At 66.1% G+C, this 56,865-nt stretch carries 52 protein-coding genes and 1 pseudogene (2 of these 53 only partly in view); 25 read left to right on the top strand and 28 right to left on the bottom strand.

Annotation, left to right across the window (positions count from 1 at the left end):
* Positions 1–821: the 3' portion of a carbon-nitrogen family hydrolase gene (locus C477_RS15170; RefSeq protein WP_008895394.1), read on the top strand. 19 nt of this gene lie to the left of the window's left edge; only the last 821 of its 840 coding nucleotides appear in the window; its start codon lies beyond the left edge, outside the window; it ends in the stop codon at positions 819–821.
* Between the two features lie 430 nt (positions 822–1,251).
* Positions 1,252–3,084 (top strand): acetyl-CoA carboxylase biotin carboxylase subunit, encoded by a 1,833-nt coding sequence (locus C477_RS15175; protein ID WP_008895395.1) that lies wholly within the window; start codon positions 1,252–1,254, stop codon positions 3,082–3,084.
* Positions 3,085–3,595: 511 nt separating this feature from the next.
* Here the strand turns inward: C477_RS15175 and C477_RS24940 are convergent.
* A pseudogene (locus C477_RS24940) lies at positions 3,596–4,225 on the bottom strand (VOC family protein).
* Positions 4,226–4,255: 30 nt separating this feature from the next.
* On the bottom strand, positions 4,256–4,747 hold the full coding sequence (locus C477_RS15185; RefSeq protein WP_083870300.1) for a DoxX family protein: 492 nt from the start codon (positions 4,745–4,747) through the stop codon (positions 4,256–4,258).
* Positions 4,748–4,809: 62 nt separating this feature from the next.
* Between C477_RS15185 and C477_RS15190 the strand changes: the two genes are divergently transcribed.
* Positions 4,810–5,166, top strand: coding sequence for a winged helix-turn-helix transcriptional regulator (locus C477_RS15190; protein WP_008895398.1), 357 nt, complete (start codon positions 4,810–4,812; stop codon positions 5,164–5,166).
* 174 nt (positions 5,167–5,340) lie between these two features.
* On the opposite strand, the gene C477_RS15195 is transcribed toward C477_RS15190, so the two are convergent.
* A complete protein-coding gene (locus C477_RS15195) occupies positions 5,341–6,483 on the bottom strand; it encodes a TIGR04053 family radical SAM/SPASM domain-containing protein (RefSeq protein ID WP_008895399.1) in 1,143 nt (380 codons plus the stop codon).
* A 150-nt stretch (positions 6,484–6,633) separates the two neighbouring features.
* On the opposite strand from C477_RS15195, the gene C477_RS15200 reads away from it, so the two are divergent.
* From C477_RS15200 to C477_RS15210, 3 genes are all read left to right on the top strand, one after another.
* A complete protein-coding gene (locus C477_RS15200; RefSeq protein WP_008895400.1) occupies positions 6,634–7,011 on the top strand; it encodes an Htur_1727 family rSAM-partnered candidate RiPP in 378 nt (125 codons plus the stop codon).
* Positions 7,008–8,222: a TIGR04347 family pseudo-SAM/SPASM protein gene (locus C477_RS15205; RefSeq protein ID WP_008895401.1), complete on the top strand. Its 1,215-nt coding sequence runs from the start codon at positions 7,008–7,010 to the stop codon at positions 8,220–8,222. Before C477_RS15200 ends, C477_RS15205 begins: the two co-directional genes overlap by 4 nt.
* A gap of 84 nt (positions 8,223–8,306) precedes the next feature.
* Positions 8,307–9,530, top strand: coding sequence for a sensor histidine kinase (locus C477_RS15210; protein WP_049914575.1), 1,224 nt, complete (start codon positions 8,307–8,309; stop codon positions 9,528–9,530).
* Between the two features lie 7 nt (positions 9,531–9,537).
* On the opposite strand, the gene C477_RS15215 is transcribed toward C477_RS15210, so the two are convergent.
* Together C477_RS15215 and C477_RS15220 are read right to left on the bottom strand one after the other, a co-directional pair.
* The gene (locus tag C477_RS15215; protein ID WP_008895403.1) at positions 9,538–9,852 is read right to left on the bottom strand and encodes a CGCGG family putative rSAM-modified RiPP protein; all 315 of its coding nucleotides are present in this window, start codon (positions 9,850–9,852) and stop codon (positions 9,538–9,540) included.
* 103 nt (positions 9,853–9,955) lie between these two features.
* On the bottom strand, positions 9,956–10,408 hold the full coding sequence (locus C477_RS15220; RefSeq protein ID WP_008895404.1) for a MoaD/ThiS family protein: 453 nt from the start codon (positions 10,406–10,408) through the stop codon (positions 9,956–9,958).
* Between the two features lie 88 nt (positions 10,409–10,496).
* Here C477_RS15220 and C477_RS15225 point away from each other — a divergent pair, with 88 nt between their 5' ends.
* On the top strand, positions 10,497–11,879 hold the full coding sequence (locus tag C477_RS15225) for a hypothetical protein (protein WP_008895405.1): 1,383 nt from the start codon (positions 10,497–10,499) through the stop codon (positions 11,877–11,879).
* Between the two features lie 37 nt (positions 11,880–11,916).
* On the opposite strand, the gene C477_RS15230 is transcribed toward C477_RS15225, so the two are convergent.
* Positions 11,917–12,516, bottom strand: a complete 600-nt coding sequence (locus tag C477_RS15230) for a hypothetical protein (protein WP_008895406.1) — start codon at positions 12,514–12,516, stop codon at positions 11,917–11,919.
* Between the two features lie 100 nt (positions 12,517–12,616).
* Between C477_RS15230 and C477_RS15235 the strand changes: the two genes are divergently transcribed.
* The gene (locus C477_RS15235) at positions 12,617–13,888 is read left to right on the top strand and encodes a cation:proton antiporter (protein WP_008895407.1); all 1,272 of its coding nucleotides are present in this window, start codon (positions 12,617–12,619) and stop codon (positions 13,886–13,888) included.
* Between the two features lie 31 nt (positions 13,889–13,919).
* Here C477_RS15235 and C477_RS15240 read toward each other — a convergent pair whose 3' ends face one another.
* Positions 13,920–16,181 carry a catalase gene (locus C477_RS15240; RefSeq protein WP_008895408.1) on the bottom strand — a complete coding sequence of 754 codons (2,262 nt, stop codon included), beginning with the start codon at positions 16,179–16,181 and terminating at the stop codon, positions 13,920–13,922.
* Positions 16,182–16,516: 335 nt separating this feature from the next.
* Complete coding sequence (locus C477_RS15245; RefSeq protein WP_049914582.1) at positions 16,517–17,119, bottom strand: hypothetical protein; 603 nt, start codon at positions 17,117–17,119, stop codon at positions 16,517–16,519.
* Positions 17,120–17,429: 310 nt separating this feature from the next.
* Here C477_RS15245 and C477_RS23010 point away from each other — a divergent pair, with 310 nt between their 5' ends.
* Positions 17,430–17,720: a HalOD1 output domain-containing protein gene (locus C477_RS23010; RefSeq protein WP_083870301.1), complete on the top strand. Its 291-nt coding sequence runs from the start codon at positions 17,430–17,432 to the stop codon at positions 17,718–17,720.
* Positions 17,721–17,886: 166 nt separating this feature from the next.
* Here the strand turns inward: C477_RS23010 and C477_RS15255 are convergent, their stop codons facing one another.
* The 3 genes from C477_RS15255 to C477_RS15265 all read right to left on the bottom strand — a co-directional run bounded on the left by C477_RS15255 (position 17,887) and on the right by C477_RS15265 (position 21,808).
* A complete protein-coding gene (locus tag C477_RS15255) occupies positions 17,887–18,639 on the bottom strand; it encodes a ribonuclease H-like domain-containing protein (RefSeq protein WP_008895411.1) in 753 nt (250 codons plus the stop codon).
* 165 nt (positions 18,640–18,804) lie between these two features.
* Entirely contained in the window at positions 18,805–20,877 is a 2,073-nt protein-coding gene (locus C477_RS15260; protein ID WP_008895412.1) for an ATPase AAA, read from the bottom strand.
* A gap of 274 nt (positions 20,878–21,151) precedes the next feature.
* Positions 21,152–21,808: a DUF7504 family protein gene (locus tag C477_RS15265; RefSeq protein WP_049914577.1), complete on the bottom strand. Its 657-nt coding sequence runs from the start codon at positions 21,806–21,808 to the stop codon at positions 21,152–21,154.
* A gap of 126 nt (positions 21,809–21,934) precedes the next feature.
* On the opposite strand from C477_RS15265, the gene C477_RS15270 reads away from it, so the two are divergent.
* Positions 21,935–22,702 carry a DUF7547 family protein gene (locus tag C477_RS15270; protein WP_008895414.1) on the top strand — a complete coding sequence of 256 codons (768 nt, stop codon included), beginning with the start codon at positions 21,935–21,937 and terminating at the stop codon, positions 22,700–22,702.
* On the opposite strand, the gene C477_RS15275 is transcribed toward C477_RS15270, so the two are convergent.
* Positions 22,699–23,058 (bottom strand): OB-fold domain-containing protein, encoded by a 360-nt coding sequence (locus C477_RS15275; RefSeq protein WP_008895415.1) that lies wholly within the window; start codon positions 23,056–23,058, stop codon positions 22,699–22,701. The genes C477_RS15270 and C477_RS15275 overlap by 4 nt on opposite strands.
* Positions 23,055–24,215 carry a thiolase family protein gene (locus C477_RS15280; RefSeq protein ID WP_008895416.1) on the bottom strand — a complete coding sequence of 387 codons (1,161 nt, stop codon included), beginning with the start codon at positions 24,213–24,215 and terminating at the stop codon, positions 23,055–23,057. Before C477_RS15280 ends, C477_RS15275 begins: the two co-directional genes overlap by 4 nt.
* Before the next feature lie 116 nt (positions 24,216–24,331).
* Here C477_RS15280 and C477_RS15285 point away from each other — a divergent pair, with 116 nt between their 5' ends.
* Entirely contained in the window at positions 24,332–25,222 is an 891-nt protein-coding gene (locus C477_RS15285) for a hypothetical protein (protein WP_008895417.1), read from the top strand.
* Positions 25,223–25,233: 11 nt separating this feature from the next.
* Here C477_RS15285 and hflX read toward each other — a convergent pair whose 3' ends face one another.
* Positions 25,234–26,535 (bottom strand): GTPase HflX, encoded by a 1,302-nt coding sequence (gene hflX / locus C477_RS15290; protein ID WP_008895418.1) that lies wholly within the window; start codon positions 26,533–26,535, stop codon positions 25,234–25,236.
* Positions 26,536–26,922: 387 nt separating this feature from the next.
* On the opposite strand from hflX, the gene C477_RS15295 reads away from it, so the two are divergent.
* Positions 26,923–27,234, top strand: a complete 312-nt coding sequence (locus C477_RS15295) for an FUN14 domain-containing protein (protein WP_008895419.1) — start codon at positions 26,923–26,925, stop codon at positions 27,232–27,234.
* A gap of 27 nt (positions 27,235–27,261) precedes the next feature.
* Here C477_RS15295 and C477_RS15300 read toward each other — a convergent pair whose 3' ends face one another.
* The 7 genes from C477_RS15300 to C477_RS15330 all read right to left on the bottom strand — a co-directional run bounded on the left by C477_RS15300 (position 27,262) and on the right by C477_RS15330 (position 35,041).
* Positions 27,262–27,987, bottom strand: a complete 726-nt coding sequence (locus tag C477_RS15300; RefSeq protein ID WP_008895420.1) for a ribosome assembly factor SBDS — start codon at positions 27,985–27,987, stop codon at positions 27,262–27,264.
* A 313-nt stretch (positions 27,988–28,300) separates the two neighbouring features.
* Positions 28,301–29,071, bottom strand: coding sequence for an archaeal proteasome endopeptidase complex subunit alpha (gene psmA / locus C477_RS15305; protein WP_008895421.1), 771 nt, complete (start codon positions 29,069–29,071; stop codon positions 28,301–28,303).
* Positions 29,072–29,075: 4 nt separating this feature from the next.
* Positions 29,076–29,561: an Rpp14/Pop5 family protein gene (locus C477_RS15310; protein ID WP_008895422.1), complete on the bottom strand. Its 486-nt coding sequence runs from the start codon at positions 29,559–29,561 to the stop codon at positions 29,076–29,078.
* Entirely contained in the window at positions 29,558–30,277 is a 720-nt protein-coding gene (locus C477_RS15315) for a class I SAM-dependent methyltransferase (protein WP_008895423.1), read from the bottom strand. Before C477_RS15315 ends, C477_RS15310 begins: the two co-directional genes overlap by 4 nt.
* The gene (locus C477_RS15320) at positions 30,261–30,965 is read right to left on the bottom strand and encodes an RNase P subunit p30 family protein (RefSeq protein ID WP_008895424.1); all 705 of its coding nucleotides are present in this window, start codon (positions 30,963–30,965) and stop codon (positions 30,261–30,263) included. The genes C477_RS15315 and C477_RS15320 overlap by 17 nt, the downstream gene beginning before the upstream one ends.
* A gap of 292 nt (positions 30,966–31,257) precedes the next feature.
* Complete coding sequence (tbsP, locus tag C477_RS15325) at positions 31,258–32,076, bottom strand: transcriptional regulator TbsP (RefSeq protein ID WP_008895425.1); 819 nt, start codon at positions 32,074–32,076, stop codon at positions 31,258–31,260.
* Between the two features lie 844 nt (positions 32,077–32,920).
* Positions 32,921–35,041, bottom strand: a complete 2,121-nt coding sequence (locus tag C477_RS15330; RefSeq protein ID WP_008895426.1) for a hypothetical protein — start codon at positions 35,039–35,041, stop codon at positions 32,921–32,923.
* Between the two features lie 203 nt (positions 35,042–35,244).
* On the opposite strand from C477_RS15330, the gene glyA reads away from it, so the two are divergent.
* The 4 genes from glyA (at position 35,245) to folD (ending at position 39,442) form a co-directional block, all read left to right on the top strand.
* Positions 35,245–36,492, top strand: coding sequence for a serine hydroxymethyltransferase (gene glyA / locus C477_RS15335; protein ID WP_008895427.1), 1,248 nt, complete (start codon positions 35,245–35,247; stop codon positions 36,490–36,492).
* 85 nt (positions 36,493–36,577) lie between these two features.
* On the top strand, positions 36,578–37,534 hold the full coding sequence (locus tag C477_RS15340) for a hypothetical protein (RefSeq protein WP_008895428.1): 957 nt from the start codon (positions 36,578–36,580) through the stop codon (positions 37,532–37,534).
* 100 nt (positions 37,535–37,634) lie between these two features.
* Positions 37,635–38,456 (top strand): alpha/beta fold hydrolase, encoded by an 822-nt coding sequence (locus tag C477_RS15345; protein ID WP_008895429.1) that lies wholly within the window; start codon positions 37,635–37,637, stop codon positions 38,454–38,456.
* 92 nt (positions 38,457–38,548) lie between these two features.
* On the top strand, positions 38,549–39,442 hold the full coding sequence (folD, locus tag C477_RS15350; RefSeq protein WP_008895430.1) for a bifunctional methylenetetrahydrofolate dehydrogenase/methenyltetrahydrofolate cyclohydrolase FolD: 894 nt from the start codon (positions 38,549–38,551) through the stop codon (positions 39,440–39,442).
* Between the two features lie 145 nt (positions 39,443–39,587).
* Here the strand turns inward: folD and C477_RS15355 are convergent, their stop codons facing one another.
* The 3 genes from C477_RS15355 to C477_RS15365 form a co-directional block, all read right to left on the bottom strand.
* The gene (locus C477_RS15355; RefSeq protein WP_008895431.1) at positions 39,588–39,938 is read right to left on the bottom strand and encodes a PqqD family protein; all 351 of its coding nucleotides are present in this window, start codon (positions 39,936–39,938) and stop codon (positions 39,588–39,590) included.
* Positions 39,935–41,911, bottom strand: a complete 1,977-nt coding sequence (locus tag C477_RS15360) for an OPT family oligopeptide transporter (RefSeq protein WP_008895432.1) — start codon at positions 41,909–41,911, stop codon at positions 39,935–39,937. The genes C477_RS15355 and C477_RS15360 overlap by 4 nt, the downstream gene beginning before the upstream one ends.
* A gap of 241 nt (positions 41,912–42,152) precedes the next feature.
* Complete coding sequence (locus C477_RS15365; protein WP_008895433.1) at positions 42,153–42,920, bottom strand: DUF7117 family protein; 768 nt, start codon at positions 42,918–42,920, stop codon at positions 42,153–42,155.
* Between the two features lie 349 nt (positions 42,921–43,269).
* Between C477_RS15365 and C477_RS15370 the strand changes: the two genes are divergently transcribed.
* From C477_RS15370 to C477_RS15400, 8 genes are all read left to right on the top strand, one after another.
* Entirely contained in the window at positions 43,270–44,046 is a 777-nt protein-coding gene (locus C477_RS15370; RefSeq protein ID WP_008895434.1) for a hypothetical protein, read from the top strand.
* A gap of 426 nt (positions 44,047–44,472) precedes the next feature.
* A complete protein-coding gene (locus tag C477_RS24170; RefSeq protein ID WP_008895435.1) occupies positions 44,473–44,619 on the top strand; it encodes a hypothetical protein in 147 nt (48 codons plus the stop codon).
* 453 nt (positions 44,620–45,072) lie between these two features.
* The gene (locus C477_RS15375; protein WP_008895436.1) at positions 45,073–45,348 is read left to right on the top strand and encodes a PadR family transcriptional regulator; all 276 of its coding nucleotides are present in this window, start codon (positions 45,073–45,075) and stop codon (positions 45,346–45,348) included.
* Positions 45,349–45,561: 213 nt separating this feature from the next.
* Positions 45,562–46,854, top strand: coding sequence for an MgtC/SapB family protein (locus C477_RS15380; RefSeq protein ID WP_008895437.1), 1,293 nt, complete (start codon positions 45,562–45,564; stop codon positions 46,852–46,854).
* A 957-nt stretch (positions 46,855–47,811) separates the two neighbouring features.
* Positions 47,812–49,167, top strand: coding sequence for an aminotransferase class III-fold pyridoxal phosphate-dependent enzyme (locus tag C477_RS15385; RefSeq protein ID WP_008895438.1), 1,356 nt, complete (start codon positions 47,812–47,814; stop codon positions 49,165–49,167).
* Between the two features lie 85 nt (positions 49,168–49,252).
* On the top strand, positions 49,253–49,603 hold the full coding sequence (locus tag C477_RS15390) for a hypothetical protein (protein WP_008895439.1): 351 nt from the start codon (positions 49,253–49,255) through the stop codon (positions 49,601–49,603).
* A 291-nt stretch (positions 49,604–49,894) separates the two neighbouring features.
* Positions 49,895–50,545, top strand: a complete 651-nt coding sequence (locus C477_RS15395; protein WP_008895440.1) for a helix-turn-helix domain-containing protein — start codon at positions 49,895–49,897, stop codon at positions 50,543–50,545.
* Positions 50,546–50,601: 56 nt separating this feature from the next.
* Positions 50,602–50,958 carry a DUF7344 domain-containing protein gene (locus C477_RS15400; protein WP_008895441.1) on the top strand — a complete coding sequence of 119 codons (357 nt, stop codon included), beginning with the start codon at positions 50,602–50,604 and terminating at the stop codon, positions 50,956–50,958.
* A 7-nt stretch (positions 50,959–50,965) separates the two neighbouring features.
* Here the strand turns inward: C477_RS15400 and purD are convergent, their stop codons facing one another.
* On the bottom strand, positions 50,966–52,258 hold the full coding sequence (gene purD / locus C477_RS15405; protein ID WP_008895442.1) for a phosphoribosylamine--glycine ligase: 1,293 nt from the start codon (positions 52,256–52,258) through the stop codon (positions 50,966–50,968).
* A 382-nt stretch (positions 52,259–52,640) separates the two neighbouring features.
* A complete protein-coding gene (locus tag C477_RS15415) occupies positions 52,641–52,850 on the bottom strand; it encodes a hypothetical protein (protein WP_008895444.1) in 210 nt (69 codons plus the stop codon).
* Positions 52,851–53,104: 254 nt separating this feature from the next.
* On the opposite strand from C477_RS15415, the gene C477_RS15420 reads away from it, so the two are divergent.
* Positions 53,105–54,532, top strand: coding sequence for a DUF6498-containing protein (locus C477_RS15420; RefSeq protein WP_008895445.1), 1,428 nt, complete (start codon positions 53,105–53,107; stop codon positions 54,530–54,532).
* 261 nt (positions 54,533–54,793) lie between these two features.
* Here C477_RS15420 and C477_RS23600 read toward each other — a convergent pair whose 3' ends face one another.
* The gene (locus C477_RS23600) at positions 54,794–55,003 is read right to left on the bottom strand and encodes a hypothetical protein (RefSeq protein WP_152423334.1); all 210 of its coding nucleotides are present in this window, start codon (positions 55,001–55,003) and stop codon (positions 54,794–54,796) included.
* Positions 55,004–55,048: 45 nt separating this feature from the next.
* Positions 55,049–56,865, bottom strand: partial view of a DEAD/DEAH box helicase gene (locus C477_RS15430; protein WP_008895447.1) — the 3' portion only. 928 nt of this gene lie beyond the right edge of the window; 1,817 of the gene's 2,745 nt are visible here — the last part of the coding sequence; its start codon lies off the right edge, out of view; its stop codon occupies positions 55,049–55,051.

The raw sequence follows: 56,865 nt of genomic DNA on the forward strand, positions 1-56,865 counted from the left end.
CCGACGAGCGGCTACGGCTCGCGCTCGCACAGCTCGAGGTCGAACCGACCGCGGTCGACGCGAACGTCGAACGGGCGCTCGAGGCGATTTCCCGGGCCGCCGAGCGGGGCGCCGACCTCGTCGCGCTCCCGGAGCTGTTCAACGTGGGTTACTTCGCGTTCGACAGTTACAACCGGCTCGCCGAACCCCTCGAGGGGGAGACTCTCACGCGACTTCGCGAGGCCGCGGCCGACCACGGTATCGCCGTTCTGGCGGGGAGTATCGTCGAGGATCTCGCGGCCACCGAGACCGCCGCCACTCCGGCCGAAGAGGGGCTCGCCAACACGGCGGCGCTGTTCGACGCCGACGGCGAGTTGCAACTGGTCTACCGGAAACACCATCTCTTCGGCTACCAGTCGGCCGAGTCGGAGCTGCTCGTTCCCGGCGAGCGCATCGAGACGGCGACCGTCGCCGGCGTCCCCGTCGGCGCGACGACCTGTTACGATCTGCGGTTTCCGGAACTGTACCGGCGGCTGATCGACGCCGGCGCGGAACTGGTCCTCGTCCCGAGCGCGTGGCCCTATCCGCGGATCGAACACTGGAAGACACTTTCGCGCGCGCGGGCGATCGAGAATCAGGCTTTCGTCGCGACGATCAACGGCTCGGGTCGATTCCCCGACGAGGACGCGACGCTGCTCGGTCGTTCGACGGTCTACGACCCCTGGGGGACGACGCTGGCCTCGAGCGGCGACGAGCCGACGCTGGTCGTCGCCGACCTCGACCTCGGCGCGGTCGATCGGGTTCGCGAGGAGTTTCCGGCGCTTCGCGACCGACGCCTGTAGCGGAGGTTGTGCCGTCGCGAACGACAGTCCGTCGCTCGGTGTACACTTCGGTCGTCACGGAGTAGACCCCTTTTCGGCAACGCGGTTGCTCGAGTCATCACGTTTCGTGACGTATTCGATCGGAGATGGTTCGGCGACCGCTGACTTTTTATTCCGTCATGGCATTTGTCCGGATGCCGGTTTACGGCGCTTTTCACGTCACGACCGGCATTGCGCGTCGCTCCGGCCCGTCGCATGCTCGTTCCCGGGAACGAGCACCTCTCGCCCGCGTCCGCATCTCCGCCTCTCCCTCGTCCACGTCCCTTTCGCCGATTCACGCTCGAGAAGCGTCGCGTTCGGCGGCGACGACCGTCGGTTTCGCGAACCCTCATCAGTAGACGACCCATTGCGAAAAAGTAACGTAGTGGGTTCGCATGTGGTTTAATCAGGAATGTTTCGGAAGGTCCTCGTGGCGAACCGAGGGGAGATCGCCGTTCGAGTGATGCGGGCGTGCGAGGAGTTGAATATCGGGACCGTCGCCATCTACTCCGAGGCCGACAAGGACTCGGGGCACGTCCGCTACGCCGACGAGGCGTACAACGTGGGGCCGGCCCGCGCGGCCGACTCGTATCTCGATCACGAGGCCGTCATCGAGGCCGCTCGGAAGGCCGACGCCGACGCCATCCACCCCGGCTACGGCTTCCTCGCGGAGAACGCCGAGTTCGCGGGCAAGGTCGAGGAGGCGGAGGGCATCACCTGGATCGGTCCCTCGAGTTCGGCGATGGAGTCGCTGGGTGAGAAGACCAAGGCCCGCACGATCATGAGCGAGGCCGACGTGCCGATCGTCCCCGGGACCACGGACCCCGTCACCGACCCCGAGGAGGTCAAGGCCTTCGGCGAGGAACACGGCTACCCGATCGCCATCAAGGCCGAGGGTGGCGGCGGCGGCCGCGGGATGAAGGTCGTCTGGGAGGAAAGCGAAGTCGAGGACCAACTCGAGAGCGCCCAGCGCGAGGGCGAGGCCTACTTCGACAACGACTCGGTCTACCTCGAGCGCTACCTCGAACAGCCCCGTCATATCGAGGTCCAGATTCTGGCCGACGAACACGGTAACGTCCGCCACCTCGGCGAGCGGGACTGTTCGCTCCAGCGCCGTCACCAGAAGGTCATCGAGGAGGGGCCGTCGGCTGCCCTCTCGGACGAACTCCGCGAGAAGATCGGCGAGGCCGCCCGCCGCGGCGTCGCCGCGGCCGACTACACCAACGCCGGCACCGTCGAGTTCCTCGTCGAAGAGGAGGACCGCGAGGCGGGCGAACTGCTCGGTCCCGACGCGAACTTCTACTTCCTCGAGGTCAACACGCGGATCCAGGTCGAGCACACGGTCACAGAGGAGATCACCGGCTACGACATCGTCAAGCGCCAGATTCAGATCGCCGCCGGCGAGGAGATCGACTTCGCACAGGACGACGTCGACATCGACGGCCACGCGATGGAGTTCCGGATCAACGCCGAGAACGCGGCCGAGGACTTCGCGCCCGCGACCGGCGGGACCCTCGAGACCTACGACCCGCCGGGCGGGATCGGCGTCCGACTCGACGATGCCCTGCGGCAGGGCGACGACCTCGTCACCGACTACGACTCGATGATCGCGAAACTGGTCGTCTGGGGCGAGGACCGCGACGAGTGTATCGAGCGCTCGCTGCGCGCGCTGCGGGAGTACGAGATCGGGGGAATCCCGACGATCATCCCGTTCCACCGGCTGATGCTCACCGACGAGGAGTTCGTCGCGAGCACGCACACGACGAAGTACCTGGACGAGGAACTCGACGAGACCCGCATCGAGGAGGCCCAGGAACAGTGGGGCGGCGACACCGGCGACGGAGCCGGCGACGACGAGGAGTCCGTCGAACGCGAGTTCACCGTCGAGGTCAATGGGAAGCGCTTCGAGGTCGAACTCGAGGAACACGGCGCGCCAGCCATCCCGGCCGGCGATGTCGACGTCGGCGGCGGACAGGCCGAGCGGCCACAACCCGGCGGCAGCTCCAGCGGCGGCGACGAACTCGAAGGCAGCGGTGAGACCGTCGACGCCGAGATGCAGGGCACCATCCTCGACGTCAAGATCGAGGTCGGCGACGAGGTCGCCGCCGGCGACGTGCTGGTCGTCCTCGAGGCGATGAAGATGGAAAACGACATCGTCGCCTCCAAGGGCGGCACCGTCACCGAGATCGCCGTCGAGGAAGACCAGAGCGTCGATATGGGCGATACGCTGGTCGTCCTCGAGTAAGCCCTAACCCCGTCGCGATCGCGGTTCTCCGTTTTCGCCTCGAGATCGAGCGGCGGCGCTGCCGACGCTCGCTCACCCACGTCGGCACCATACGACATCGGTGAATATGTGCGGACGAACGGCCAAGTAGCCGCCCTCGGAACGGTCCCACGCGCGGCGCCGACGCATTCGGGACCGCTCCCGTGACAGGGCCGCGCGACCGGATCGACGACGGGACGGTCGGCGCGTCGATGCGGTCTCGAGCCGGACGACTCGCGGCGTGGAGCCGCGTCGGTTCGGGGTGGTGCCCGACTCCGACGGACTCTGGTCAGTCATTGGGCTTTCTCCCGCGACTCCGGTTTTTCGATCTCGAACCTTGGCTCCGTACGAGGGTGGCATAGAATTCCTCTCTGGGTTTTATTACGACTACCTCGGTGATGAATTGGCCGATTTGTAGGTGTGCTTATTGATCGCCAATTATTCTGCCAGGTGGTTGTGATGTTCATAAGAACGTGCAGAACAGAGCTAGAAGCTACGTTCTGGTTCGGAACCGCACCTCAATCTCGGCTGACCCTGTGACCGCAATGCCATCCTCTGCTCAATTACCGGATACTGACTGTCTGTGATTCGGGCTTGGACTCCGTCGAGTGCCTCTGTGTCAGGAAGGAGTACTTCGTACCAGGAGAGGCCTCTGTCGCCGACTGGCCCGGACTGCCGATTCCACGCGTTCGCACCGATAGGGTGGTGCTCCCGTCATCGCTGCGAGGCCAGTCTTCACGAGGGCGATCTTGGTAGATCTCGATGCCGTTGTCCGCCGGGTCAGTCAGGTACAGTGCCTCGCTGACGCCGTGGTCGGACGCACCGCTAAGTTTCCAGTGCTTCCGAATGCGAGCTAACGCGTCACCAAGCGCCTCACGCGAGGGGGCCGAAACGCGTTGTGAAAGAGCCCAGCACCGGAGCTGTATCGTTGGAGTTCATCCTCCTCCCCCTCCAAGGTGAGGAGAGGGGTGTCCTCGACGCCGAGAACGGAAGTGGTGTCGGAGTGACGGAGCACATCGAGTCCAACGACATCTCGGTAGAACCCGATTATCTCTTCGAGGTCGTTGACGCGGAGTGCGGTCCGTCCGATACGTGTTTGCTTGGAGAGTACATCTGTTGTCATTGAGGCCATTATAATGGGTATGAGCGCTGTTTATCCGTCTGTGGCCCTCGACTGAGAGGAGTCACGGGTGCGGTCCTCTTGGTCGGACAGCGCCTGTTCGATCGAGAGCGCTCCGGGGCCACTCAGGACAAGCGCTACTGCGATCAAGGTCAGTACGAGCGTCAATTCGATACCACCACTCGCGGCCGGATACCCGTTGGGAAGGTGGTACAGCACTGTGGCGACGAACATGTCGATAGCGATCAACGCGCCCGTAATTCGAACAGCCAAGCCGGCCAGTAGTAAGATACCACCAACAAGTTCGAGGAGACCGACGCCCCATGCCATAATCGTGGGAAGCGGAACGCCGAGACTCGCCACAAAGCCGGCGAAGCCCGAGATCCCCATCGCTTTCGGCCCGGTTGCGAAGACTTTGCCGACGCCTGCGACAAGCATCGTAATCCCAAGGGCTACTCGGATGAAAACCGGACTCCACCGCGCAGCCGTCTCGGATGGACGTTCCGTCGAGTGTCGTAATTCCATTACACCACCTGGTTGGACCCCAAACCGCTTAATAGATCAGGCAACAAGGGTGTAACCAAGTAATGACGACCCAACCACCCGACAGTGATACGGAAGAAAAGACCGACGCTGAACAGCAAAATTCGGACCTCTGCAACGTCGTTGGAGCAGTCGAAGAGATAGGAACGGAGTGGAAACTCATCACCCTCCATAACTTACGAGACGGAGAAAAGCGGTTCAACGAGCTCAAACGGTCAACAGGGGCGAGTTCCTACACGCTGTCTCGTGTCCTCGATGACTTGGAAGAGGAGGGATTGATCGAGAACCGCAAGGAGTTGGAGTCGCCGGTCGCCAGTTACTATACGCTGACCGAGAAGGGAGGCGACCTCCGTCCCGTGTTCGAGGCATTAGATGACTGGGGAGCTAACTGGCTTGAATAGACCGGATTGTCTAACTCTCCGAGCTGCTAAATGTTCGCTCTGTACTTATCGAATCAGGATGCCCGCGTAGTGGCTATGAGACCAGTTCTATGATACCCTCTCCGTGTTAGAATATGCGCCTGCGCCGAACGGAACCGGTGTGGCGACGACTCGCCGCCGGCTGTCGACTCGAGGTCAGTCCCCGACTGCAGCGTCCCACTCACTGTCGCCGTCCCACGGGAGCGGCCCGTCGTAGCCGTCGGGAACGTACGGGCAGAGTGGGTCGCTCGCGAGCGGATCGCCGGTCGTCGCGAACGCCCGCGAGCGACTCCCGCCGCAGACGTGGCGGTAGGGACAGGCCCCGCACTTACCGGAGAGGTTCCCTCGGTCGCGCAGTTTCTGGAAGAGATCCGACTCTCGGTAGAGTTCGGTAACGGGCCGTTCGCGGACGTTCCCGGCGGACTCCGGCAGGAAGCCGGAGGGGAAGACCTCGCCGGTGTGGCTCACGAAGGCGAAGCCGTCCCCGGCGACGATCCCGCCGCGGCGCTTGATTGCCTGTGCGGGTGGTCCGTCGTCGCCGTCACCGTCTTTGCCGTTCTCGTCCGCTCGAGCGCGCTGTCGTTGCATCGAGACGCGCCGGTAGTGGGGCGCCTCCGTCGTCTTGAGGCCGAACGGCTCCTCGTCGCTGACCTCGTCGAGCCAGGCCATCACGGCGTCGGCCTCGTCGGGATCGATCGGCTCGAGAATACGGCCGCGGCCGACGGGAACGAGGAAGAAGACGCTCCACATCACGGCGCCGAGCTCCCGCAGGAGGTCCCGGATTTCGGGGAGTTCGCCGACCGTCTGGCGACAGACCGTGGTGTTGACCTGAACCGGGAGGCCCGCCGCCTTGGCGTCCTCGACGGCGCGGATGGTCTCCTCGAAGCTGCCGGTTTCGCCGCGGAACGCGTCGTGGCTCTCGGGGGTGGCGCCGTCGATGCTGACGGCCATTCGCTTGAGCCCGGCGTCAGCCATCGCCCGAATGCGGTCGGCGGTCAGCGAGCCGGTGCCGCTCGGCGTGATCGTCATCCGGAGTCCCAGGTCGTCCCCGTGGGCGATCAGTTCCTCGACGTCGTCGCGCACGAGGGGGTCGCCGCCCGAGAGGACGACCAGCTGGCCGTCGCCGAACGCGGTGGCGTCCTCGAGCAGGCGCTTCCCCTCGGCGGTCGAGAGCTCGTCGGGGTGGCGGTTCGGCCGGGCGTCGGCCCGACAGTGATCGCAGGCCAGCCCGCAGGCCTGGGTGAGTTCCCAGATGAGGACCATCGGTCGGTCGGACGTATCGAGGGTTCCGGGGCGCATTATCGGGAGTCGGCGCCAAACGGTCGAAAAGGTCGCCGGACTTCCCGGCCGGCGGGAACGACGACGAACGAGTTCGGGATTGCGGGCAGGTGTTCCCACGGCCTGGGAGTTTGAGGGACGGTTCTACGGCGCCCGTTCGTACGCGTCGGTATGGTCGAGAAAGCACGACGCGAACGGATCGAGGCCGGCGAACGGGGGAATCCGACGCCACAGTGGGAAGTGTTCCTGCGCGAGGAGCCCGGCGATCCGTTGCGACACGTCGGCAGCATCGCGGCCGGCAGCGAGAGCGAGGCTCACGAACACGCCTCGCGGCTGTTCGGCTGGTACGCCGTCGACGTCTGGCTCTGTCCGGCCGACGCGGTCGGACGGTACTCGACGCGCGGGCTCGGCGAGGCCGAGCGATCCGACGACGATGGCGACGGTACCGATGCCGACGACGGCGATAGCGGCGACGGTGAAGATGACGGCGACGGAGAACCCCGCGTCTACAAGGAAACCGCCGGCGTCTCGGAGGTGAACAGCCTGTGATCTCGATCAGCAAACTCCTCTGCGACCTCGACGCCGAGGGCGACGGGCTGCGCTACGACGCGGCCGACGGCTCCTCGAAACCCCAGATCACCGAGGAGAAACAGCGCCGACCGGTCGTCGTCTGGAACGCCACGCGGCGGTGCAACCTCTACTGTTCGCACTGCTACGCCGGCGCCGACCTCGAGGCCGCCCCCGGCGAGTTCTCGACGAGCGAGGCGAAGACCTTCCTCGAGCAACTGGCCGAGTTCGGTGCGCCCGTCGTTCTCTTCTCCGGAGGCGAACCGCTCGTCCGGGACGACCTGATCGAACTGGTCGGCTACGCCGCGGAGCTCGGCCTTCGGCCGGTGCTCTCCTCGAACGGGACCCTCCTGACGCGGGAGAAGGCCGAAGCGCTCGACGAAGCGGGACTCCAGTACGCCGGCATCTCCGTCGACGGGTTGCCCGACCGCAACGACGAGTTCCGCGGCGAGGACGGCGCGTTCGAGGCCGCCGTCCGCGGCATCGAGCACTGTCTCGACGTCGGCCTCAAGACGGGCCTGCGGTACACGATCACCGAGGCCAACGCGCCGGATCTCGAGGGCGTCGTCGACCTGCTGGTCGAGAAGGGGCTGGATCGCTTCTGCTTCTACCACCTCGACTACGGCGGCCGCGGCGCCGAAATCGTCGACGCCGACCTCTCGCCTCGGGAGAAACGCGCGGCCATCGAGCGGGTCGCCGACCTCACGCTCGAGTACCACGACCGCGGCGAGGAGATCGAAACCCTGCTCGTGGGTAACTACGCCGACGCCGCGTTCCTCGTGGAGTACGCCCGCGAGGAGTTCGGCGAGGCGAAGGCGCGGGCGGTCTACGACTACCTCGAGCGAAACGGCGGCGATCCGACTGGCGAGCGGATCGCGGACGTCGACTACGCGGGCAACGTCCACCCGACGCAGTTCTGGCAGGGCTACAGCCTCGGCAACGTCCGCGATCGGCCGTTCGGCGAGATCTGGGACGACGAGTCGAACCCGCTGCTGTCGGCGCTGCGCGAGCGCGAGGACCGGCTCACCGGGAAGTGTGCGGACTGCCGGTACAAGTCGATCTGCCGCGGCGCGTCGCGCCTGCGCGCGCTTGCGACGACCGGCGATCTGTTCGCGCCGGATCCGCAGTGTTACCTCCGGGACGAGGAGACCCGCGGCGAGCACCCGGGATCGGCCGCTGGCGCCGCCGACTGAGCAGCAACGCCGATACTCTCGGTTTCGCGACGTTCAGCCCCGCTATCCGCGCCGTTGATGCCACCGGATCGCCTACCGTCCACGATGATTCGTTGGCACCGCGTGATTACCGTAGCCGGGATCGTCCTCGCCGTCGTCGCACTCGCCACCGCGGCCGCGACGCTCGCCGACGGCGGGACCGCTCTCGAGGCGGTACTCGACGTCTTCCTGATCAGCGCTCCGGGGCTGGTGTTGCTGTCCGTCGGCGTCTGGCTGCCGGGGACCGAGATCGACCCCGACCTCCATCCGCGGATCGCCGCGTGGATCGTCGGCGGGATCGCGGTGATGGTCGGCCTGATCGCGCTTCGCGCGGCCGATCCCGCCGTCGACGTGACGTTTACGGTCAGCACGCAGACGGCGTCGGTCGCAACCGGGTCGATCGCCGGGCTGGCCGTCGGCGTCCACGAGGCCCGCGCGATCACCCACTCCCGAACGCTCGAGCGACAGAACGAGGAACTGCAGGAGAAACACGCCGTCGAGCGGCGCAACGACGAACTGGAGGCGACTAAGGCGCAACTCGAGCGCGCCAACACCCGGCTCGAGGCCTCGAACGAACGCCTCGAGGAGTTCGCCTACGCGGCCAGTCACGACCTCCAGGAACCCCTGCGGATGATCTCGAGCTACCTGCAGTTGATCGAGCGCCGGTACGCGGACGCCTTGGACGAGGACGGCCGGGAGTTCATCGACTACGCCGTCGACGGCGCCGACCGAATGCGCCGGATGATCGACGGCTTGCTCGAGTACTCCCGGGTCGAGACGCAGGGGAACCCGTTCGAGTCCGTCGATCTGGACGCGGTCCTCGACAACGTGCTCACCGACCTCCAGCTTCGGATCGAGGAGACCGACGCCGCGATCGCCCGCGAGCCGCTCCCGACGGTGACCGGCGACGCCGGCCAACTGCGGCAGGTGTTCCAGAACCTACTATCGAACGCGCTGGAGTACAGCGGCGACGAGCCACCGCGCGTGGCCGTGTCGGCGGAAGAGACCGGTTCCGAGTGGGTGATCGCGGTCCGCGACGAGGGGATCGGCATCGATCCCGCGGACGCCGACCGGATCTTTGCGCTCTTCCAGCGGCTCCACTCCGTCGAGGAGAGCGTCGGTTCGGGGATCGGGCTGGCGGTCTGCAAACGCATCGTCGAGCGCCACGGCGGGGAGATCCGCGTCGACTCCGAACCCGGCGAGGGCGCGACGTTTTCCGTCGCGATTCCGCAATCGCGGGCCGAGAAATCGATCGCCGACGGCCGGTCCGCCCGGTCGCCGTCGACGTGACCAGGACTCAGTCGTCGACGTGGACTCGCGTCACGTGGCCGCCGCAGCCACAGCGGTCGACGTACTCGATCTCGAGGTCGATCCCCTCGAACGCGGCCTCGAGTTCGTCCCAGAGGTACGCTTCGGGCCGGCCGTGGTCGCCGTGGGTGACGAGGTTGACGTGGGTGCCCGCAGCGGTCGCCTCGACCGCGTCCGTGGCCTGCGAGACGACGAGGTCGCGGTCCGCCGCGTGGCGGGGCTTCTCGAGGTTCGCCGACCACGAGACGTCGTGTTCGCGGCGGGTGACGGGCTCGATGTCGGGATCCGCACTACCGTTTCTCATACGCGTTCGTCGGGCTCGAGCGGACGTGAGGGTTGAGACGAACGCGTTCGGTCCGCCATCGACGGCGGTCGTCGGTCCCGGTCCGATCGGACGCGGCCCCCGCTCAGCAGCAGAACATGAACGGGTAGATCAGCGCGACGCGGTCGCCGTCCTCGAGTTCCGTCTCGAACCCCTCGAAGTGCTCGTTGAACCGGCCGTTGATGCAGACGCGGGCGAACGGTCGGGTCTGTTCGCCCTCGGGGTTCTTGCGCCACGTGCCGGGCAGGTCGTCGGGAACCGGCGCCCAGCCGCTGTGGGTCGCGTCCGCTTCGGTCTCCGCGATCAGTAGCTCCTCGACGTCGTAGTCGTCGAAGAAGGCCTCGAGGAAGTCCCGGAGACGCGTTCCCTCGAAGTCGTACTCGAGTTCGTGGGCGCCGACGGCGTCGCGGACGTGGCCGGTACAGCGGACGGTGACGGTCGTCTGCGGCGTCGTCCCAGTCGACTCCCCCTGCGTCGTTCGCCGCTCTCGGCTCTCGCGTGCGGCCGTCTCGATCGCCTCGGTGGTTTCGGCGGTCATACGCGATCGTACGGCCGCGACGAGCAACCGTCCTAGCGCGAACGTGTTCGGGTTCAACGGGACGGCGGTGGAGCGTGTACCGAGAGATATGAACCGAATTCCGGGCGGTCTCCGCACCGACCAGCAGCCCCCGATGGCGATCCCCCTCGGGCACTTCGTCCTCGGACTCGCCTTCCTCGTCGTCGGGATCGGCGCGGAGCTCGCGACGGCGATCACGACGCTGCCGGGGCTCGCGAGCCTCGCGCACGTCCACGTCCTCCTGGTCGGTTGGATCGCGATCACCATCATGGGTGCGATGACCCAGTTCGTCCCCGTCTGGTCCGGCGTGTCGCTGTACTCGAGACGGCTCGCGGTCGCCCAACTCGCCCTCGTCGCCGCCGGTCTGGTCGGGTTCGGCGCGGCGCTGCTGGCCGGCGCGCTCTCCGTCCTCCCCGTCGCCGGCGCGGCGATCCTGCTGGGGATCTGGACGTTCGTCTACAACGTCGGCCGGACGCTGTGGCGGGCCCGCTCGCTCGATTTCACGGAGCGCCACTTCGCGGTCGCGCTCGGCGCCTTCGCGCTCGTCGTTCCGCTCGGCTTCCTGCTGGCCGTCGACTTCACGACGCCCGTCTTCGACGCGACCGCGCTGACGCGGGGGGACGTCCTGCTCGTCCACGCAACACTGGCGCTGCTCGGCGCGATCACGGCGACGGTCGTCGGCGCGCTCGCCCAGCTCGCGACGATGTTCACTCAGGCCGACCGCACCCCGGTCGACGAGCGACTGCTGAGCCTCGAGCAGCTTACCTTTCCGGCCGGCGTGGTCGTCCTGGCCGTCGGGCGCGGGCTCGAGTCGCTCCCGCTGGCTCGTGCCGGCGCGGTTGCCGTTCTCGTCGGCCTCGCGGCGTTCACCGTCGTCGTCGCCCGCCAGCTCGTCCGGGCGACGGTCGACCGCTCGCCGATGATCGACCGCTACTGGGTCGTCGTCGCGTCGCTGTGGGCCTGGCTGGCGCTGACCGCGCCGGCGTGGTGGCTCGAACCCCTCGCGTACGGCGCGCTGTTCGGCCACCCCGACGGCGGCGCCGTGCTGGTCGTCGGCGTCTTCGCCTTCGTCGTCGTCGGCTCGCTGTACCACATCGTCCCCTTCATCATCTGGCACGAGCGCTACAGCGACCGGCTGGGCTTCGAGCAGGTGCCGATGATCGACGACCTCTACGACGACCGCTTCGAGCGCGCGGACTTCGGGCTGACCGCGGTCGGATTCCTCGGAATCGCCGCCGCTCCGCTGTTCGATCTCCCCGAGGCGGTCGCGACCGCCGGGACCGCGCTCGCGGCGCTCGGGCTCTACCTGTTCGTAGCGAACGTGCTCCTGACGATTCACCGCCACGGGCCGAACGGCCTCGCGGGCGTCCTGACGGGCGTCCGCGAGTCGACGGCTGGCGCCGGAACCGGCGGCGACCCCGAACCCGACGTCGATCCCTCGCCGGAGCGGTGACCGTTCCGGGCGTCGGACCGCCGCGACACCGGAGATCTTACTCCTCGGGGTCGACCCCGACTTCCGGCTCGTACCGCTGTGACTCGATCGTGCCCGCGACGTGTTCGCCGTACTCGGCGGCCGTCAGTTCGCCGTGGTTGTATTCGACGGCCCACGGTGTCTCGACCGTCGCCGAGCCGTACGACGCCGGCGCGTCGTCGAGGATCGTCGCTCCCAAGGCGGCGGCCTCGAACCCTCTATCGATCAGCGCCGCGTAGCCGCCCGCGAGCAGCCCGACGTCGTGGAGGTCTCCCTCGTCGTCGCGATCCGTGTTGACGTACTCGAGGGCCAGCACGTCCCGGTCGCGCTCGACCGATTCGACCGCCAGATCGTACTCCTCGAGCGCCGAGACGAGTTCGTCGGGACCGGCGATGTCCTCCTCCGCGAGTTCGTGAATTCGCTCCTCGACGATCTCGATCCGCTCGCGGACGGGGAGATCGGGGATCCGTTCCGACACCGGCCACTCCGTGTTCTGCGGGAACTCCGTTCCCATCTCTTCGATACAACCGGCGAAGCCGACGGTCGCGGCGACCGCGCTCGCCTGCAACAGCCGTCGCCGGCTCGTCCGGTCCGTCGACTCCGACGCTGACCGCTTCATACGCGTTCCTCGTCGTCTCGAGACAAAGGGATTCGTTCGGCAGACGCCGGCATCGGGCTAAAGGACCGATTCGCCGTAGACGCGCCCACGATCGTCCCAGATGGCTCTCGAGCTGTACAATATCGGCCTCGTCGTCTTCGGGATCGCGCTGTTCGGTATCGCCGTCCTCCCCCGATTCGTCTCCGACCGAGCGATCTCGATGCCGATCTTCTTCGTGGGTTTCGGGATGCTCGCCTTCGGGCTGCCGATCGGGCTTCCGCCGCCGGATCCCTTAGAGCAGGGGACGACGACGGAGCACCTCGCGGAACTGGGCGTCATCATCGCCCTGATGGGCGTCGGGCTGAAGATCGACCGACCACCCGGGCTGCGTACGTGGGCGTCGACGTGGCGGCTACTCGCGATCACGATGCCGCTGTCGATCGTCGGCGCGGCGCTGCTGGGCTGGTGGCTGGGCCTCGTGATCCCGACCGCCGTCCTGCTGGGCGCGTGCATCGCGCCCACCGACCCGGTGCTGGCCTCGGAGGTTCAGGTCGGTGGTCCCGGAATGGGCAGCGAGGCGGAGGACGAGGAGGAAGCGGCCGGGATGGAAGACGAGGTCCGATTCGCGCTCACCTCGGAGGCCGGCCTGAACGACGGGCTGGCCTTTCCCTTTACGAACCTGGCGATCGCGTTCGCGCTCGTCGGCTTCGTGCCCGGCAACTGGGTCGGCGAGTGGCTCCTGATCGACGTCGGCTACAAGATCGTCGTCGGCGTGATCGTCGGCGTCGTCCTCGGCTACCTGACCGCGCGGCTCGTCTTCGCGACGGAGCCCGACACCCCCGTCGCGGAGTCGGTACAGGGACTCGAGGCCGTCGCCGGCACCCTGCTGGTCTACGGGGCGACGGAACTCCTCGGCGGCTACGGCTTCATCGCGGTCTTCGTCGCGGCGCTGATGGTCCGCCACTACGAGCGCACCCACGACTACAACCGCGCGCTCCACGAGGTCAGCGAGTTCGCCGAACAGGTGATGATGGGACTGATCATGCTCTTTTTCGGCGGCGCCATCGTCGGCGGCCTCTTAGAGCCGTTGACGATCGAGGGGATCGCCGCGGCGGTCGCGATCGTCTTTCTGGTTCGACCGCTGGCCGGCATCGTCGGATTCCTCGGCTTCGACCGCGATATCGCCGAACGGGCGACGATCGCCGCCTTCGGCGTCCGCGGGATCGGCTCGTTCTACTACCTCGCCTACGGCCTCAACCAGGCCGCGTTCCCCGACGCCGACCGGCTGTGGGCGGTCGTCGGCGCCGTCGTCCTCATCTCCATCGTCGTCCACGGGATCACCGCGACGCCCGCGGTCCGCTGGCTCGAGAAACGGGCCGAAGCCCGCGAGTGAGCCGCGCTCCGATAGGTCGTCGAAGCGACGGTTACGCGGGCACTTCCTTCGGACTGCGCTTCCAGTGGCGGTGTTCGGCGATCGCGTCGACGAACGCCTCGGCGAACTCCTCGAGGTCGTCCCCACCAGTCACCACGCCGTCCGAGGAGACGGTTTCGTCGTCGGCGATCTCCACGTCGGGGAGGTCGACCGCCTCAAGCAGGTCGGTCCCCGCACCGGCGGCGGCGATCGGCTTCTTGTGCTTGAACGTCTCCGCGACGAAGTGTTTCGCGTCGCCCTGCTCGAGGAGCGCGTCGACGCTGTCCTCGCCGCCGGGGACGAAGAGGGCGTCGAACAGCACCGATTCGGCCGTCGCGTGGCTCTTGTCGGCCTCGACCGTGGCCCCGTTCTCGGCTTCCGCGTCGCCGAGCATCTTCGAGACGACCTTCACGCGGGCGCCCTCGTCTTCTAGCGTCGACACGACGGTCTCGAGGTGATCGCTGTCGTAGCCGTCGTCGACGAGGACGGCGATCTTGCGGGTCTCGATGGAGTCGGCGTCGCGGCGTTCCTCGATGCTCAGGCGCGAGTCCTCGCGGTCGTGCGTCGGCATCTCGTCGCCGGGCTCTTCGGGGGGTTCGACGCCGATACCCTCCGCGACCCGCTTGGCGAACTCGTGGTCGACGTTGTTGAACAGGTCGTAGACCATCCGTTCGCGGATTTCCATGCGGTCGACCTTGCTGAGTTCGAACCGGGCGGCGTCGACGATGTTCTGTTTCTCCGGGTCGGTCATGCTGTTCCAGAACAGCCGAGCCTGCGAGAAGTGATCCTCGAAGCTCTCGCTCCGGTTACGGATCTTCTGTCCCTCGATTTTCTCGGCGTAGTGCTCGTACCCGCCCTCATTCTCGGGTGTTTCTCGCGGGTCATCGTCGCCGATCGAGTTGGGCTTGTAGGAGGCCTTGCCCTCGTTGATCTCCTGGCGCATGAAGCCGGCCCGCTGGTTGTTGTGGCGTTCGGCGACGGGACGGTTGATCGGAATCTCGTCCCAGTTGGCGCTGTTGAACCGGTTAAGCTGGGTGTCCTGGTAGGAGAACAGCCGTCCCTGCAGGAGGGGGTCGTTCGAGAAGTCGATTCCGGGCACGACGTTACCCGGGTGGAACGCGACCTGCTCGACCTCCGCGAAGAAGTTGTCCGGCGTCTCGTTGAGCACCATCTTTCCGATCGGCCGTACGGGAACCTCCGTTTCCGGAACGATCTTCGTCGGATCGAGGACGTCGAAGTCGAATTCGGCGGCATCGTCCTCGTCGAAGATCTGGACCCCGAGTTCCCACTCGGGCGCGTACCCGGCCTCGATGGCGTCGTAGAGCTCCTGGCGGTTGAAATCGGGGTTCTTCCCGGCGATCTTCTGGGTCTCGTCCCAGACGAGCTGGCTGGTATCGAGTTTCGGCGTCCAGTGGAACTTGACGAACTTCGAATCGCCCTCTTCGTTAACCAGCCGGAAGGTGTGGACGCCGAAGCCCTGCATCATCCGATACGCGCGGGGGAGGGCGCGTCCCGATAGCACCCACATGATCATGTGCGTGATTTCCGGCTTGAGGGAGGCGAAGTCCCAGAAGGTATCGTGAGCCGACGACGCCTGCGGGATGGCGTCGTCGGGTTCGGGTTTGATCGCGTGGACCAGATCGGGGAACTCCATCGCATCCTGGATGAAAAAGACCGGGATGTTGTTTCCGACGAGGTCCCAGTTGCCCTCCTCGGTGTAGAATTTGGTCGCGAAGCCGCGGACGTCACGGACCGTGTCCGCCGAGCCGCGGGAGCCGACGACCGTCGAGAACCGAGTGAACACGGGCGTCTTCTGGTCGGGATCCTGCAGGAACGAGGCTTTGGTCAGCTCGGAGAGATCGTCGTACTCGCCGAGGTCGGGATCCTCGTAGGGCTGGAAGTAGCCGTGTGCGCCCGTCCCGCGGGCGTGGACGACCCGCTCCGGGATCGACTCGTGGTCGAACTGGGTCATCTTCTCCCGGAAATGGAAGTCCTCCATGATCGTCGGCCCGCGCTCGCCGGCCTTCAGGGAGTTGTCCGTGTCGCTGATCTTGACCCCGTGGTCGCTCGTCAGCTGCTCGCCCTCGGGGTTCTCGCGAACGTCGTCGAGTTGCTCCTGTTTGCTGTTCTCGTCGATATCGTCGTCGCGGCTGGTTCCGGTCCGGCCGGATTCGGCGTCGGAGCGGGACTCGTCGGACTCGCCGGTCTCGCCGCCGTCGGTCGCTTTCGGTTGCTCTTCGTCTCGTTCGGTGGGCGTAGAGTCGTCGTCTGACATCGTTGAAACTCCGGGTCGACTCGCGCGCACAGATCGGGGACCCGTACCGCGACTGCGCGTGCAACCAGTCGAGCCGTCGGTATCCTCCTCGAGCAGCCCGTACGGGCGGTGACGGGCCGCGTCTCGGAGTCACCGATCTCGAGACCGGTTTATCGTACCGTCCAGAAGTAATCGTATCAACGTCTTCCCGTCCTTCGCAAGTTCGGTACGGGCTCGGTTGCCCGCGTCGAGGATCAGCGGCAGAAATCGTCGCGAGCGACATCGGATCGGATCGGATTGATTCGCTCGAGGGAGGAGAGGGCGACCCGAAACGGGCGGTTGCGGGACGAGTCCGATTAAAACGGCGACTGTGCGGTCGTTCCCTCGCCCGTAGCCGCGTCGGCGTCCGACTCCGCGCCCGGAACGGTCCCCGTCTCGCGGAACTCGGTCTCGAGTCGCTCGAGTTCGGCGTCGAGCACGTCAGACTGATGGTGTGACGGGTGGGCGCGCACGCGCACGAGGTCGTATTCGTGGCTATCCGCGAGTCCGTTCCACGCTCGGAACGCGCCCGTGACGAGCGCCTCGGCTTGCGGGCAGAACTCGGTCGTCGGCGTGAACTCCGCGCGCAGGATCGACGGCTCGTCGGCGTCGACCGCGTACCGGAACCCGGCGTCGGGATGGCGCCGATCGAGATTGAGCCGCGCGAGGTTGTAACCGAACGTCGCGTCGTAGACGCCCCGCTCCTCGAATAACTCGCGGGTGAGCCGGTGAAAGGCGAGGTGGTCGTCGCCCGCGAGCACGTCGTGGCCCTCGAGGAACGGGCCGGGCGCTGGCGCGCGGTCCGGATCGAACGCGTCCCACGAATCGAATCCGTCGCCGCCGGGCGTCGTAGACCGGGTGAAGGGATTCATCACAGTAGCGAAAACGGCCGCGTCGGTCCAGTACCCTCTCCCGAACATATTCCCCGTCGTCGCCACCGGAGCGACCGACAGTGCGGGGCCCGGTAGCCTCGTTTCGTCCGTTCGAGACCGAACGTCCCTTCCCACAATTCTTACCTGAAAACGAATTCTGGCCGTTCCAAGGGACGCCTGCGCCGCGAAAATTACTCCCTGAATCGTTCCAGATCATAGTTCTATAATAATATCAAACTACAATTACTACTAAAAATGAGGTCTGGTGTTTATTTCTGTACTCTACTGAGCATTGCTGTACAGCAACACTCCCTTGGGGCCGGTGGATTTATATTCGACGACTGTAACCGTCCGGACAATGCTACTCTCAGCCGATTCATCGGATGCGACCGCTGCAGACTCGCTCAGTTTTGAAGTTATCAGCGCTGTCGCCGAGCAGGAGGGCATCGATCCGGTGGAGATCGAACCGCCGGAGTACGACGCGCTGTACGACGTCATCAATCCGGAAGCCCTCGATTCCCTCTTTGCGCCCCGAGAGAACGGCACGAGTCGAGGCTCCGGCCGGGTAGAATTCGTCTTCTGTGGCTACCGCGTCGTCGTCACCAGCGACGGCGACGTCGACGTTCTCGAGAAAACCGGCGGCCGATAAGCGGTCGTTCGATCGAAGCTGATCGCGACCCGTCAGCGGCGAGCATCGGTCGCTGGCCGCGTCGCTCCCGACTCGCTCCGCGTCGTTAGCCGTTCGACTGCGTACCAACGATTTCCGGGCACGAAAAACGGGTCCGTCTTCGGTCAGCGCGATACCGACGACGTCGCTACTCGTCGGCACAGGCCGCTTCGAACACGGTCTCGTGGAGGCGGTCCGCGACGATCTCCATCAGTGGTTTCATGTTCCGGGTGTCAGCCCGGTTGTACTCCACGAGCGTATCGAGGGCACCCTCGTCGCCCCGTTCGTACTCGTGCCAGAGTCGGACGGCGTCCCGGCCGCTGAGATCGGGCATGTCCCGATCGATGCCCAGATCGCGCTCGATCGCCTTCAGTCCGCCGTCGAGCCCGAGTTGCTTACAGGGGTACATGAGATCGACGTGGGGCGTCGTCACATCGATGTCGTAACACGTCTCGAGGAAGGGGACGTCGAACCGCTGGCCGTTGAAGGTGACCAGCAGCGACGACTCCTCGAGTTCGTCCGCCAGCCGACGGGCGGTCAGGTCCCGGTCCTTGACGAAGGTCTTCGTCTCGCCGCCGCGGTGGACGCTGACGGTCGTGACGTCCTCGCAGGAGGCGTCGAGTCCAGTCGTCTCGATGTCCAGAAAGCAGGTCTCCTCGCGGACATTCTCGTAGCACCGCCAGCGACTCGCGGCCGGCAGCTCCTCCGCGAACGGAGCGACGTCGCCGCGCTCGAGGTGGGTCCGTCCCTCCTCGATGAACGAGTGGATGCGGTCGGCCAACGTGTCGCCGACGACGCTGCCGTCGAACTCGTCCCAGTGGGTGATTCCGTGTTGCCAGAGTTTGCGTTCGGTGGTCTCCCCGACACCGCGGACGGGAATGAAACTGTTCTCGATTCGCACACCACTTCGAGGGGGACGAGCGAACTAAAAGCGATTGGATCGACGGCGACGAATCGATCGAACGGCCGTAGGGCAGCGGGATCGAACGACACACCAAACCGAGAATCGGGTCCGACAGAGTCGAGAGAGAGCGAGAAGAGAAGGGGGTATCGTCGGACTCGCAGCTCAGCTGTCGTCGGAGCTGTTGTCCGAGAGATAGAGCGTCCGGTCGATGATGTCGACGGCCGCCTCGCTCCAGCGCTGGACGGCGTCGCCGTCCGAGTGGGGGATTTCGATGACGATCCGGTTCCGACCGATCGACACGTCGGCCTCGGGCGTCGCGTCGCGGTCGGCGAAGCTCCGCAGCTGGTACTGGAGCAGCCGTTTCGTCGAGCCGCTGATCTCGACGGTATCGGTCTCGAACTCGTAGGTTAGGACGGTGTTCTCGCCGCCGTCGTCGCGCTCCGTGCCGTCGGAAGCAGACCCGTCGCCGCCCTCGTCGGTCCCGTAGACTTCCGCCGAGACGTCGAACTGGTGGCTCGAGAGCTCCGGCGCCGGCGCCTCCTCGTTGATCGAGTCGACGGCCTCCTCGACCGTCACGTCCTCGAGGTCCTCGTCGTCGAACTCGAAGGCGGCCACGTCGCCGGTGAGCGGATCGGCCGCGTCGACAGTCGGCTCGTCGTCGGGCTGCTCCGTCTCGTCGTCCGAGACGGCGTCGTCGACGGTCTCCAGACCGGTTGCGTCCGGCTCGCTGTCCTCGCCGTCGGACGCGGCGTCCGTCTCGGCCTCTTCAGCATCCGTCTCGTTCGTCTCGTCAGCGTCGTCGAGTTCGAGGCCCGTCTCCGCCGTCGGCCGGTCGTCCGCAGCAGCGTCGTCGGCCTCGCTCTCGTCGGCTTCCGGCTCGGACGCCGCGTCCGACGGCGAGTCGGTCTCCTCGAACGCGAACGCGTTCGGAGCCGTCGCGTCGTCGGCACCGGACTCGAGCGCTTCGGCGTCGGTTTCGGTCCCGTCCTCACCGACAGTTTCGTCCTCGGCCGCACCGTCGTCTTCGTCCGAGTCGACGGCAGTGTCGTCCGTCTCGTCGATGTCCGCGTCGGCGTCGACCGAGGCCGCTTCGGGATCGTCGTCGTTCGACGCGTCGGCGGTCGTTGACGCTGCCGATTCCCGCTCGAGGTCGTCTTCGGACGTCTCGGCCGGCGGCGCCGCCACGACGGAATCGGTTTCGTCGGCCTCGGACTCGTCGGCGGCCGCGGCTGACGCGTCCGTCTCCTCCGTCGCGGTCGAGTCAACCGGCCCGGCGGCGATGACCGCGTCGTCCCGCTCCGAGCCGTCGGTTAGCTCGCCGGCGATCGTCGGTCCCGGGTTAGCAATCGCGTCGCGATCGAGCCGAACCGCGTACCACGCTGTCCCGTCGGATTGCGCGACGAACCGTCCCTGGTTGCGGGCCGCTCGGTCACTCGCCGTCTCGTCGGTCGCGCCGTCGCTGTCCGTCGCCGCCACGTGGCTGGAATCCGCATCCGGTTCGTCCGCCACGTCGGCATCGACGGCAGTCTCGCCGGCGTCAGCGTCGGCGTCAGTCGCTGTCCCGGTCGGTGCCGTCGACCGTTCGTCGGCGAGAGCCGCTTCAGCCGCGTCCGTTCCGGGCACCGTCGGGTTGGTCTCGAAGTCGGGCGACGGTTCGTCAACCCCGGCGACAGCAGCGCCGTTGGCCGACGTTTCGGCCTCGCCGGCGGCGGCTCGATCGGCAGCGCGAGCGTCGGCAGTTTCCGTTTCGACGCCGCCGGTACCGCGCGCCGCTCCCGTCGCGGTATCGGCTCTCGTCCGGTCCGTTCCGGCACCGGGAGCCGTCGCCGTCGTCGCGTCAGCGGCGGCGCCACCGTTCCCGTTGGTGGAGTGCTGGGCCGCCTGCTGCGGTTCTGCCGGCTGTGGCCCGCCGGCCGCTTGCGATTCCGGACTCTGTGTCGTCTGTGCTGTCTGGCCCTGCGCCTGTCCGGGGTTCGGGCCGGAGCTGATAGTCCCGCCATTGAGGTGCAGCTGCGTTCCGCCACCGCCACCGCCGCCGCGTCCGTTCGAAATGTTGTCCAGCGAGTGGCCGATATCCGTCAGATCGTCGTCGATATTGTCCTCCAGCTTGTCGATCTTGTCCCCGACGCTCCGTAACGCCAGCGCGACGTCCCACAGCACGACGACGCCGAAAAAGAGGAGCGCGAGGAAGACGGTGACGGCAGCTCCGCCGAGAAGCTCAGCATTGACTTCCATATATTGTACTCTCTAATCCGATAGGTCGTTCCGTATATAGTCCTTCTGCCGTAACACCAATATCCCTGGAGTACTTCGGTCCGAAGACGGGCGTTACACGCTATTTCTGGCGAGTACCCGTTTCCAGACTGACCGATATTATCACACTCTGGTCATTAGATTACAGCCGTGTCGACAGCATCGATAACTATCGTTATTTCGTGAGTGTTATCTCGAGCGAACGGTTCGGGACCTCCCTCGTCGCGACCGACCTACCGGCCCGGCGCGGATCCGATCAGACGGTGAGCCAGTCGGTCGGCGTCTCCCGATCCCTGAGTTCCCACCGCTGTTCGGCGACGCCGTCACGGACGCGAATCTCGACGACCGCGTCGAACAGCGGTTCGAAGAGGTGGACCGCTTCGTGGTCACGATCGAGCGGCAGGTGGTAGTGGCCCATCCCCTGGAGGGCGTCCACCCGCGACGTCGTCATGTGCAACAGTCGAAACACCTTCTCCGCCGTGTGTTCCTCGAGCAGCGCCACCAGCGAGTCGACGCAGACCCGCAGCTGGGACGGCTCGAGGCCGTCGGCGTCGCCCTGAAAGCCGTCGATCGCGTCGGCGATCTCGATCCCCAGCGACCCGAGTGGCGTGCGACCGCGCAGTTCGGCGTCCTCGGTTGCGGTGGGGTCGAGCGCCGAGTAGTCGATCGTTCGAACGGTCCCTTCGTCCGACTCGTCGTTCGCTTTCGCGAGCGACTCGCGTCCGTCGGTTACGAACAGTCGATATCGCGCGCCGTCCCCCGTCTCGCCCAGCAGCCGATGACAGAGCGATGTGTGCACGTCGGCCGTCTCCGCGCCGACGAGCAAGACGTTGCTCCCGTCGCGCTTGAGTCTCGCAAGCGTCTGGACGAAGTCGGCTTGCTCCACCGCAGCGCCCCCTCGTTCAGTTGTCATTCTTTTTATCGAGTCTCCGGTATTATAATAAATATTGTGGCCGGGATCCACCTACGCGATCACCGGACGAATAATAGCGATCGGTCCGATCGCCCGGCTTTTTGTTCCGGCCGCCGTAGCCGAACTATGGCCGATCCCGACGACGAACTCGCCGAGGCCGTCCGCGAACTCACACGGACGATCGAGGAACTCCGGTCGGAACTCGAGTCGACCCAGCGCCGGCCGCCGTTCCGCCCGCCGGCGCCCCGACCGCCGACGCCTCGGGAACTCCTCGCGTTCACCGACGAGGTCGCGATTCCCGCCGCGATCGCGGCCCTCGAGACCAGCGTCCGCGCGCTCAAAGGCTTCCAGCGAGCCCTGCAACTCGCCCGGACCGAACGGGACGTTCGCGACCGGACGACCGAAGCCACGCGGACCGCCGGGGAGCGCGCCGACGACCTCCGTCGATCAACGCTCTCCGGACTCGACACCGTCCTCGCCGAACTCCAGCGGGCGGCGTCGGACGGTGACCTCCCCGCCGACGAGGGTGCTCGCGAGTTGCTCTCGGAGGCCCGCGAACTGCGCGACGACGTCGACCGGCGACTCCGGGACGCCGGCGACGACCTCGAGCGCCGATCGACCGACGCGACGGACGCCGTCCGAATCGATATCGAGGACGGCGACCCGCTCGACGGCGCGTCGGGCGACGACGACCCGGAGTCGGACCCGGGCGTCGACATCGACGCCGAACTCGAGACCCTGAAGGATCAGTACGGGAACGATGACGCCGACGAGACCGACGCTGACGACTCCGGCGAGGACGATAGCGCTGAATCCGACACGTCTATCGACGACGGCGCCGCCGCTGATGACGACGATTCCGACTCGAGCGAAAACGGTTCCGACGCGGCCTAGACCGGCTGGAACCGGTAGCCGTCCCAGTCTTGACTCTCCGGTTCGCGGATGCCGGCGCCGGGCTCGCGGAGTTCCTCGACGTGGACGGGCTCGACCTCGTCACCGGTCTCGACGTCGTCAGTGGTCACCTGGCCGAGGGCGCGGACCGTCTCGCCCTCCACGTCGAATTCGACGATGGCGAGCGTGTTCGGTTCGCGAACGCCGGGCGGCGTCGCCGTGCTCGTGGTCCAGGTGACGACTTTGCCGGTGTACTCGCTGAGATCGATCGTGTCTACCGGCTCGGTGCCGCCGGGCCCGCGGGGGTGGCCGGGGTAGCTGATCGACCCGTCCTCGTACTCGTACGCTTCCATGGTCATCGTGCTGCCTCCATGATGGTGGTGATAACGCAGTTGCCGAAGCCGCCGACGTTACAGCAGAGGCCGACGTCCGCGTCGACCTGCCGCGGTCCGGCTTCTCCCATTAACTGTTCGTAGATCTCGACCCCTTGCGCGACGCCGCTGGCACCCAGCGGATGGCCCTTCGACTTGAGGCCGCCGGAGGTGTTGATCGGTAGTTCGCCCGTGTCGCGTTCGGTATACCCGTCCTCGACGAGTTCCCACGCTTCGCCCTGCTCGGCGAATCCGAGCCCCTCCATCTGGAGGAACTCGAGGATGGTGAACATGTCGTGGAGTTCGGCGACGTCGATGTCGTCGGGACCGTAGCCGCTCATTTCGTAGGCACCCCTGCCGCTCTCGACGACGCCGCCCATCACGGTCGGATCCTCCCGTTCGTGGACGACGTGGGTGTCCGTGGCGCCGTCGATGCCCGAGATGACGACGTAGTCGTCCGTGTACTCCTCGGCGACGGACTCCGGACAGAGCATCAGCGCCGCGGAGCCGTCCGTGATCGGACAGAAGTCGTACAGCCGGAGCGGATCGGCGACGATCGGCGACTCGAGGGCGGTCTCCTCGTCGATCTCCTTCTGGAACTGCGCGTTGGGGTTGTCGACGCCGTTCTTGTGATTCTTGACGGCCACCTTCGCCAGACTGTCCCGCGGCGCGTCGAACCGCTCTAAGTAGTGGCGGGCGGTGAGGCCGGCGAAGGAGGGGAGGGTGACGCCGTGTTTGTACTCCGCCGGATGCGTCAGCGACGCGATGACGTCGGTCGCTTCGCCGGTCGTCCGGTGGGTCATCTTCTCGCCGCCGACGAGCATCGTCATGTCGCTGGCGCCGCTGGCGACCGATTGCCAGGCGGCGTAGATCCCCGCGCCGCCGCTGGAACTCGTCTGGTCGACGCGCTGGGTGTACGCCGGCATCGCGTCGATGTCGTGGGCCAAGGCGTTGGGAATCCCGGTCTGGCCCTCGAACTCGCCGCTGGCCATGTTCGACACGTACAGGTGGTCGACGTCGCTGGCGTCGACGCCGGAATCCTCGAGACACTCGAGGCCGGCCTCCGCGAGGAGGTCGAGGACCCACTCCCCCTCGCGTTGCCCGAACTGGGTCATCGACGCACCGATGATTGCAACACGTTCCATAACCTAGGAGACTCGGGTCATCGATTTATAAGGTGGGGGTCCGGTGCGCTCGGGGAAAACGTCGCTCGCCGTCGCGACACCGATCCTTATGTGTCCGCAGTGATCGTTTTCGAACGATGGCGTTCGCCGAGCCCGCCGACCGCAGCGAGCCGACCCACGCGGTCCGCACCCGCTCGCGATCCGGCGTCAGCGATTGGGACGACGACGGCCAGCTCTCGGTCGAAAACCGCGTCGTCGACGTCGCGATGACGTACGGCGACGGGGTGCACCTGTGCCTCGATCGCTCGCTGCTGGAGCGGCGGGCTCCCGGCCGGCTGTCGACGGCTCGCGAGCGATTCGAACGGCTCCCGGACGACCGACGGCTCTTCCGAACCGACTCCCCCGAGTATCGGGCTCGACTCCCCGAGGACGCCGAGGCCGTCCGATCCTGTCTCGCGCTCGAGCCCGGCGACACCGACGTCTGGCTGGCTCGCCTGCACGGCATCGCGGCGCTCGCGGTCGTAACGGCGGACTCGTGGCTGTACCGTTCGGTCCCTCACCACGCCCACATCCGGGAACTCAACGCCGATGCCGCCGACGGACTGCTCGCGGACGTCGCCGGCGAACTCGCGTCGATCCCCGGCTCGGGGGTGGTCCCGACCGGCGCGCTGGTCGCGTGGTCCGCCGCCGAGTACCGGTACGAACTGACCTGGAACGCGCTCCGGCGCCGGAGCCCCGACGGCGAGAGCGACTCGTGGACCGCCGTCGACCTCGATCGGCTCCGGGGCGTCCGTCTGGTCCCCGAACGCGGCGAGATCCGGTTTCGATGGGGCTCGCAGGCGGAAACCGCCGCGTCCCCGTTTCGGCGCGCGCTCGCGTCCGCGGTCGATCGCCTGACGGCCGATCCGCCGACTCGAGTCGCGGTCGCGGGTTCCGAGACCGTCGCCGAGATCGCGGCGGCGCTCCGAGAGCTACGCGCGCAGTTCGGCTACGAGTTCGCGATCGACGACCGCCAGTCGGAGGGCTGAAAATTACCGCGTCAGGCCGATTCGGCCGCCGCCGTCCGCAACTCGCTGGCCCGCGAGCGCGCCTGCGAGACGATCGCCGGCCGGGCCTCGAAGGAGACGACGACGTCCTCGTCGCCGTAGGCGACCTCCTCGACGTTGGCGTTGTCGTGGAGCCACGAGACGACGCTCATCGTGTCGTCGGTCATCGGCAGGAGGAGCCGCTCCTCTTCCCAGTCGGGCAGTTCCTCGTCGATGCGCTCGAGCAGCGCGTCGACGTTCGTCCCCTCCCGACCGCTGACGGCGACGGGATTCGGGGCGAGCGAAGATAGGGCGTCGCGCTTCTCCGCGAGTTCCTCGTCGTCGACCTTGTCGATCTTGTTCAGCACCGTCACGATCGGCGCCTCGTTGCGCTCGTAGAGGGTGTCGTGGCTGGTGACGAGCTTCTCGTGGATCTCGTCGATCGGCTCGCTGACGTCGACGACGAGCAACACCAGATCGGCCCGGTAGACGGAGTCGAGCGTCGACTTGAACGACTCGACCAGCCAGTGGGGCAGATCGCTGATGAAGCCGACGGTGTCGGTCACCAGCACGTCGCGGGGCTCGATATCCGCGCGGCGGGTCGTCGTCCCCAGCGTCGTGAACAGCTTGTCCTGAGACTCGGCGGTCGCATCGAGATCCGGGTGGAGATCCTCGTTTTCCTCGACGGTGAGGTCGTCCGCGAGCTGCCGCAGCAGCGTCGACTTGCCGGCGTTGGTGTAGCCGGCCAGCGCGACCAGATCGAAGCCGGAGTCGCGCCGGCGCTCCCGGCGGTGTTGCTCGGTCTGCTCGATCCGCTCGAGCTCGTCTTTGATCCGGCTGATCTGATCCTTGATGTCCCGTTCGCGACTCTCGTCGTACTCGCCGAGCCCCATGAACCCGGGGTGTTCCTCGCGCTTGGCGAGGCTCGTCTTGGCTTCGGCGCGGGGCAGTTCGTACCGGAGTTCGGCCAGTTCGACCTGGAGCTGGGCCTTGCGGGTCTGGGCGCGCTGGCCGAAGATCTCGAGGATCAGCGTGAACCGATCGATCACCTCGACGCCTTCGGGGAGCAGTTGCCCGAGGTTGTACGTCTGGTAGGGACCGAGCCGGTTGTCGAAGATGACGGTCGTCGCGTCGGTCGCGACGACCTCGTCGGCGAGTTCCTCGGCTTTCCCCTCGCCCAGCTGGAGGGCGGGGTCGGCCTTCCGGGACTGGGTGATCTCACCGACGACGGTGTACCCCGCGGCCGCGGCGAGGTCGCGGATCTCACTCGTGTCGGGCGTTCCCGAATCGACGCGCTTGGCGATGATTGCTCTCATGCGGGTGGAAAGACGTGCTCGTAGCTCTTGCTCGGAGAAGAAGGCTCGAGACGACGCGAGACGGGTCGCTTGGCGACCCGACGGCCCGTCGGTCCCACGGGCTGGGTACGGCGGCTCGATACTCGCGATAGCGGCTGCCCGATCGCGCTACGGATGGCGGTCGAACACCTCCGTTACTGTTCGACGGATACGGCACATACCCGACCGTACGCCCCCGACGGTCTTGAATCCCGTGGCGCGTCCGCAGGCCATGGGGCGGAGTTCGACGCGCCGGAACGCGACTCGATCCGAAGCGAGCAGCGCGTCGCAGATCGAAGCGGACGTCAGCTATACAGAACATCACGAAGCCATAACAGTCATTGAAGACGACCCGAATACGACACCGTGATGCTAGACGTCGATCCGACGGGACTGGGCCTCGAGTTCGGGGGCAGCGCGGTCGTTGGTGGAGTACTCGGATTCGCCACGAAACAGATCGCGAAACTGCTCGCGATCATCGTCGGCGTCGAGTTGATGGCCGTTCGCTACCTCGAGTCCCAGGAAATCGTCACGGTCGACTGGAGCCGCCTCTCCGCGGGACTGCTCGAGACGGGCGACCGCGCCCAGGAGGGCGTTCACTGGCTCGTGTCGGCGCTCTCGATGGTCGCGGTCGGGGCTGGCTTCGCCAGCGGCTTCCTGATCGGCTACCACCGCGGCTGAAAAGGCCGCACTGCCCGCCGGAACGTCCTACCGCGTCTTCAGGTCGTCCTTGTCTTTGATGATCTCCGTCTCAGCCTCGCCGCTGGAGTGTTCGTTGACGACGTCGTAGAAGTCGTTTTGCATCCCCGCGGGGAAGGTGATGACGCCGACCCACGAGCCGTCGGCCTGCCACTCCTCGCGCTCTAAGTCACCGAACTGACGGACCTGCGCCTGCGCGCTGCCGGCGTACTCGGCGGGGATCTGCACGGCGATGGTCACCTCCTCGAATCGGATCGGGATGACGGGACGCAGGTCGTCGAGCGCGTCGTCGACCTGGCTCTCGACGGGTTCCATCGGATCGACCGTGAACCCGGCCTGCTCCAGAGCGTTCTCGATGCGCTCGGGCGGGTGGGGCGCGTTGTCCATCTGGGGGTTGACCGCGTTGCGCGCGATGGTGTCGATCAGTTGCTTGCGCTTCTGTTCTTGCATCTCGCGGCGCTGGTCGGCCGTGATCTGGATCTCCCCCTCCTTGATCACTTCGGGGATGATCTCGAGGGGATCCGTCGTATCGAAGACCGTCTCGAGGTCGTCCTCGGCGGGACGGTCGCCCCGCGACGCGTCCTCGAAGACGTCCTCGGCGGCGATCACGTCCTCGAGGTCGCCGTCGAACTCGTCGCGTTTGATCTCCAGTGCCGCGTCCGGGTCTACGAGCACTTCGAAGCGCGCCCCGTGTGACTCGAGTCGCGCCGTCACCGCCTCGTCGAGCGATATCATATCGGTTGCTTCCCCCGCCAATGAAAAGAGTGTTTCCCGATATTACGGCGCGGGTTCCGGGTTCGACCCCGCTTCGAACCGGCGACAGCCGGTCGTCCGGTCGGTCGAGGCGAGCCGTCGCTCACGAACGCCGCCGCTGAGCGGGTACGGATCCGGTCGTCCATCGTGCGCGAGTGCAGGCAGACGGTGGATAGTTCGCACGCTCACGCGCACGGATTGAACGGGAAAAGCGAATCGTTCCGTGGGTCGAACCCGTCGTCGACGCGCGGGACGAAGGCGGTACTCGAGTCGAAATCGAGCGAGTCGGAGTCGGTTACTCTTGCTCTTCGTCGTCCGCGGCGGCGTCGTCGCCCTCGTCTAAGATATCGTTCTCTTCGAGGTGGGACTCGATCCGGTCGTAGTCGAACTGCTCGAAGGATTCGGTCTCGACGTCGACTGTCGCGAGGCCGACCTCGGTCGGGAGGAGCGAGCCGTCGTTGACCGACGCGAGGGCGTCGAGCGCGAGCGCGATGCCGCCGTCAAGGTCGGCTTCCTCGTCGTAGTTCTCCTCGAGGTAGTCCTGGAGTTCGCCGCGGTCGGCGCCGACGGCCAGGGCCTTCCACTCGTAGGGCGTCCCCGAGGGGTCGGTCTCGAACAGGCGCGGTTCGCCGTTGTCGATGCCGCCGACGATCAGCGCGACGCCGAACGGACGGGCGCCGCCGACCTGCGTGTACTGCTGGATGTGGTCGGTGACCTCCTTGGTCAGCGTTTCGACGCCGATCGGTTCGCCGTAGCGAAGCTGGTTGACCTGCGTCTGGCGGCGCGCGAAGTCGATCAGCTGGCGGGCGTCGGCGACGTGGCCCGCGCTGGCGATGCCGATGTGGTCGTCGGCCTTGTGAATTTTCTCGACGCTCGAGTCCTCGAGCAGCGGGGAGGGGACTCGTTTGTCGACGGCCAGCACGACGCCGTCGCTCGTTCGGACGCCGATGCTCGCCGTTCCTCGCTTGACCGCCTCGCGAGCGTACTCGACCTGGTAGAGTCGGCCGTCGGGCGAGAAGATCGTGATGCCGCGGTCGTACGCCTGCTGTTGGGCTTGTCCCTGCATAGTATCACGCTAAATCGTAATCGAGGTCTGTCGCACCCGCGAACGCCTCATCGAGTCGCACGTCTGCAACGCATTCCCGCAGAACGGCGACTCGCTCCTCGTTCCCGAACACGACGTTTCTCTTCTCGGAATCTTGCCCGCGGCGTCCTAAATACTTTTCTTCAGCGGCACGGATCGTACCACTGATACCGCAGACCCGTACGCCGACCGCAGCGCCGTCGATCTCGTCGATACAGGCGAGGGCCGCGCGGGCCGGTTCGGTCTCGCCGCGGCGGACGCGGACGATCGCCTCGCCGGTTTCGCCGGCGAATTCGAACCTGAGGACGGTCATATCGGCGTGGGCGCTGCCCGGATCCCCTAGCAGATTCTGGGCCGCGTACCAGCACTCCCGCTGGAACGCCCGGCGATCGATTGCGGCGTCGGGCCAGGTCTCGAGTTCGACGGCGAGGTACCGCCACCGCGGTTGGAGGTGTTTCGGGAGGTGTTTCATTCGTCCGCAGCGGGGTCGTCGGGATTGCCGACCTCGCCCTCGCCCTCAACCTCGGCGGCGTTTGGCGAGCGTTCGGCGACCAGCACGCCGACCTGGTCGTGGACGCGTTCGACGGCGGTCAGCGAGAAGCCGGCGTCAGTGAAGGCGTCGGCGAGCGCGCCGACCGTCGCGGGGTCGTCGACCTCTGGCGAGTAGAACGGCGCGTCGGAATCCGGCTCGCCGAAGAACATCACGTCACCGAGGACGAACTTGCGCGGCTCGAGACCGGCGATGACGTCGATCGCCTCGCGCTTTTCGTCGTCCGAGAGGTGGTGCATGGCGAAGTTCGAGGTGACGACGTCCACGCGAGCGGAGCGAGTGTGGGTTCGAGGCGTCTCCGACGACTCGGTGTCGACCGGGCCGTCGTACTCGGGCTCCCGGAAGGTGCCGTAGTCGAACTCGAGGTTCTCGAGGCCCTCCTCGTCGGCCTTGCGCTCGGCTTCCTCCATCATCCCCTCGCTGATGTCGCGGCCGACCACGCGGTCGGCGTCGGGGGCGAGCGCGAGCGCGATGGCGCCGGTCCCCGTCCCGAGGTCGAGAACGACGTCGTCCTCGCCGGGGGCGGCGTGTTCGATCACGAGGTTCGCACAGGCGCGGTACTCGTCGGACTTCGACTCGTCGTACTCGCCGGCCTTCTCGTCGAATCGGGCGGCGTGGTCTTCAAGGCTCTTCTTCATACCTGCCCCGTTCGACCCCGGGCTCAATGAACGACTCGGACTGGATGCGGCGGTTGCGCTCGGCGAGTCGCCCCCACTCTGCTAACCCTCGCTCGACGAACGCCGTCGAGAGGCCGATCTCCTCGCCGAGCGCCGTCAGTTCGCGGGGAGCACGCAACTCGAGGTGCGAGCGCGGGTTCGCGCTGACCACGTAGGGGGCGTCGTAGTGGCCGACGATCTCCTCGAGTTTGCGCAGCGACTGGAGAACTCTGACTCGACGTCCGCCGCTGGTCCGGAGCACCCCCGAGAGGTCGAACTCGAGGCGGACGCCGTTCTCGACCGCCGCCTTCACCAGCACGTGGTTCACGTCGCCGTTGTCGGCCATCGGGTGGGCCAGCACGTCGACCTTCTCGCTCTCGACGGCGAATCGGTTCATGGCGTTCGTCCCGCCGTGAACGCCGACGATCGTCTCGGTCGTCCGGTAGTTGCCGACGGAGCCGCTGGCCTCCTGTGGGTCGTCGGCGCGGATCTCGAGGCCCTCCACGACGTCGATCCCGTATGCCTCGCGGATCGCCTCGGCGTCGTAGTCGGCTCTCGAGTCGTGGTGGTTGCGCACGACCACGCCCTCGAAGCCGTAGTCGGCCGCCGTCTTCGCGAACCGGGCGACCGTGCTCTCTCCGTCTGGGTGGGCGTGGACGGCCTCGTACATACTCGAGTCGTCTCGCGGCGGCGACTTGGGGTTTGCGTCATGCGACGGTACTCAGCGTCGAGTCGTTCGCAAAATCACGTGGCCGGGAGCGTGTCTCGAGCGCTGCGAGAGACCCGCGACCCGGGGAAGGGCAGGCCATCGCCCGACGACCGCGAGCGAGGCCGAAGGCCGAGCGAGCGGGCCGACGACTGATGTGAGTGAGGACTAACAGGACGAACGGAAGGAGGAGTGCTTTTTGTCAACGTTTTGCCGAGTGCGGTCGCGAAGCGACCGCACGCAGAGCAAAAGGTTGTTAGTTCAGGATGGACTGTGCGACCGTCGCGAGCTGCCCGTTATCCGCTTCCTGGAGTCGGTCGTCGCCGATCTTCAGGCGAAGGCGCGGGCGACCGACGTCGATCGGGACCTTCTCGGTGTCGATGAGGCCCATGTCCTCGAGTTTGGTCTTCGTGCGGCTGAACGTGGCTTTCGAGGCGATGCCGACGTCCTCGCCCCACTTGCTGATGTCGTACAGCAGGGCCTCGTTCTTGGCCGCGACGAGCAGCGAGATCGTCACTTCGTCGAGTCCGTCGCCGTCGCCGCGGGCGGTCTCGAGCGAGTTGAGGATCGACGTGAAGTCGTCTTCGGCCTCGGGGCTGATCTCCTCGGAGAGGGTCTCGCGAACGGCCGTGATCGGCGGCGTCCGGAGGTTGAATTCGGCGGCGTCGTCCCAGCGGGCCGCGTAGGTGTCGTAGGTGTCTTCGACGAAGCTCTCGTCGTCCGTGACGAGGCCGCCGACGCGGTCGCCGGCGTGGACGATGGCGATCACTCGGTCCTCGGTGACCAAAAGCGAGTTCTCGGGCGCCTCCTCGAGCGTGCGGAGCGCGAGGGCGTCCTCGCTGATGAGGTCCGCGGCGTTCGAGGCGACGATGAAGTCGTCCATGACGTCTTTCAGCGTTCGTTCGTCGGCGAGCATGTGGACGGACGGCAGGTCGCCGTCGAACGCGGTCGCGACGGAAACGAACTCTTCGATGGCGTCCCCCGACGGGTTGACCATGTAGACGTCCCCGGTCGCCTCCTCGAGAACGGAGTCGAGGATATCGTCAATCTGGTGGTTGAGTAAATTCGAGGTCATGTCTATACAGAAGTAAACGTACGGATCTTACTTAATTTTGGTGGCCGAATCCACACCAGAACATCGTGTGCGACGGCGACGCCGGTAATTTTTGTCCGGGTTCTCGTCAGTTGACCGACGAGATGGCGCCGAATCTACGTTCTGTCGGAAATCTGTCTAGAACCGTCAGACCGTTCGACTGTACCGCCGTTAGCCACTCGTAAACAGTTGTAGAATTGACGATAGATATATAGTAACGATCTGTTATTGTTAGGTCGTATGGGTGTCAGCTGCGAGCGATTACGGTTGGTTACGCGTGAATTCCTCTGTCGGGCGTATACGGCCGAGAGAGCGGATCGACCGGCGATGCGAGCCAAGCGCGTCAGCACGTACGGCGGCCCTTGACCTCCTCCCACGACTGACGTTGTGGGATTCCTCCGCTTGGCTGTCGGACTATGCCGATTCCACGGAGGCAACTTTTCCACCTCAAGACGGGTACTCCGGTCTGTGTGATCCCCATTGGGACGTGCCCTCTCGGGAGAGTCTGGTGTCTCCGACCATTCGTGGTCGTCCCACTCGAGGCACACGGGCTGGGCCATCAGCCCGGCCTTCATGGGTCTTCGCTCGCTCGCCGCACTCTGGACACGTACCTCCATCAACGTCGGCGACGATCAGTACGAGAAATTGCAACGGCTCAAGGACGAGTACGGGTTGCTGTGGGACTGTTGGTACAGGGTATATGGCGAGCGAAGAAGACGCTATAACACGGGATAGCCCGCGGTCAGACGCTCGTGATGAGGTACACAAGTGACGGATTCACCCCACGACTAACGTCGTGGGCTCTCTCCTGTGTTCTCTGTAGGAATCACTCGACGAACCGCGACGCCAACTCCGTCGACCAGTAGACGTCGCCGTTGAAGATCACCGACGCTTCCGTTTCTTGGAGTAGCGTGGCCAGTTCCGACTTCGTCACGGTGAAATTCGACTGCGTGCCACAGAGGTAGGCGAACTCGTTGTCCTCGACGTGCGGGAAGTAGTACGAGCCCGTGACCCGCGTCGAGTAACAGTCGAACGTGACCAGGTACTCGGCGCGCTCGTCCTCGAGTTTCTCGAGCGTGAGCGTGGTCGGGACGCGGTGTTCGCCCTGGGTCAGCGAGTGCGTGCCGTCGCCGACGACGGCGTAGTCTTTCCCCATCATGATGCGCCTGCGCGCAAGCCCCATCGCGCGTTCGATGCTGAACCCGTGGACGAGGAGTTTGGCGAACGTCGAGCCGACCTTGACGGCGTGGTCGTTGAGGACCTTCGAGAAGGTGACCGCGCCGGCGACGCTCCCCCGCTCGATGAGCCCCATCCCCTCGTAGTAGGAGCCACAGGCGTTGAGGAAGAACGTCTGGGTGTTACAGCGAGAGAGACTCGAGGTCGAGAGGTAGCCGTCGGAACAGCGCAGGCCGTCGGTTTCGCAGTGGCCGATGTAGTGGACGAAGTCGTGGTCGTCCTCGAAGACGCGCGCGAGTTCGGCCGTCGAGAGCGATTCGTCGACGGTCACCTCCATCGAGAGTTCCTCGGATCGCTGGCGGTAGATCTCGGCGACATCGTCGTGTTCGCCGGCCATCTCGGGATCGTTCAGGACGACGGCGATCGACGTCGAGTCGGTCGCGCGCTCGAGGTAGTCCAGCCGGTTGTGGTAGGCCTCGGGGGTCGTCTTGAAGACGTCGATCGGGACGCCGTCGGCGAGCCAGCCGTGGACCCGCCCGTTGTGGAGTTCGGGTTTGACGATGTCGACCGACGCGACCTTCCCGGTGCTCGCCCGGCTGCGGCCGTCGGGGCCGTCGTTTCCGTCGCGTGAACCGCCGCCGCGATAGAAGTCCTCCAGCGAGCGCTCGACGAGCTCCTTTCCCTCGAGTTCGGAGGTCCGGGGCATGTGGACTAGGCTCATCCGGTCGAGCAGAAAAGGGAGCGACTCGACGCTGTCGTAGTCGGGGCGGACGTACGTCGAGAGGTGCCAGTCGGGGAGGCGGTGTTCGATGGCGGCGTCGGGCACCTCGAGGTAGGTCGCGAGTCGGCGCTGGGGGCCGGCCTCGTAGAGTTCCTCGGCGTCGAGACCGAGGACCTCGAGCATGCTCTGTTCGGCCAGGTTCGTCCCGTAGGGGCCGGCGTTGCGGACCAGACAGTCGAAGAAGAAGGCCTTCCGGAGCAGTCGATCGACGTCGCGCTCGAGACCGGGCATCGGCGACAGCCGCTTCTCGACGGCGAACTCCGGGAGGCGAAGCGTCGCGTGGCTCGGCCCGGTTGGGGGACGCTCGCGGGGTTCGATCGTCGCCTGCAGGTAGTAGGCCAGCGGCGCGGCGACGAACAGCGACTCGTAGTCGGCCGGGACGATCAGTTCGATCCCCGACGGGGAGAAGTCCTCTCGGATGCAGTCCGGAATCTCGAGGCTGTCGCCGCGCTCGAGCAGCGACGGGTGGCCCCGGAGGGTCGGATAGGTGCGATCCGGGCCGTCGGTCTTGTGAGAGGTGGCGAGATGCGTGAGTCCGGCGGCGATCCCCTCGGGCGTGTCGGGGACGGTGATGGTTCCCGCGGGGAGTTCGTGGCGACTCCGGAAGCCGACGATCACGCGTACGCGATCGGGAAACCTGACGACGGTCTCCTCGTAGCCGCCGGTCTTCTCGATCGTCGCCGTCCCGGAAAACCGGAGGTACGTCTTGATCTCCGTGTCGATGTCGACGACGTACTCGCCCGGGGACAGCGAGAGCGGCGCCCCGTCGGGATCGAGTTCGTGTTGCTCGTCCGAGCCGAGCGAAAACGCGTAGGCGACCGCGTGGGGGAATCGGAGTTCGTCCGTCGTCACGACGACCGTCTCGTCGACGGGCCGTGGGATGTCGGGTCCGGTTCCGCCGACGACGAGATCCCTTCCGTGAACCGACAGTTCGGCGTTGTCGGCGTCAGTCACGCGGAGCGCCCCGTCGTCTACCGCCCACTCTATCATTCGGTACGCTGAATGTTCCCCGAGAAAGTTAGTTGTATCGGGAGTCAAAGCTTTGATAATTCAGGAGAGGTGCCGGGAGCGACCGTCGTTTGGCCGATTTTCGGCGGTGGATCCCGGTCGAATTGACACGTTGGGATCATTCCCAGCGGTGAGATTCGCCGAAGACGGGTACACTTATACAGTCTCCAGCCGGCACATCGGACATGGAGCACGAGCACGTACGGGACGTCGATCCCGCCGTCGCCGATGCACTCGAGGGAGAGGTCGACCGCCAACGAGAGACGCTGCAGATGATCGCCAGCGAGAACCACGTCAGTCAGGCGGTCATCGACGCGCAGGGCAGCGCCCTGACGAACAAGTACGCCGAGGGGTATCCCGGCTCGCGCTACTACGGCGGCTGCGAGTACGCCGACGAGGTCGAACAGCTGGCCATCGACCGCGCGACCGAGCTGTTCGGCGCCGAACACGTCAACGTCCAGCCCCACTCGGGCACGCAGGCCAACCAGGCCGTCTACTTCGCGATGCTCGAGCCCGGCGACAAGATCCTCTCGCTGGATCTCAACCACGGCGGCCACCTGAGCCACGGCCATCCGGCGAACTTCGTCGGGCAGCTCTACGAGGTCGAACAGTACGAGGTCGACGCCGAGACGGGCTACCTCGACTACGAGGGCCTCGCGGAACACGCCGAGGAGTTCGAGCCGGACATCATCGTCTCCGGCTACTCCGCGTACCCGCGCGAGATCGAGTGGGAGCGTATCCAGGAGGCCGCCGACAGCGTCGGCGCGCTCCACCTCGCCGACATCGCCCACATCACCGGCCTCGTCGCCGCCGGCGTCCATCCCTCGCCGGTCGGCACCGCCGACTTCGTCACCGGCTCGACCCACAAGACGATCCGCTCGGGTCGGGGTGGCATCGTCATGTGCGACGAGGAGTACGCCGACGACATCGACGCGGCGGTCTTCCCCGGCGGACAGGGCGGCCCGCTCATGCACAACATCGCGGGCAAGGCCGTCGGCTTCAAGGAGGCGCTCGAGCCCGAGTTCGAGGACTACGCCGAACAGACCGTCGCCAACGCGAAGGCCCTCGGCGAGAGACTCGCCGAAAACGGCTTCTCGCTGGTTTCGGAGGGGACGGACAACCACCTCGTCCTCGTCGACCTCCGCGAGAGCCACCCCGACACCTCCGGCGGCGACGCCGAGGAGGCCCTAGAGGAGGCCGGCATCGTCCTCAACGGGAACACGGTCCCCGGCGAGACGCGCTCGCCGTTCGACCCCTCGGGCATCCGCGCGGGCACGCCCGCGCTGACCACCCGCGGCTTCGACGAGGAGGACTGCCGCAAGGTGGGCGACCTGATCACCCGCGTCGTCGACGCCCCCGAGGACGAGGCCGTCCTCGAGGAGGTCCGCGAGGAAGTCGCGACGCTGTGTGACGCGAACCCGCTGTACGAATAAGCGAACGACGCCGCGGCCGCCGATTTCCGAGCCCCTGTCACTCGCCGGCACGCGGCTTTTCCACCGGCTGGACGTACCGCCGTCAATGGCTACGAATCCGACCGGAACCGTTCTCGACGACGATCGACTGCTCGAGCTTCGCGAGACCGCGACGACGGCGGCCTCGGAACTGGCCCTCGAGGTGACGCCGGTCGCCGACTTTATGGGCGCCGAGGCGGGCGACCACGTCGACTGGGGCGTCGACGAGTACGAGGACGAACCGATGCTCGTTCTCAGTGCGATCCCGGACCCACAGACCGGCGACGCGCCGTACCCGCGCCAGCTCCGCGAGGAGGGCGGCGAAATCGTCGCGCCCGTCCCCGATCCGCTGGTGCGCGCCGCCTCGCCAGAGGGGCTGGGACTGGACCTCGAGTCCTACGACGCCGACCGGCCGCTGCTGTTCGACGCGATGACGGCCGCCGAGACGATCGGCCTCGTTCCGGTCCGATTCGACGACGGCGATCCGTACCGTCCCGAGCCGCTGCCGGGGACGCCGGACGACAGCGACCCCGTCGCCGAGGAGACCATCGCCCGCGAGCGCGATGGCGATCCGACCCCGCGACCCGAGACGATGGACGCGCCGATCGACGCGCTCGTGCTCGACGAGGTCATGGCCGAGGCTCCCACCGACGTCCCCGAAGCCGACGTCGTCGGGATCCTCGAGGGGATCGAAACCCACGATATCGTCGGCTCGGGCGATCACGTCGCCGGCAAACCGCCCCTCACGGTCGACGATCGGGCGGTGTGCCTGCTCGAGGACGGGGCGTGGACCGACCGAATCGCGCCGGCGCTCGAGTCGAACGCCGTCGATGTCGACGCGGACGCGCTCGAGGCTGCGCGGGAGGCCCACGAGCGACAGGCGCTTCGGCTGATCGACGCCGCGGACGCGGACGAGTACGGCGACCTCGAGACGACGTACGAACCGGTGGTCACCGCCGAGCGAGACACGGCCGAGTGGGAGATTTCGGAGACGGGAACGGACGACCGGAGCCCAGAGGAGTGACCGACGCTTCTCGCCGCTGATCCGACTCGAGCGGTCCGACTTCCATCAAAACCTTTCGAGCCACCTACCTTTTTGTGCCCTGTGATTGCGTATCACACGCATGGGTGAGGATTCGGCGACAGCGATGTACCGCACTAGGACCGACGCGTTGACGACCGATGTCGGGGAAGGGCGGCCGGTCGTCTTCGCCCACGGAACGCTGATGGACCGGACGATGTTCGCGCCGCAACTCGAGGCACTGAGGGACGAGTACCGAGCGGTCGCCTACGATCTGCGGGCACGGACGGACCGGTACGCGTCGGACTACGACCTCTGGGACCTGACCGACGACTGCGCGGCGCTGCTAGATGGGATCGGCGAGGATAGCGCCGTCATCGTCGGGATGTCCATGGGCGGATTCATGGGCCTGCGCTTCGCGCTCAGGTACCCGGAGCGGGTCAACGGACTCGTCCTGATCGACTCGATGGCGACGCCTCACCCTGCAGAGCAACGGGAAGCCTACGCCGACCTCGTCGCGCCGTTCGAGGGGATGCACGACCCGACGCCGCGAGAGATCGCCGAGGGGTCGACGGCCGAACTCTTCGGCGAGACGACCCACGAGGAGAACCCCGAACTCATCGAGACCTGGGTCGATCGCTGGGCCACCTACCCTGGCGCGGCGGTCCACAACGAACTCCACTCCTGGCTCGGCCGCGAGGACGTCACTGACCGTCTCTCGGAGATCGACGTCCCCACGCTGATCATCCACGGCGAGGAGGACCCGTCGATCGCACCCTCGCAGGCCGAACCGATGCTCGAGGAACTCCCCGACGCCGAGATGGAGGTGATCCCGGAGGCAGGTCACACCTCTAATCTCGAGCGGCCGGAACCGGTCATCGAGGCGATCCGAACCTTCCTCGACGAACGGTTCCGACCGGCCTAGTATCCACGTTTGTGCCTATTCGGCCGCTCGACGGAGCCAGTTCTGAGCACGAATCCGAGGGTTGATTAGCCTCGCGGTCGCCCACTCGAGTAATGACCGAGATCATCGACGGCGACGCCGTCGCGAGTCAGATTCGAGACGACCTGACCGACGCGATCGAGACGCTCGCCGACGCGGGCGCGCGTCCGGGGCTGGCGACCGTGCTGATGGGCGACGATCCCGCGAGCCAGACCTACGTCAACATGAAGCAACGCGACTGCGAAGAGGTCGGCATCGAGAGCTACCACGTCGATGTCGACGGCGACGCCTCGCCCGAGACGCTGTACGACGAGATCGCCGACCTCAACGACAACGACGACGTTCACGGCTACATCGTGCAGGCCCCGGTTCCCGATCACGTCGACTACCGCGAGGTTATCCGCCGGGTCGACCCCGCGAAGGACGTCGACGGCTTCCACCCCGAGAACGTCGGCCGACTCGTCGCCGGCGACGCCCGCTTCCGTCCCTGCACCCCCCACGGCGTCCAGAAACTGCTCGAGTCTGCCGACATCGACACCGAGGGCAAGGACGTCACGATCGTCGGCCGCTCGGACATCGTCGGCAAACCGCTGGCCAACCTGCTGATCCAGAAGGCCGACGATGGAAACGCGACGGTGACCGTCTGTCACTCCCGGACCGAGGATCTCGCCGAGAAGACCCGCAGCGCCGACGTCGTCGTCGCCGCCGCCGGCGCGCCGGAACTCGTCGACGGCTCGATGATCGGCGAGGGCGCGGTCGTGATCGACGTCGGCGTCAACCGCGTCGACGCGGACAACGAGAAGGGGTACGAACTGGTCGGCGACGTCGAGTTCGAGAGCGCGACGGAGCAGGCGAGCGCGATCACGCCCGTCCCGGGCGGCGTCGGCCCGATGACGCGGGCAATGTTGCTGTACAACACGGTCAAGGCCGCGAGCCTGCAGGAAGACATCGACGTCGACCTGCCCTGACCGGACGCTGCGATCGAACTCCGGATCGGTTTCTCGAGGCTTCGGTACGCTGTTCTCCTCGAGCCGCCGGATCGTTCTCGAGCCCGCTGTGAACCCGGCGCTCGGCTGCGTCGCTCGACCGTGGGGCGTAGACTCGCCTCTCCGTTCACCCGTCGTCGAACCGAATCAGCCGGCGCTCCTCGAGTTGCATGAGGAAGTGCGCGAGCGTCTCGTCCACGGGAGCGACGCGCTCGTCGGCGTGGGAGTCCGCGACGACCGATGCGATCTCGGCGACGGTGTGGTCGCCGTCGCAGCGGCGCCAGACCGTCGCCCCGACGGGATCCAGCGCGAGTTCCCGCTCCCGACTCGTCCCGAAGAGATCGAACAGGAACCGGTCGAGTCGGTTGCGCGGCGTCTTCGTCCAGTAGACGGTGACTCGAGGCTCGCCGTCGACGGTCGTCTCCTCCCAGTCGTCGGCGGTCCGGATCGGGACGGCGCTCGGCCCGTGCGAACTCATCGGTCCGCCGCGTCGGGCGCGTTCCGGAGCACGCTGGCCACGAAGAGCCCGACGAGCGCGACGACGGCGACGACGCCGAGGATCGTCTGCGTCTGGCCGCCGAGTCCGAGCGGGAACGGCGCGCCCTCGGCGTTCCCGATCCCGGTGATGTAGAGCGCGCCGATGACGATCCCCATGATCGCCTCGCCGGTGATGAGCCCAGCCGCGACGATCCGGCCCCTCGAGGTCGTGTGTTCGGCGAGCGATCCGTCCTCGTCGTCCTTCCGGGCCACGTACCGGTCGATGCCAGCCCGCAGCAGGCCGCCGAGGAAGATCGGCGTAGCGAGCGTGATCGGCAGGTAGATCCCGACCGCGAAGGGCAGGACGGGGACGTCCATGAGGATCAGGACGAACGCGAAGACGGCGCCGATGAGGATCATCCCCCACTGGGCGGTGCCCGTGAGGACGCCCTCGGAGATCAGCGCCATCATCCCGGCCTGTGGCGCGGGGATGGTCTCGCTCCCGATGCCGTAGGCCTGGTGGAAGAAGTACAGCACCCAGCCGGCGAACAGCGCCGAGATGGCGATCCCGATCACCTGCGCGATCTGCTGGTTTCGCGGGGTTGCGCCGAGCAGGTAGCCGGTCTTTAAGTCCTGGGAGGTGTCGCCCGCGACCGCCGCGGCGATGGCCACGACCGAGGCCGTCACCAGCACCACGACGGGATCGGTGACGCCGGTCGATCGCAGCGCCAGCGCGGCGATCAGGATCGTCGCCACGGCCATCCCGGAGACGGGGTTCGACGAGCTGCCGACGACCCCGACCAGGTACGCCGAGACGGCGACGAAGAGGAACGCGGCGATCACAGCGATGACCCCACCCAGCAGGCCGACCTGGACCTGCGGGACCGCGACCAGCGCGAGCGCGATCAGGGCGGCGCCGACCACGACGACTTTCATCGGGAGGTCGCGCTGGGTGCGTTTGCGCTCGCCGGTCGCGGCCGCCCCGGAGCCGCGAATCTCTGCGACTGCGGTTCCCAGCGCGTCGGCGATCGTGCCCCGCATCGAGAGCACGGCGTAGAACCCGCCGACGATCATCGCGCCCGCGCCGACGTAGCGGATGTACTCGTCCCAGACCGCGTCGGCCTGGGTCATCAGCGCCGCGTCGGCGGCCGATTCGGGGACGAACCCGCCCGTGATGAGCAGCGGGATTAGCATCATCCAAGCGATCAGCCCGCCGCCGAACACGTAGCCGGCGATTCGGGGCCCGATGATGTAGCCGACGCCGATCAGGGCGGGCGTGAAGTCGCCGCCGATGGCGAACCCGTCGGTTTCACCGGCCGAGAACGCCGTCTGGATCGTCGTCCGGAAGGCGGCCATCCCGCTGGCCAGCCACATGTAGACGAAGCTCACGAGGAAGCCAAAGGAGATGAGTTTCACGCCCTCGTCGCCGCGCGAGCCCGCCTCGAGCACGTCGGCACAGGCCGTCCCTTCCGGATAGGGAAGCTCCTCGTGTTTGTCGACGATGAGGTAGCGGCGCATCGGGATCATAAACAGGATCCCGAGCAGGCCGCCCAGAATCGCCACGACCGCGGTGTTGACGATGTCGATCGGCTGGTCGAGGAAGGTCACGCCCGCGATCGTGAAGATGACGCCCGCCGCGAGCGCCTCGCCCGCGGAGGTCATCGTCTGGACGATGTTGTTCTCGAGGATCGTCCCGCCGATCCCGGCCTGTCGGAGCCCGTAGAAGAGGCCCATGCTGATGACCGCCGCCGGGATAGAGGCGCTGATCGTCATGCCCGAGCGCATCCCGAGATACATGTTCGCGGTCAGCATCACCACGTTGAGCGCGAGGCCGATCGCGACCGCCTTGATCGTGAGTTCGGCCACGCTCTTCCCCGCGGGGACGTACGGGGACGGTCCGCTCTCCGCCACCTGTTCGCGCGCTGTGCGACTCTCGCTCGTGTCCGGTTCTTCTTCGGATGGTCCGTGCGCCATAGTGTGTTCGTGTGTACAGGACCCCCGCGAGCGGTCGCTCGCGCCGGCCGCTGTTGGCTCGCGCAGGAACCCGTTCCGTCGAGCGATCCGGGCCGATCGAGGGCGGTCCGTACGTTCGTCAGAACGTTCTCGATCGACGGTATAAGAGCGGCAAGATTTACACCGGGATGGTAAGATAATTAACCGATCGGTGCCCGGCGTTCGCGAGGTCGGTGCTTCCGGACCCGTCGCGGTCGCCGACTCAGTTCCCGAACCGGCCGCCCGAACCGTCGGCTCCGAACTCGAGGTCCTCGAGGCGGTCCTGCGCGCGGGTAAACGCGAGTTCGTCGCCGCGGAGGCCGTTCGCCAGGTCGCGGGCGGCCTCGATCAGTCGATCGGCGGTCCGGGGATCGACGTCGCCGTCGAGCATCCGGACGCGGGTGACGTGTTCGCCGAGCGTCTCGAGGGCGCCGCGCTCGGCGGTCGTCAGGTCGCGATCCTCGGCCCAGGTGCGGATATCTCGGCGATAGTCGCGGACGGCGTTCGCGGCGGCGAGGCCGCGCGCACTCCGGAGGCCGGGCGGGACCTCCGCAGTGGGCGGCCGCTGGCCGCCGTCGGATCGCGGGCCGCCGCCGTCGGCGTCCCGGAGCAAGGAGAGGAAGTAGAGTTCTTCGCGCTCCTCGAGGTCGATCTCTCGGCGGACGATATCGGCGACGTGGAGGAGTTCGTTCGCGGCCAGGTAGTCGTCGTCGAGTTCCCGGAGCGTGCCCGCGTTGACGAAGCCGCGCCGGCGGACGTACTCCCGACACTCCTCGCGGGCCCGCTCGGCGAGGTCGCCGACGGGCTGGTCGTCGATGGCGTTGCGGATCGCCGTGAGATCGAACGTGACCTGGAGATCGGTGTGTTCGGTCCGGTCGTCGACGCCGACGCTGTGGAGGCTCCCGCAGGCCGGACAGCCGACGCTGCCGGTCTCGTAGTACGACCACCGCGTCCCGCACTCCTTGCACTCGCGCTCGCCCCTGATCTTCATGGACGGTCCTACGCGCGGACGACCCAAAATCACACCGGAGTCGACCGAACGCCGCGGGGACGGTCGCCCGTTTCAGACGCGAAGGTGGTGACGGGGACTCTATCCAACCGATCGGGCTCGCTCCGCCGAGGTACCGGAACCGACGCGATCGAGAAACGTTCGTGATCGGTTCGATCGCTGACGTGAGCGCCCCGAATTCCTGACAGTTACGTCGGCTACCGCCGGATTTACTGGCCGAACGGTACGAAACCGATGACGATCACGAACGGCTAGTCGACGTTCAATAGGTGATTAACGGACGGCAGTTGCAGGCCACACTGCAACCACATGGAACGTCCTTTCCAGGAATATGTCCGATTCAGAACTCAATCGACGCAAGTTCGTCGCCGCAACAGGTACCGCAGGCGCGCTCGTACTCGCTGGCTGCGCTGACAGCGGACCCGGCGGCGGAGACAACGAAAGCGAAAACGGCGAAGAGACGAACGACACCGGAAACGGAAACGAGACCGAAGGGTCGGAAGACGAGACGTATTCCCTGACGGTCACCGTCGAGGACGATCAGGAGGAACCCGTCGAGGGTGCGACCGTCACGCTCGAGGAGGCCGGCAGCGGGATGCTCGGCGGCAACGGCGGCGAGAACGAGTCGGACAACGAGTCCAACGAGTCCGACGACATGCTCGGCGGCAACGGCGAGGAAAACGACTCCGACAACGAGTCGGAAGTCGGCTCGTTCGTCCAAGAGGACAACGAGTCCGAGAACGAGTCCGACGACATGCTCGGCGGCGAGAACGAGTCGGAGAACGAATCAGGCAACGAGACCGAGGACGGCGGACTCGGTACCAGCGAGGAGGAGTGGCCGCGAGAAGAGGAGACCGACGAGAACGGCGAAGTCGAGTTCGACGAACTCGAGGACGGCGAGTACACCGTCACCGCGGAAAGCGAAGGCGAGGAAGCCGAGGACGACGTCGAGATCGACGGCGGCGACGAGGAGGTAACGCTGACCCTCGGCGAGAGCGGCAGCTCGGGTAACGAGTCGGACAACGAGTCCGACGACGGCATGCTGGGCGGCAGCGGCGAGGAAAACGAGTCGGACAACGCGTCCGATAACGAATCGGACGACAGCTAACGCCGATCGACAGCGCGCAGCGGTAGCCGACGGAAATCTGGCGGTCGATCGGCGGCCGCCGTGTCCCATCGCTTTTTCAGACGCTCGTCGGGGAGCGACAGCGACGGAGTCGGAGTCGGAGTCGGAGTCGGACGTCTCCGTCTGTCTCTCGGCGATCGGAATCGCTCGCGAACGGCTTGTGAACTGTTGTCGCTCTCAAATCGCTTCCTTATCGCCGAAAGCGTCGGCGGCGATCGGTAGCCGCCGTCCCAATCCCCAGTTATTTCCAGCCTGTCGAGAGCTGGATCTCGAGCTGCCGGGTGGAGTCGAACGAGTGACCGGCACCGTCCCGAGAGCAACGCCCCCGTCGGTCCATGTTCACCGCCGGCGACGGCTCGAACCCCGTCCGGCGACCGTTTTTTCTGTTCTCCGGCCCTAGTGGCGAGTATGCGCGACGAAGAAGAAATCCGCGAGCAGTACGAGTTCCTCACCGAACACCTCGAGAGCGAAGACATGCGCCACGAGGGCGTCAGGCAGATGTTCACCCACTACAAGCGCGCCATCGGCTGGGTGCTCGAAGAGGAGCACATCTGAGCCGCGGAACGTATCAAACGCCGATCCGGTGTCGTTACTTTTAAGTATTCTCGGCGAAAGCGTTCAGATGACGCTTCGCTTGGAGGGCCGAAGCGTCAGCGGGGACCAATTCAGGGCGGCAAGCGATCGCGTGACACTTTTCCCGTCACGCGATCTGCTTTCCTGTTTCGAACTCACATTTCACAGCGACCGCGTTCTCGATCGCAACCGAATCTCACTGCTACTCGAAGCCGCCTTTCTCGCACTCCGATATCATTAAAATACCGAAACGATACGGACGGTGTGTAAACATGAACTGCACGTTACGTGAATTAGCGCGAGAACCCATCATAGCCGTTATCTATTCGGAATCGCACGCAAACGACGCGGTCGATCGGTAATATCGCTGTTTCGATCGAAACAACCCGATAGCCTTATTAAATTTCGACAGTAAGTGCAACTGGTACTTTCCCAATGTACGACCTGACAGGATTCCAGCGAGATCTGCTGTACGTCATCGCCGGCGAGGAGGAGCCCCACGGGCTAGCGATCAAGGAGGAACTCGAGAACTACTACGAGAAGGAGATCCACCACGGTCGACTCTACCCGAACCTCGACACTCTCGTCGACAAGGGCCTCGTCGAGAAGGGACGGCGCGACCGCCGGACGAACTTCTACACCCTGACTCGACGCGGTCGCCGCGAACTCGAGGCCCGTCGCGAGTGGGAGGGACAGTACGTCGACCTGTAACGACGGACCGCTCGCCCCGTCGCACGTAGCACGTCGCTCGATCGCGCCCGATCGCTTCGCTCGCGGGTTTGCGGTTCGGCGTCGAGGATCGTCTCGTCACTCGCCTTCCTCGAGTTCCGCGGCGCTTTTCCGCGTTTCCGTCGGTCGCTCGAGGCGACGCTCGCCTTGCGAGCCAGCGCGCCGTTTATGGTAACACGCCGTGAACGACCGACAGTGAACGAAATCGCGTTGCAGATCGCCGATGCGCCGCTGGACGAGACGGTCGTCCGGATCGCGCTGGCCGGAGCGCTGGGGATGTTCCTCGGCCTCGAACGAGAGTGGTCCCAGAAGTCGGCCGGGATCCGGACGTTCTCGCTGATTAGCCTCCTCGGAGCGGTCTTTACGCTGCTGGTCTTCGAGAGCGAAATCGGCGAAACGCTGCTCGTCCTCGGCGGGCTCCTCGTGATCGTCCAGGGCGTCCTGCTGGCGGTCCAGGGGCTGTTGAGCGCCGACGAGGCCGGCCTCTCGCTGACCACCTCGGTCTCGATGCTCGTCGCCTACGGCGTCGGCGTGCTGGTCGCCGCCGGCTTCATCATCGAGGGAGTCACGGTCGCCGTCCTCTCGTCGCTGCTGTTGGTCCTCAAGCGCGAACTCCACGAGTTCGCCTGGGGGCTCTCCCACGAGGAGATGCGCTCGACGATCGAGTTTTCCATCCTCGCGTTCGTCATCTACCCGGTCCTCCCCGCCAAGGTCACCGCGGAGGTCGGCGGGATCGAGATCCCGCTCGAGCCCCAGGTGATCTGGCTGATGGTCGTCGCGGTCGCCGGCATCGGCATCGCCAACTACGCGATCGTCTCGACGTACGGCGGACGGGGCATCGCCGTGACCGGGTTCTTCGGCGGGTTGGCCTCCTCGACGGCCGTCGTCGGGACGATGCTCGACCACGTCAACCAGCGCCCCGAGGCCGCCTCCTACGCCGTCGCCGCGATCTTGCTGGCCAACGCGGCGATGGCCGTTCGCAACCTCGCCATCGCCGTCGGGTTCACCATCGGCAGCGGGAGTCCGGTCCTCCTCGAGGCGATCGTCCCGCTGGGCGCGGTCATCCTGGTCGCGTTCGCCGTCGCCGCCTGGACCGCCGACTGGGGCGAGTCGGGTCCGATCGAACTCGAGTCTCCCTTCTCGCTGAAGAACGCGCTCGCGTTCGGCGCCGTCTTCCTCGTCGTCCTCGTCTTCGGGTCGCTGGCCGAGACCTGGTTCGGGACGCTCGGCTTCTACGCCACCGCCGTCGCCAGCGGCTTCGTCTCGAGCGCCGGCGCGACCACCTCGGCGGTCGTCCTCTATCGCGGCGGCCAACTGGGGCCCGCGGAGGCGACCATCGCCATCCTGCTGGCGACCGTCTCGAGCATCGTCGTCAAGGCCCTGCTCGCCTCGACGTCCTCGAACGACGGCTTCCGCAATCAGGTCGCGGTCTACAGCGGTCTGTTGCTGCTCGGCGGCGCGGTCGCGACGGTCGCGATCGTCGTCTAAAATATCGGTCCGAATCTGTCGATACGTCGCGTGTGTCGGCCGCAGCGGTCTCGAGTAATCAGATGCTGACAGGACTCGAGTGACCGGGAGCGTCCTGCTACCGTGAGCGAGTCATAGAACAGTTCGCGCACCACTTCTACGACTACCCAACGAACGGTAAGTACAGAGGGTGTATTCAGCACGGGAGATATAATTGGAGGAAATATAGTGAGTTCTATCTATCACCGAAACAGCCATGAATGTATATTTTCTAACCACAATATGGTTAGACTCAAATTTGTGTTTGCCGCCGGCATTTTTGCGGTTCTTGGTACAGCAGTTACTCAATTAATACAGCTAACTTTCATCGAATCTGTTGTGGTGAACGCAGCTATAGAGGGTCTTTTCGTAGGAGCAGTCGTCTATCTTGGTCTCAAAACTCTCGAACGATCTGTGAATTCACAGTAGTTCATACTCAGTATGGTGGGCATGGGCTACTCTGCACCTACAGCTACTTTGTACCCATAGTTACCGTCGTCTTCAGAATTCAATAGTCGCACAACGCGCTCTGTATTCAACACGATTCTCATAATCCCACTGGCATCTGATAGAAGTTACAGCGGTAAGTTCACATGTGTAGCGAACGAATAGTTCGCTTCGAATAGGCCGAAATAAACGCTGTGCGAATCATTCTATGACACCTCTCATCGTGGCAACAGGGAATCGCCACGCCCCCCAGCCGATTCGCTCGATCACGGGTCGCTCCGCTCCCCGTTCGCTATTCCGAGGCACAAGCGCCTCGCGACGCTCGCAAGCTCGCTCACTCATCCCTCGCACGTGAGCGTCGATCGCTCCTCACAGTCGGTCGGAGCAATCGACAGCGCACGCCACCGCACGCCGGGATGACAGGCTTTGATCGAGCGGACAAGCCCGCTGCAGTCGGCGCCTATTTCACTTTCGCGTGATAACACACCACGTATGGACCGCGATACGGTCGAACCGCAGGTCGGGACGATCCCCGACGAACGCGCCAGGCAGTGGGTCGACTACCACCACGGGCTCGCCGCGCCGAGCACGTACGTCTACGAGTTCGTCTGGGACGCGACCGCCGAGGCCGTCGGGCCGTTCTGTACCGACGTCGACGGCAACGTCCTGCTGGACTTCACGAGTCACGTCGCCGCGGCGCCGCTGGGGTACAACAACCCCGCGATCCGGGAGAAACTCGAGGCGTTCGACCTCGTCGACCCGCTGAAGATCGCCGGCCAGGACTTCTACGTCAGCGGCGGGGGTCCCCCCGAGGACCCCGAGTTTCCGGGGCCGACCCAGTTGATGGATCGCCTGGTCGCGATGACCGACCAGTACGACATGGATCGGGTCTTCCTCTCGAACTCCGGCGCCGAGGCCGTCGAGAACGCCATCAAGAGCTGCTACGCCGCGGGCGGCCACCGCGCGTTCACCTTCGACGGGGCCTTCCACGGCCGCACGCTGGGCGCGCTCTCCCTGAATCGCTCGAAGGCCGTCCACCGCCGGGGCTACCCCGAGATTCCGGGCGTCGTCAGCGTGCCCTATCCCTCGACCGACGCGGAGTACGAGCGTCGCTGGCGCACCGACGGCCCCGGCGGCAACGTCGTCTCGGACAAACTCCACCCCGACCGCGGCGTGATCGACCCCGACGAGGTCGCCTACCTGATCCTCGAGCCGATCCAGGGCGAGGGCGGCTACCGGGTCGCCCACCCCGAGTTCGCGCGGGACCTCGAGGCGCTTCGCGACCGGTACGGCCTCCGGATCGTCGCCGACGAGATCCAGTCCGGAGTCGGACGGACGGGCGAGCTGTGGGCCGTCGACCACCTCGATCTCACGCCGGACGTCATCACGGCCGGGAAGGGGCTGCGCGTCGGCGCGACGATCTCCCGATCGGACGTGTTCCCCGCCGAGAAAGGCCGCCTCTCCTCGACGTGGGGCGCCGGCGATATCGTCGCCTCGCTGCAGGGCGCGCTGACGATCGATACCATCCACGAGGAGAACCTGCTGGCCAACGCCCGCGATCGCGGCCGACAGTTACGGGAGCGCCTCGAGGATGCCATCGCGGACGGCGACGCGCCCGGGGCCCTTGAGGTCCGGGGCCGCGGACTGATGCTCGCCGTCGAGTTCGATACCAAGGAGCGCCGCGAGGCCGTCCTCGAGGCGGCCTTCGAGCGCGGGCTGCTCACGCTGGGCTGCGGCTACAAGACGCTGCGCCTGCTGCCGCCGCTCGACGTCACCGAACGCGAGATCGATCTGGGAACGGAGTTGCTGCTCGAGGCCGTCGCGGACGTCGCTCCCGAATTCGAGTGAGAGCGCCGCCCTCCGGCGGCTGAATCCGCACGTCGTCGTACGAAAGCCGGTCGCTCTTGCCCCGTCCGTGCGAACACAACGTACAATGATCGGCGCATTCACGGTCGGTAAGAAAGCGGTAAAGTTCGGGTACAAACGGTACGGTATTCCGGGCGCGATCGCGTCGGGCGGGATCGTCCTGGCCGGCTACGTCGCTGTCCGCCGCGCGCTGAAATCGCAAACCGGCGCCGACGACGCGACGCTCGATTCGGCCATCGACGCCGAGTCGATCAAATCGGCCGTCGAAGAGGACGGCCTGCAGGCCGTGACCGACACGCAGACGCTCGACGACGCGATCAACCAGGACGAACTGGGATCGGCCGTCGATACGAACGACGTCCAGTCGTCGGTCTCTGATCAGACCGACGAGTTCACCGGCGAACAGAATCAGAGCTGAGACGTTCAACGGTCGACACGACCGTCGACGGGCGAGCCGATCCAACGAGTGCGCTCGAACACCGCCGATTCCCGCCTTCCGTTCTCGAGCGAGCCGATAGCCGACCCGTCCGCGGATCGATCGCCGCCGTCGCTTGCGCGGATCGGCGACGAAGGCCGATTCGTCCGGCAACGGTAGCGGCGGTATCCGGACTTCGATACGGACGGCAGCCGAAAACTTGAGTGATGCGGAACATGGTCACTGTGTGAACATAACGCCCGCCTCTTTCCGAACCGGTACCGTTCCACCGGTATGCTGATCGTCGACTACCGCGTCGATTCTTCCCTTCTCATGGCGGCGCTCGACCGGGCGCCGAACACCACGGTCGACAGCGAGGAGCAGTACCTCACCGAAACGGGGGAGCTCCGATGGCTCTTCTGGGCCGAGGGAGACCAGCAGTCCGCGTTCGAGGCCGGCCTCGACGACGACCCGACCGTCACCGAACGCAAACTGCTCGCGGAGAGCGGCCCGCGGCGATTGTACCGCGTCTTTCTGACCGACCGCGGGCGTGACGATACGACGTTCCCGCTGTGGGGCGAACTCGACGTCGTCCTGCTTGAGGCGAGCGCCACGCACGACGGGTGGGAAAACCGCATGCGAATCCCGGACAGGGAGACGCTCGCGCGGTACCGGTCGGCCCTGCGCGACCGAGACCTCGACTTCCGGCTCCGGTCGCTCTATCGGGAGGCCGACGCGGACTGCTCCGCCGAGTCTCAGTTGACCGACGACCAGTACGCGGCGCTGGCGGCGGCGTACGACGCCGGCTACTTCGACGTCCCGCGAACGACCACGCAGACCGAACTCGCGGCGACGCTGAACATCTCCTCGCAGGCGCTTTCGGAGCGCCTGCGACGCGGGACCGCGACGCTCGTTCGGGAGGTGCTGCTACGGACCCGGTCTTAACTGCCTCAAGATTCAGGGACGCGACGCATCCGTTCGACCGGCCACTACCGATACGAATGACCGATCAAACGCTCGACCGCGTGTTCTCGACGCTGGGAGACTCACGGCGGCGTCTCGTTTGCCGACACCTCGCACGCGCCGACGAGCACGTCGTTTCCGTCGGGGAACTGAGCGCGTTCGTCGCCGACGCTCGCACCGAACGGTCGTCCGCACCGAGCGACGACCGCCGATCCCGAATCGCGACGCGACTGTATCACGTCCACCTGCCGGCGCTCGACGACGCGGATATCGTCGATTACGACGCGAAAAACGAGTCGGTGGCGATCGACTCGGCCTTTCCGATCGCCGTCGATCTCCTTCGGTCGGTCGACGACCGGCCCGAGCGGCCCGACGGCGCCCCGACGATCGATTGAGGCCGCGTTACTCGCCGCGGATCTCGGTCATGTGGTCGATACGGCGCTGAACGAGGTCGGGTTTGCCGATGTCGTGGCGCACGTGGAGTCCCTCGTCGCCGGCGACCTCGAGGGCGTCCTCCGCGATTTCCTCGGCTTCGGTGATCGAGTCGGCGACGCCGACGAGGGCGAACGCGCGCGACGTGGTCGTGTAGATGCCGTCGTCGCGTTCGTCCACACTGGCGTAGTAGAGCAAGGCGTCGCCCGCGCTCTCCTCGTCGACTTGCACCTTTGCGCCGGCCTCGGGATCGGTCGGGTAGCCCTCGGGGACGGCGTACTTACAGACCGTCGCCTGGGAGGCGAACTCGAGCTCCGGCGGCGCCTCGCCGTCCCGAGCCGCGGTGAGCACGTCGAGGAAGTCCGTCTCGAGGACGGGCAGCGTGTTCATCGCCTCGGGGTCGCCGAAGCGGGCGTTGAACTCGACGACGCGGGGGCCGGTCTCGGTCAACATGAACTGGCCGTAGAGGATGCCCCGGTAGTCCTCGAGGGCGTCGACGGTCGCCTCGATGATCGAGACGGCCTCCTCGTAGTCCTCCTCGGACATGAACGGCAGGTGAGTCGTCGCGTCGGAGTAGCTTCCCATCCCGCCCGTGTTCGGTCCCTCGTCGCCCTCGTAGGCGCGCTTGTGGTCCTGGACCGCGGGCGCGGTGCGGAACTCACCGTTGGCGACGAACGCCTGGACGGTGAACTCCTCGCCGATTAGGCGCTCCTCTAAGACGATCTGGTCGTAGTCGGAGTCGCGGATGTACTCCTTGCCCTCCTCAGCGGTGACCTGATCGCCGATGACCTTCACGCCCTTTCCGCCGGTGAGGCCGGCGGGCTTGATCGCCAGGTCGCCATCGTACTCGTCGATGTAGTCGCAGGCCGCGTCCATGTCGTCGAACGTCTCGAAGTCCGGACAGCCCGGGATATCGTTCTCCGCCATGAAGCGGCGCTGGAACGCTTTGTCCGTCTCGATCCGGGCGTCTTCTTCCTTCGGGCCGAACGGGTAGACCCCCGCGGCCTCGAGTTCATCGGCGACGCCGGCCTCCAGCGGCGACTCGGGACCGATGACGGCGATCGTCGCGCCGACGTCCTCGGCGTAGTCGACGACGGCCTTCGGATTCGTCGTCTCGAGCGTCTCGAAGTCGGTCGCGATCTCGGCGATACCCGGATTTCGGTTCCCCGCGCAGGCGTAGAGGTCGGCCTCGCTGTCCTCGAGTGCGCGAGCGATGGCGTGTTCGCGGCCACCGCCGCCGATCAGGAGCACGTTCTCTCGCATGGTCGATAGCGGAACGCACGAACCTGTAAGCGTTGCTCTTTCTTCGAGTCGAACCTATGCACGATCGTGAGGGGATTGGTGGCTATCGACGGCTCACGAGCTCGCCGTCCGTGACCAGTCGGCGATTCGCGTTCCGATGGACCAGCAGACACCGAATCCGGCGAGCAAGAGCGCAGTAGTCGCGACCGCGGCAATCGCTCCGTCCGTTACGCCTAGCGAAAGGAATACCGCCGCTGCGGCCGTGGCAGCCCTGTAGATCCGGTCGACATCCCAGTCCGTGGGGATGGATTGGAACGCAGGCATATCTCAATCGTGTTTGACGAGAATAATATTTCTTCTGCTGCTCTGAGCGGACGGCCTCGAGCGTTCGGTAGCGACGCCGTCACTCGTCCCCATACGGGTCGCGTCTGCTGAGGCGATGGATCAGTTCCCACAGACCAGCGAACACGACGGCGAAGAAGACGGTCGCAGCTAACTCGGCGGTGAATCCGTCAGCAACGCGACTCGCGAGGTAGACGGCAAATCCGCTCACGAGCCCTCTGGCGGTCACGGTACCGGCCCGCTCGAGCAGCCCGGTTCCGTGGGCAGACATATTTCGAATCCATCATCACAGAAACATTGAATTACTGATTGCACTTCGCACGTAGAACAACAGTATCTCCGTATCCTATCGATCGCCTCGGCGGACTGTGTCGGACCGGTCGTAGCACGTAGCGACACACTGTCCTCGAGGCGAAATATGCCCGGTCGTGGCTATCCGCGGTCGCGGTCGCCGAGTGACGCCGGTTTCATCTGACAGTCCGGTGCAATTATAACACACAGGGGCGAACACGAACGTCGTAGTCGATGGTCACACCGCGCGCCCTCGAGCGCTCTTCCTCCTTGATCGGGTTCGCTCCCATCCTCGTCGCGAACCTGCTTCCGCTCGCTGGCGTCCTCGCGTTCGGCTGGGACGCGGCGACGCTGGTGACGGTCTACGCGCTCGAGGTGGTTCTGGCGTTTCCGCTCACGGCGGCGAAGGCGCTGTTCGCCCGGCAGCCGCCGAAAATTGTCGACGACGGGGAACCCAGCGTCTCGGACGAGCTGAAGCAGCGACGCGGCAGCGTGGAACTGGTATCGTGGCTCCCGCCGGTCTACCCCCGGAACGTGCCGTTCGTCGGCACAGTCTTCACCTGGTTCGCGGGAATATCGATGTTCGTCGCGATAGCCATTAGCGCGGCGATTCCCGTCGCGGACGTGCTCTGGCGATCGGAGGTGGTGCTGAGCGTCGTCGCCCTCGTGGCCGCCACCGCGGCCGACGCGTGGCGCGACTACTTCCGCGGCGGCCGCTACGAGACGGTCTCCGCCTACGAAGTCGTTCAGGCGCACCTCGGCCAGATGTTCCTTCTCGCGTTCGTCCTCATGGCAGTCGCGAGTCCCGAAGACGTCGGCGGGGTCGCGCTCCTCGCCGGATTCGTCTTCGTCAAGGTGCTCGTCGAGTGGGCGTCCTTCCGCGCCGCCCACGGCGAGCCGGGACGACTCACCGGCTGGCTCGCCGGTCCGGACGATCCGACGGAGCCGGCCGATCCGCCGGCGGTACCCGACGGCGACCCCGACGTTCGGATTTCGACCGACGATACCGCCGTCCTGTACACCGCTGTCCACCAGACGCTCTTCAGAACCGTCTTTCTCGCACAGTGGATTTTGATTTCGTTGGTCGTCGTGCTCTCGGTAGTCTCCGGCGACGACACCCCGCTGTCGCTCACGGTCGGTACCGGCGTCGCGTTCGCGCTCCTGCTCCTGGTGATTCCCGCGGCGGAGTTCGTGGAGACCGTTCTCAGGTACGGACCGCTGGAGTACCGCCGGTACGAGGATCGACTCGTCGTGTACGATACGTGGGTCGACGAACCGCAGTGGTCCGTCCCCCTTCAGGAGATCCGGGACGCTGCGGTCGTCGTCGATCATCTCCCGGACCACCTGCTCGGGACGCGGACCTTCGACGTCACGATGGGGTGGGGCGACGACGAGTTCGAGCGAGACCTCGGCCCCGTGGCGGATCCCGACGCGTTCGTCTCCGCGTTCGAATTACAGCTGCGAACGGCGGACCTGGAGCCGATCGATCAACGACTTGCAGGGGCTGCGGTCGTTCTCGGCGTCGGATTCGCCGGGGCTCTCATCCACTGGTACAAGCCGTGGGTGTCGGTTATCTCGCTGCTCCCGGTCGCGTTTCTCCTCCCGTTTTCGCTGGCGGTTCCGTGGGGACTCTGGAGACTGGCGTATCCGAGCCCCGAGTGAGCGATGTCGAGTGGTGGACTCGATCCTCGAGGTTTCGATCCGCACTGGAGGAGTGCGGAGCAACAGCCGGTGACGACGCGAACTGACGGGTCTCGAGCGTCCCAAGTGACCGTCGATCACTCGCTAGTCGAGTCTGCCGGCTATCAGAGACCGCCGGGGACTCACAGCGAGCATCGCGGCCGCTTCGAGTCTATCGAGGAACACGGCTTCGAGTACGGATCCGCCGATACCAGTGGTTCGTCACCCTCGAGCGCACCGACGTCACTCACCATCGTTCGGTTCGCGTCCGACGAGCCGATCCACCAGTTCCCACAGACCGGCGAGCACGACGGTAAAGAAGGCGGCCGCAGCTAACTGGACGAAGAGTCCGTCGGTGACGCGAATCGCGAGATAACAAGCTATACCGCTCACGAGACCCCTAACGAGTAGAGTACCGACCTGCTCGAGCGGTGCGGTTCCGAGGACAGACATATTCCGCACTCGGCTCTGGATAAATGTTAACCCTCTTATCTTATTTCAGGCGTAAAACAGCGGCGGTCGCCGATCCCCACCGTGCTCCTCGTCGGGGAGGTGGGCCTCGAGCGCGGCCTCGCTCTCGTTACCAAGCAACTGATCCAGCACGTCGACGGCCGCGTCGCGGTGCAGCGGCTGGTTGTCGTTGCCACACTGGTCGTCCATCACGCAGGCCGGACAGCCGTCGACGTTGCCGCAGTCGCAGTCCGCGATGAGGTCGCGGGCGCGTTCGGCGACGGCCTCGTAGTTCTCGTAGATCGCCCGCGCGAATCCCAGTCCGCCCTCGATCCCGTCGTAGATGAACCAGCCGCTGGCGGGCGTGCGCTCGAGGTCGTCGGCAATCTCCCGGACCGTGGCTTCGGCCGCGGCGATGTTTCGAGGAGCAGTGCCATCGCCGCTCGCAGCACCGGGACCGGCTCCCGGACCCATACTACCCTCGCTACCGTCGTCTCCACCCGCATCTTGATCGAGGTGCGAGTCGATCGTCAGCGTCGCGAGGCCGCCCAGATCGCGCTTGTCGACCATCAACTCGAGCGGGGCGACGCCGATCGTCGCGTGCTCGGCGGCGTGGAGCCCGCCCGCGTAGCCGAGGTGAGCCGTTTCGGCGAGGCCGTCCTCGAGTTCGGCCACCTCGAAGGTCCGGTACTTCTCGATCAGCGCCCGCTCGACGTACTGGGGCACCTCGAGCCAGCACAGTTGGGTCTCCATCTCGAGCGGCGGGTTCTCGGTGGGGATCCCCTGCTCTTTCTTCTCGCCGCCGTGGACCGCGACCTTGTCGTAGGTGCCGTGATAGACGAGCACCCGGCCGCGGCCGAAGTGGAGCGTGAAGTCGCCGATGCCGCGGGACTCCTCGGAGACCGCGTCGAGGACCGTTACGTCGGTCCGGGTGCGCGTGTAGTAGTCGACGTCCGTCGGCCGGACCGTAACCGAGGGCCGTGGTGCGCTGTGGTCGACGCCGACGACCTCGTACTGCTGACCCTGATGGAGTCGAACCGCGCCCTCGTGGAAGTCCCGCAGCACGCGCTCTCTCGCCAGCGGCTCCATTCCCGGGTCGTGGCGTTCGTCGACGCCGTCGGCGAGGTCGACCTCGTACTCCTCGCCCGTCGTCGCGTACAGCGAAATCGTCTGCTGGGGACGGGGCGGTCCCACGTAGGAGACGCCCGTCTCGAGGTGTCCCCGTAGCTGGCCCGCGCGGCGCCACATCTCGATCGCCCGCTTGAGGCGCTCGCGGTCGGCGAGGGTCCCGACGTCGGAGTCGTCGATCGCGAGTTCGTCGGCCGCACAGCGCAGGTGCTGGGCGAACACCGCGTCGTTGTCCACGTCGACGACCGCGTCCTCGACGTCGGACTCGAGGAGGTAGTCGGGATTGTTCACGACGTACTGGTCCAGCGTTCGGTGCTCGGCCACGAGCACCGAGAGCGCGCGCTTCGTTCCGCGGCCCGCGCGTCCGATCTGCTGCCAGAACGACTGACGCTGGCCGGGATAGCCCAACTGGACCGTCGCGTCCATCTCGCCGATGTTGATCCCCAGCTCGAGGGCGTTGGTCGAGGCGACGCCGTCTAACACGCCGGTCTTGAGCTGGTGTTCCGTGCCGTGGCGCTTCTTCCGCGAGTGACCCGCGTGGTAGGGCTCGATCGCGCTCCCGCGGTCGGGGTTCGTGTAGTAGCGTCGGTTGTCGTGGCGGTGTTTCGACGCCCGCTTGACCGAGAGTTCGGCGAGCTTCCTCGAGGGAGTAAACAGCAGCGTCTGGGCGTCGTTGTAGGTCAGATGCGAGAGCAGCCGCGGGGCCTCGACGGTGGCGGGGACGCGCTCGACGATTG

The sequence above is a fragment of the Haloterrigena salina JCM 13891 genome (genome assembly GCF_000337495.1).
GTDB classification, from domain to species: domain Archaea; phylum Halobacteriota; class Halobacteria; order Halobacteriales; family Natrialbaceae; genus Haloterrigena; species Haloterrigena salina.

Excerpts from the sequence above, each read along its gene's own strand:
- C477_RS15375 (WP_008895436.1), top strand. The coding sequence starts at position 45,073 with ATGTACGACCTGACAGGATTCCAGCGAGATCTGCTGTACGTCATCGCC.
- C477_RS15195 (WP_008895399.1), bottom strand. The coding sequence starts at position 6,483 with ATGCGCCCCGGAACCCTCGATACGTCCGACCGACCGATGGTCCTCATC.
- C477_RS15340 (WP_008895428.1), top strand. The coding sequence starts at position 36,578 with ATGGCTACGAATCCGACCGGAACCGTTCTCGACGACGATCGACTGCTC.
- C477_RS15185 (WP_083870300.1), bottom strand. The coding sequence starts at position 4,747 with ATGGAATTACGACACTCGACGGAACGTCCATCCGAGACGGCTGCGCGG.
- C477_RS15310 (WP_008895422.1), bottom strand. The coding sequence starts at position 29,561 with ATGAAACACCTCCCGAAACACCTCCAACCGCGGTGGCGGTACCTCGCC.
- C477_RS15265 (WP_049914577.1), bottom strand. The coding sequence starts at position 21,808 with ATGACAACTGAACGAGGGGGCGCTGCGGTGGAGCAAGCCGACTTCGTC.
- C477_RS15295 (WP_008895419.1), top strand. The coding sequence starts at position 26,923 with ATGCTAGACGTCGATCCGACGGGACTGGGCCTCGAGTTCGGGGGCAGC.
- psmA (WP_008895421.1), bottom strand. The coding sequence starts at position 29,071 with ATGCAGGGACAAGCCCAACAGCAGGCGTACGACCGCGGCATCACGATC.
- C477_RS15210 (WP_049914575.1), top strand. The coding sequence starts at position 8,307 with ATGATTCGTTGGCACCGCGTGATTACCGTAGCCGGGATCGTCCTCGCC.
- C477_RS15395 (WP_008895440.1), top strand. The coding sequence starts at position 49,895 with ATGCTGATCGTCGACTACCGCGTCGATTCTTCCCTTCTCATGGCGGCG.
- C477_RS15415 (WP_008895444.1), bottom strand. The coding sequence starts at position 52,850 with ATGTCTGCCCACGGAACCGGGCTGCTCGAGCGGGCCGGTACCGTGACC.
- C477_RS15390 (WP_008895439.1), top strand. The coding sequence starts at position 49,253 with ATGATCGGCGCATTCACGGTCGGTAAGAAAGCGGTAAAGTTCGGGTAC.
- C477_RS15300 (WP_008895420.1), bottom strand. The coding sequence starts at position 27,987 with ATGATATCGCTCGACGAGGCGGTGACGGCGCGACTCGAGTCACACGGG.
- C477_RS15365 (WP_008895433.1), bottom strand. The coding sequence starts at position 42,920 with ATGAAGATCAGGGGCGAGCGCGAGTGCAAGGAGTGCGGGACGCGGTGG.
- C477_RS15200 (WP_008895400.1), top strand. The coding sequence starts at position 6,634 with ATGGTCGAGAAAGCACGACGCGAACGGATCGAGGCCGGCGAACGGGGG.
- C477_RS15225 (WP_008895405.1), top strand. The coding sequence starts at position 10,497 with ATGAACCGAATTCCGGGCGGTCTCCGCACCGACCAGCAGCCCCCGATG.
- C477_RS15360 (WP_008895432.1), bottom strand. The coding sequence starts at position 41,911 with ATGGCGCACGGACCATCCGAAGAAGAACCGGACACGAGCGAGAGTCGC.
- C477_RS15345 (WP_008895429.1), top strand. The coding sequence starts at position 37,635 with ATGGGTGAGGATTCGGCGACAGCGATGTACCGCACTAGGACCGACGCG.
- C477_RS15270 (WP_008895414.1), top strand. The coding sequence starts at position 21,935 with ATGGCCGATCCCGACGACGAACTCGCCGAGGCCGTCCGCGAACTCACA.
- C477_RS15235 (WP_008895407.1), top strand. The coding sequence starts at position 12,617 with ATGGCTCTCGAGCTGTACAATATCGGCCTCGTCGTCTTCGGGATCGCG.
- C477_RS15260 (WP_008895412.1), bottom strand. The coding sequence starts at position 20,877 with ATGGAAGTCAATGCTGAGCTTCTCGGCGGAGCTGCCGTCACCGTCTTC.
- C477_RS24170 (WP_008895435.1), top strand. The coding sequence starts at position 44,473 with ATGCGCGACGAAGAAGAAATCCGCGAGCAGTACGAGTTCCTCACCGAA.
- C477_RS15355 (WP_008895431.1), bottom strand. The coding sequence starts at position 39,938 with ATGAGTTCGCACGGGCCGAGCGCCGTCCCGATCCGGACCGCCGACGAC.
- C477_RS15370 (WP_008895434.1), top strand. The coding sequence starts at position 43,270 with ATGTCCGATTCAGAACTCAATCGACGCAAGTTCGTCGCCGCAACAGGT.
- C477_RS15385 (WP_008895438.1), top strand. The coding sequence starts at position 47,812 with ATGGACCGCGATACGGTCGAACCGCAGGTCGGGACGATCCCCGACGAA.
- C477_RS15190 (WP_008895398.1), top strand. The coding sequence starts at position 4,810 with ATGACGACCCAACCACCCGACAGTGATACGGAAGAAAAGACCGACGCT.
- C477_RS15285 (WP_008895417.1), top strand. The coding sequence starts at position 24,332 with ATGGCGTTCGCCGAGCCCGCCGACCGCAGCGAGCCGACCCACGCGGTC.
- C477_RS15240 (WP_008895408.1), bottom strand. The coding sequence starts at position 16,181 with ATGTCAGACGACGACTCTACGCCCACCGAACGAGACGAAGAGCAACCG.
- C477_RS15220 (WP_008895404.1), bottom strand. The coding sequence starts at position 10,408 with ATGACCGCCGAAACCACCGAGGCGATCGAGACGGCCGCACGCGAGAGC.
- C477_RS15330 (WP_008895426.1), bottom strand. The coding sequence starts at position 35,041 with ATGATAGAGTGGGCGGTAGACGACGGGGCGCTCCGCGTGACTGACGCC.
- C477_RS15280 (WP_008895416.1), bottom strand. The coding sequence starts at position 24,215 with ATGGAACGTGTTGCAATCATCGGTGCGTCGATGACCCAGTTCGGGCAA.
- C477_RS23600 (WP_152423334.1), bottom strand. The coding sequence starts at position 55,003 with ATGTCTGTCCTCGGAACCGCACCGCTCGAGCAGGTCGGTACTCTACTC.
- C477_RS15320 (WP_008895424.1), bottom strand. The coding sequence starts at position 30,965 with ATGTACGAGGCCGTCCACGCCCACCCAGACGGAGAGAGCACGGTCGCC.
- glyA (WP_008895427.1), top strand. The coding sequence starts at position 35,245 with ATGGAGCACGAGCACGTACGGGACGTCGATCCCGCCGTCGCCGATGCA.
- purD (WP_008895442.1), bottom strand. The coding sequence starts at position 52,258 with ATGCGAGAGAACGTGCTCCTGATCGGCGGCGGTGGCCGCGAACACGCC.
- C477_RS15400 (WP_008895441.1), top strand. The coding sequence starts at position 50,602 with ATGACCGATCAAACGCTCGACCGCGTGTTCTCGACGCTGGGAGACTCA.
- C477_RS15175 (WP_008895395.1), top strand. The coding sequence starts at position 1,252 with ATGTTTCGGAAGGTCCTCGTGGCGAACCGAGGGGAGATCGCCGTTCGA.
- folD (WP_008895430.1), top strand. The coding sequence starts at position 38,549 with ATGACCGAGATCATCGACGGCGACGCCGTCGCGAGTCAGATTCGAGAC.
- tbsP (WP_008895425.1), bottom strand. The coding sequence starts at position 32,076 with ATGACCTCGAATTTACTCAACCACCAGATTGACGATATCCTCGACTCC.
- C477_RS15420 (WP_008895445.1), top strand. The coding sequence starts at position 53,105 with ATGGTCACACCGCGCGCCCTCGAGCGCTCTTCCTCCTTGATCGGGTTC.
- C477_RS15230 (WP_008895406.1), bottom strand. The coding sequence starts at position 12,516 with ATGAAGCGGTCAGCGTCGGAGTCGACGGACCGGACGAGCCGGCGACGG.
- C477_RS15275 (WP_008895415.1), bottom strand. The coding sequence starts at position 23,058 with ATGACCATGGAAGCGTACGAGTACGAGGACGGGTCGATCAGCTACCCC.
- hflX (WP_008895418.1), bottom strand. The coding sequence starts at position 26,535 with ATGAGAGCAATCATCGCCAAGCGCGTCGATTCGGGAACGCCCGACACG.
- C477_RS15315 (WP_008895423.1), bottom strand. The coding sequence starts at position 30,277 with ATGAAGAAGAGCCTTGAAGACCACGCCGCCCGATTCGACGAGAAGGCC.
- C477_RS23010 (WP_083870301.1), top strand. The coding sequence starts at position 17,430 with ATGCTACTCTCAGCCGATTCATCGGATGCGACCGCTGCAGACTCGCTC.
- C477_RS15215 (WP_008895403.1), bottom strand. The coding sequence starts at position 9,852 with ATGAGAAACGGTAGTGCGGATCCCGACATCGAGCCCGTCACCCGCCGC.
- C477_RS15245 (WP_049914582.1), bottom strand. The coding sequence starts at position 17,119 with ATGTTCGGGAGAGGGTACTGGACCGACGCGGCCGTTTTCGCTACTGTG.